The organism is Micromonospora sp. NPDC049081, from assembly GCF_040648835.1.
GTDB classification, from domain to species: domain Bacteria; phylum Actinomycetota; class Actinomycetes; order Mycobacteriales; family Micromonosporaceae; genus Micromonospora; species Micromonospora antibiotica.
This window is the reverse complement of the sequence record NZ_JBEZEK010000007.1, coordinates 183317-238577: the sequence shown is the minus strand read 5'-3', so window position 1 is coordinate 238577 and position 55261 is coordinate 183317. Positions and strand designations below refer to the sequence as shown.

Here is a 55261-nt window from a genome sequence, read left to right as displayed (position 1 = left end):
AGGTCGAGGCCGCTGCCGACGAGAGCCGCCGTGTGGGCCGCCAGGTAGCGGGTCAGCAGGTCGGCGGTCGCGTCGTCCGGCGCGGACGAGACGAAGTCGCCGGGCGGGAGCGCGAACTCACCGATGAGCAGTACACCGCCGGGTGCCAGGGCGGCCACCATCCGCCGCAGGGCCTCCTCGCGCCGGGGCAGGTGACCGAGGAGCAGCCGGGCGTGCACCAGGTCGAAGGTGCCCGGCGGCTGGTCGGTGACGATGTCCTGGCGGTGGACGACGAGCCGGGGGTGCGGCGGGACGTGCTGCGGGGCGATGTCCGTGGCGACCACCTCGGCCGCCCGTTCGGCCAGCCACAGCGCGACGCTGCCGGCACCGGCGGCCACCTCCAGGCACCGCCGGCCGGTCAGGTCACCCCACTGCCCGAGCGCGGCCCGGGTCGGCCCGTCCAGCAGGTCCGCCAGCGCGTCGTGGTGGGCGCCGGCCTGGTCACTCGCATTGTCGAACGCGTAGCCCTTCGTGCTCACCCCACCATCCTGCCGGACGGCGAGCCGTTACGCCCCCGGCCCACCGCCCCTGGCCCATCGCCCCAGCCCACCGCCCCTGGCCCACTGCCCCGGTCCACCGCCGTGGGCCGGGGAGTCGGCGTGCCCGGCCGGCACCGCCTCCGGCGGGTCCCCGACACTCCGCATTCCACTGAGTGCAAGACCGGCTCCACGCTGGACCCCGGGACGGAATGATTCGACTCCATCGATGTTCGCCCGGCGGGAGGTCGTTCGGATGGAGTTCGCCCGGGACCAGTGGTACGTGGCTGCCCACGGCGGGGAGGTCGGCCGGGACCTGCTCGCCCGTACGATGCTCGGTGAACCGCTGGTGCTGTACCGCACCGCTGCCGGGGAGGCCGTGGCGCTCGCCGACCGGTGTGTGCACCGGCGCTTCCCGTTGTCGCAGAGCCGCCTCGACGGCGACATGATCGTCTGCGGCTACCACGGCTTCACCTACGACCCCACCGGCAGTTGCGTCTTCGTACCCGGTCAGCAGCGGATTCCGCGTACCGCGCGGGTCGCGGCCTACCCGGTGGTGGAACAGGACTCCTTCGTCTGGGTATGGATCGGGGACCGGGAGCGGGCCGACCCGGCCACCATCCCCCGCGCGCCCTGGCTGGCCGACCCCCGGTACGCGGTGGTCCGGGGCATGGCCCCGCTGGACGCGCGGTACGGCCTGCTGGTGGACAACCTGATGGACCTGTCCCACGAGACCTACCTGCACGGCGGTTACATCGGCACCCCCGAGGTGGCGGACACCCCGATCACCACCGAGGTCGACGAGGAACGGGGTGTGGTGCACGTCAGCCGGCACATGGACGACGCCGAGTGCCCGCCGTTCTACGCCCGCTCGACCGGCATCCAGGGCCGGATCACCCGCTGGCAGGACATCGAGTACCACCCGCCGTGCCTCTACCTGCTGCACAGCCGGATCGCCCCGCAGGGCGTCTACCCGCCCGCGCAGGGGGAGGACAGCGACGCCTTCCACGCCGAGATCGTCTACGCCATCACCCCGTCGACCGCGCACACCACGTACGACTTCTGGGCGGTGGCGCGCGACTTCGCGGTCGACGACGAGTCGGTCAGCGCGTACCTGCACCAGAGCAACCACACCGTGGTGATGCAGGACGTGGCGGCGCTGAACACGCTGGAGCGGGTGATCGCAGCCGAACCGGAGCGGTACCAGGAGCTGAGCATCAACATCGACACCGGTGGGCTGGCCGCCCGACGGCTGCTGGCCCGGCTGGTCGGCTCCGGGACGGTGGGAGCGCCCCGGTGACCGCACCCGCCGGGCAGCGGGTCTACCGGGTCCACTGGGTGCCGGGCACCGACGTGCTGCGCGGGACCTGCCACTGTGGCGCCGAGCGCCTCGCCGACGAGCCGGTGGCCTTGTGGGAGTGGCTGCTCGGCCACCCGCGGGGCCACGCGACGGCGACCGTGCCGGCGTCCGGCCCGCCCGCCCGGCTGGCGGTGCCGGCATGACCGGGGACAGACCGACGAGGGACGGGCTGACGAAGGACGGGCCGGTCGGGGACGGGCCGACGAGGGACGGGCCGGTCGGGGACGGGCTGGTCGGGGTGGAACTGACGGTGGTGGCCCGGGAGCGGGTGGCAGCGGAGGTCGTCGAGATCGGGCTGGCCCGCCCGGACGGTGGTGACCTGCCCCGGTGGACCCCGGGCGCGCACGTCGACCTGGCGCTGGGCCCGGAACTGGTGCGGCAGTACTCCCTCTGCGGTGATCCGGCCGACCGGTCCGTCCTGCGGATCGCCGTGCAGCGGGAGCCGGACGGGCGCGGTGGCTCCCGGCTGGCGCACGCCCGGCTCACCGTCGGCGGCACCGTCCGGGTGCACGGGCCCCGCAACACCTTCCCGCTGGTCGCGGCGCGGCGCTACCTTTTCGTGGCCGGTGGCATCGGGATCACCCCGATCCGCCCGATGGTCGACGCGGCCGACGCCGCCGGCGCCGACTGGCGACTGGCGTACGGCGGACGCAGCCGCGCCACCATGGCCTTCGCCACGGCCCTGCGGGAGCGATACGGCGACCGGGTGTGCCTCTGTCCGCAGGACGAGACCGGGCTGCTCGACCTGACCGGGCTGCTGGGCCGGCCGGGCGACGGCCTCGTCTACTGCTGCGGCCCGGAATCCCTGGTCCGGGCGGTGGAGGAACACTGCGCCGACTGGCCGCCCGGCCGACTGCACGTCGAGCGGTTCACCCCCCGGGGCGACGCCGACGGGCCGGAGACGGCGATCGAGGTCGAACTCGCCCTCTCCGGGCGCACGGTGCGCGTGCCCCCGGGGGTGCCGATCCTGCGGGCGGTGGAGGAGGCCGGGGTGCCGGTCCTGTCGTCCTGTCGGGAGGGCACCTGCGGCACCTGTGAGACCCCGGTGCTCGCCGGGGTGCCGGAGCACCGCGACAGCCTGCTCACCGCGCAGGAGCGGGCCGCCGGGGACACCATGATGATCTGTGTCTCCCGGGCTCGTACGCCCCGGCTCGTCCTGGAGCTGTGACCGGCCGGCGCGGGCGGGGAGGATGGTGGGATGCGCGGCCAACCGGGACGGTCGGTGACCAGCAGGGTGCTGGCGCTGCTGGACGCGTTCACCCCGGCGAGCCCGGCGCTGACGCTGAGCGAGCTGGCCCGGCGCACCGGGTTGCCACTGTCCACCGTGCACCGCCGGGCGGCCGAGCTGCTCGCCTGGGGGGCGTTGGAACGCGGCGTCGACGGGCGGTACCGGATCGGCCTGCGGTTGTGGGAGGTGGGTTCGCTGGCGCCCCGGGGGCTGGGGTTGCGGGAGGTGGCCCTGCCGGTGATGGAGGACCTCTACGAGGTGACCCACGAGAACGTGCAGCTCGCCGTCCGGCAGGACGACGAACTCGTCTTCATCGAGCGGATCGCCGGCCGGCACGCGGTGCCGGTGCTCACCCGGGTGGGTGGCCGCTTCGCCCTGCACGCCACCGGCGTCGGCCTGGTCCTGCTCGCCTACGCGCCGGTCGGGGTGCAGGAGCGGGTGCTGGCCGCGCCGTTGGAGCGGTACACCGAGCTGACCGTCACCGATCCGGGGCGGCTGCGCCGCTGTCTGGCCGAGGTGCGCCGGGTCGGGTACGCGGTCAGCGACCGGCAGGTCACCATGGACGCCCTGTCGGTGGCCGCGCCGATCCGCGCCCCGGAGGGGGTGGTGGCGGCGCTGTCGTTGGTGGTCGCCCACGACCGGGCCGACCCGGTGGCGCTGGCCCCGCTGGTGCAGGCCGCGGGCCGGGTGCTGTCCCGGGCGTTGGGCGGCGCGCACGGGTGAGCACCGGCCGGGCCGGCGTCAGTCGGGGAAGGCGAGCAGTCGCAGCAGGTGGGCCAGCCGTTCGTGGTCGCGGGGCGTCATGCTGGCCAGCGAGTCGAGCCCCACGGCGCGGACGGCGTCCTGGGCGCGGGCGAACAGGGCCCGTCCGGCGTCGGTGGCGGTGAGGACGTTGGCCCGGCGGTCGGCGGGGTCGGCGTGCCGCTCGACCAGTTGGCGCTGCTCCAGCCCGTCGATCAGGGCGACGACCTGGCTGGGGTCGAGGTGCAGGAATTCGGCGAGTTCCCGCTGGGTCGGGCGGACGTCGTCGGCGGCCAGGGCGAGCACCGAGTAGGAGCGGGCCTTCAGTCCGTGTGCGGCGAGGGCGGTGTTGGCCGCCGCGAGCGCGCGCGCGTTGGCGCGGGCCAGCAGGAAGCTCAGGTCACCGGCGAGCGTGCTGTCCCGCAGCCGGTCGCGTCCGGTCGGCCGGGTCCGTTCGGCGGGGGACATGGCGACGATGGTAGCAAGGTTCCCAAATAATTGACATTCTCAACGGTTCGTGCTCAGATCGCATCGACGAAAGGGAGTGCCCATGTCACTGGACGGCAAAGTCGCCATCGTCACCGGGTCCGGGCGTGGCCTCGGTCTGGCCTACGCCCAGGAGCTGGCGCGGCGGGGGGCCTCCGTCGTGGTCAACGACGTCGACGCGGGCACCACGGCCGACGCGGTGGCGGCGATCGAGGCGTCCGGCGGGCGGGCCGTCGCGGTGACCGCGCCCGTCGGCCCGACCGAGACCGCGCAGGAACTCGTCAGCACGGCGGTCGCGCACTTCGGCCGACTGGACATCCTCGTCACCAACGCCGGCGTGCTGCGCGACACCGTGTTGTGGAAGATGACCGACGACGACTTCGACACTGTCGTCACCGTGCACCTGCGCGGCACGTTCACCACGGTGCGCGAGGCGGTGCGGCACATGCGGCAGGCCGACGCGGGCGGACGGATCATCTGCATCGGGTCACCCACCGGTCAACGCGGCACCTTCGGTCAGACCAACTACGCGGCGGCCAAGGCGGGCATCGTCGGCATGGTCCGCACCTGGGCGCTGGAGCTGAAGCGGGCCGGCATCACCGCCAACACCGTCGTCCCGGTCGCCGCCACCGCGATGACCGCCACCGTCCCCTACTTCGCCGCTGCGGTGCGGGCCGAGGCGGCCGGTGAGCCGATGCCCGCGTTCTTCCGGCACGACCTCGGTTTCGGCACGGCCGCCGACGTGGCCGGTCTGGTCGCGTTCCTCGCGTCCGACGCGGCCGCCCAGGTGACCGGGCAGGTGATCGGGGTGGGTGGTGACCGCCTCCAGATCTGGACCCATCCGGAGGCGGCGGTGACCGCCTACCGGGAGGGCGGCTGGACCTACGACGCGCTGGTGGAGGCCTGGCCGACCACGTTCGACGGGGCCGCGCAGAGCGTCGGCGAACGCTTCCCCGAGCTGCCCGCCCAGTTCCAGCCGGCCAATCCCTGACCCGGCCCACCGTCACCTGACCGACGAGACCGTCCGCCCGCCCCGCCGGACCGGACCCGCCCGACGGAGGCTGCCGCCCATGTACCAGCCCGCGATCGACCTCGACGCCGTCACCGCGATCGACATGCACGTGCACATCGAGGTCGACGACCACGGTCACGCCTCGTTGCCCGTACCGCTGGTGGCGGCCGTGTCGAAGTACTTCCGCACGGACGGGCCCCGGCCGGCGGTCGACGCGGTGGCGCGCTACTACCGCGAGCGCGGCATGGCCGCCGTCGTGTTCACCGTGGACGCGGGCACCCAACTGCGGCATCCGCCGCTGTCCAGCGTCGACATCGCCCGCGCCGCCGCCGAGCACGCCGACGTGCTGATCCCCTTCGGTTCGGTCGACCCGCGCACCGGCGGGGCGGCCCTCGACCTCGCCGCCCGGCTGATCGAGCAGGAGGGGGTACGCGGCTTCAAGTTCCACCCCACGGTGCAGGGCTTCGACCCCGGCGACGACGCGTACGCGCCGCTGTGGGCCCTGATCGAGCGGGCCGGCCTCCCGGCGATCTTCCACACCGGGCAGACCGGCATCGGCGCGGGCCTGCCGGGCGGCTACGGGCTGCGGCTCGGCCTGTCCAACCCGATGCTGCTCGACCCGGTCGCCGCCGACTTCCCCGACCTGCAGATCGTGATGGCCCACCCGTCGGTGCCCTGGCAGGACGAGGCGCTGTCGGTGGCCACCCACAAGCCCAACACCTGGATCGACCTGTCCGGCTGGAGCCCGAAGTACTTCCCGGCGGAGCTGGTACGCCACGCCAACTCGGTGCTCAGGCGCCGGGTGCTCTTCGGCACCGACTACCCGCTGCTCACCCCCGAGCGGTGGTTGCGTGACGTGGCGGCCACCGACCTCAAGCCGGACGTGCTCCCGGGCATCCTCAAGGACAACGCGGCCCGGCTGCTGGGCCTCGCCCGGGAACGACGAGAGGAAGCGCCATGACCACGACCATCACCTACGACCAGCTCGCCGACCTCGCCGGCACCGACCTGGGGTACACCGGCTACCGCACGGTCACCCAGGACCAGGTGAACCTGTTCGCCGACGCCACCGACGACCACCAGTGGATCCACGTCGACCCGGAACGGGCCAAGGCCGGCCCGTTCGGCGCACCGGTCGCGCACGGCTTCCTGACCCTGTCCCTGGCGGTGCCGTTCTGGACCGAGCTGCTGGAGGTCAAGGGGGTGACCACCAAGGTGAACTACGGCCTCGACCGGGTGCGCTTCCCCGCGCCGGTCGTGGTCGGGGCGCGGGTGCGGATGCGGGCCACCGTCGTCGAGGTGGTCGAGGTCCGGGGTGGCTACCAGCTCACCGTCGACCAGAGCATCGAGATCGAGGGCGGTGTCAAGCCGGCGGTGGTCGCCCGGGGGTTGTACCGCTTCCACGGCTGAGCCCGGCGGCGTCCGCGCCGGGTGACCCACCACCACCTCCACCACCAGGAGACTGCTGATGCACCAGCACGGAATCGGTGCCTGGGTGGCCAGGCGTCGACTCAGGTCCCCGGACAAGGTCGCCCTCGTCCACGGCGCGGACGCGACCGTCACCTACGCCCAGTTCGCCGACGCGGTGGACCGGGTCTCGGCGGTGTTGCGGGGGCGTGGTGTCGGCGTCGGTGACGCCGTCGCCTACCTGGGGGAGAACAGTCCGGAGTTCCTCCAGGTGATGTTCGGGGTGGCGCAGGTCGGCGCCGTCTTCGTGCCGGTGAACACCCGGCTGGCACCTCCCGAGGTGGGTCACCTCCTGACCGACAGCGCCGCCCGGGTGCTGATCCACGACCCGGAGTTCGCCGCACCGGTGGCCGCCGCCCTGCCGGCCGCGCGGCCTCCGCAGACCGTCGTCACCGGCGAGGGCACCCCGCAGCGGCCGGGCCTGACCCGGCTGACCCGGGCGGTCGACGCCGGGCACCCCGGTCCTGCCCCCACCGGCCCGGACGATCCGGCGGCGATCGTCTACACCTCGGGCACGACCGGGCGGGCCAAGGGTGCGGTGCTGACCCACGGCAACCTCACCTGGGTCGCCCTCAACTGTGTGGTCGACTACGACGTCGTCTCGACCGACGTGGCGCTGATGATCTCGCCGCTGTTCCACGTCGCCTCGCTGGGGATGGGCGCGTTGCCCGTCATCCTCAAGGGCGCCACGATGGTCGTCGAGCGGGGCTTCGAGCCGGGCCGGGCGCTCGCGCAGATCGCCAGGCACCGGGTCACCATGCTCAGCGGGGTGCCGACCACCTACCAGCTGCTGGCCGACCACCCGGACTGGGCCACGACCGACCTGTCGACGTTGGCGAAGCTCACCTGCGGTGGCTCCGCGGTGCCGACCCGCATCCTCGACGCCTACGAGGCGCGCGGCCTGTCGTTCTCCCAGGGGTACGGGATGACCGAGGCGTCGCCGGGCGTGACCGCGCTGCCACCGGCGATGACCCGGGCCAAGCAGGGCAGCGTCGGTCTGCCGCACTTCTTCACCGACGTGCGGATCACCGACCCGGGCGGGGCGGTGCTGCCCGCCGGTGAGCTGGGTCAGATCGAGGTGGCCGGGCCCAACGTTTTCCCCGGCTACCACGGGCTGCCGGCGGCGACCGCCGAGGCGTTCACCGCCGACGGCTGGTTCCGCTCGGGTGACCTGGGCCGCCTCGACGACGACGGCTGCCTCCACGTCTCCGGCCGGCTCAAGGACATGATCATCTCGGGTGGCGAGAACATCTACCCGGCCGAGATCGAGCTGCTGCTCGGCGAGATCGACGGGGTGGTCTCGGCGGCGGTCATCGGGGTGCCCGACGACCGCTGGGGTGAGGTGCCGTGGGCGGTGGTGACCGTACGGGAGGGGGCGCGCGTGGACACCGCCGTCGTGCGGGCGCACCTGGACGGTCGGATCGCCCGCTACAAGCTGCCCAGGAACGTGGTCATCGTGGACGAGTTGCCGCGGACCGCGTCGGGGAAGGTGCGGAAGACGCAGCTGCGGGCGCGGTTCGCCGGCTGACCGTGGGCCGGTGGGTGACGAGGGCGGCGAACTCCGCCGTGGACGCCTCGGCCAGCGCCCGGTGCGCCCGACGGTAGGTCTGCACCGACCTGGCCGCCGGCCACTGCGCGTCCATGAACTCCGCCGGTAGCCTCGGGTCGGCCCGCAGCAGCGCCAGCCAGTCCGCCACCAGCATCGTGCGCAGGGTCAGCGCGCCCGCCGCCGCCGTGGTCGCGGCCGGGTCGGCCCACCGGTCGATGAACGCGAGGTGCTCGCGCCGGATCGCCTCGATGTCCCAGGCGGCGCGTACGCTCTCGCCGATCGGGAAACCGGCGAGTTCGCGGGCGTGGAAGGCGACCACGGCGTGCGGGGCGAGGTCCTGCCGCAGCGGTTCCAGCGACCCGGCGAGGTCGACCTCGCCGGGGGCCAGCCACAGCCCGTCGCGGATCGGCGCGAAGCCCTCCCAGGTGAGGGTGGAGCGCAGCCGGTGCCGCAGCGTGCGCTGCCCCTCCGGGATGGAGAAGGTGACCAGGGTCCAGCCGCTGCCCTGCGGGTCGAACGGCCTCGGCCCGCGCACCCGGTACGTCGCCTCGCGCAGCACCGCCGCGCCGTGCTCGGTCAGCGAGAACAACGTCTCCCGGCCGCTGCGGCCCCGGGCGAGGATGCCGCTGCGCACCAGCCGGTCGAGGGTGGCCCGGGTCGCCGGTGCGGCGACCCCGGCCCCCTCCAGCACGGTGATCAGGACACTCGCCCGGATCGGCCCGGTGTCGGCGTCGACGATGTGTTCGCCGAAGAAGGCGAGCACCAGTTGCTTCGGCTGACGCCTACCCACAGTCATCCCCTCCGACGGGTGTCGCCCGGCGCGCTCACGGCGCGGGTCGCGGGGCCACATTGTGCCCGCGTTTGGCCCGCTGGATCTCGCCGTAGACGTGTGTGCGCAGCTCGGTGAACCGGGGCAGGGCGCGGGTGGTGATCTGGTCGCGCTCGGCCGGCAGGTCGACCGCGACGTCCTCGCGGACCCGGGTCGGCGCGTGGGACAGCACGAGCACCCGTTGCCCGAGGTAGACCGACTCGTCGATGTCGTGGGTGACGAACAGCACCGAGATCCCGCGCCGGGCGTGCAGCTCACGCACCAGGTCCTCCAGGTCGGCCCGGGTCTGCGCGTCCACCGCGGCGAACGGCTCGTCCATGATCAGGACCTCCGGCTGGTACGCCACGGCCCGCGCGATCGCCACCCGCTGCTGCATCCCGCCGGAGAGCTGCCACGGGTGGCTGCGGGCGGCGTGCGCCAGACCCACCGCGTCGAGCGCGTCGGCGACCAGGGTGTCCCGCTGCGCGCGGGAGAGCTTCTTGTGCCGCAGCGGCAGCTCGACGTTGCCGCGCACCGTCAGCCACGGGTAGAGGCTGCGGCCGTACTCCTGGAACACCACGGCCATGGCGGGGCTGGGGCCGGTCACCGGCGTCCCGTGCATCTCGACCACACCGCCGGTGGGGCGCAGCAGACCGGCGAGGCACTTCAGCAGGGTGGTCTTGCCACACCCGGACGGTCCGACGATGCAGACGAGTTCGCCGGCGTCCATCGTGAAGCTGAGGTCCCCGATCGCCTCGACGTCGCCGGTGGGGGACTCGTAGACCTTGCGTAGCTGCTCCACCCGCAGCAGGGTGCCCCGGTCAGGCACGGTTGACCTCCCTGATTCCGTGGTACCAGCGCAGCACGCGCCGTTCGACGAGCCCGAAGACGACGGCGAGGAGCACGCCGACCCCGCCGAGCAGCAGGATGCCGCTCCACATCTCGGCGATGAGGTAGTTGCGTTGGAAGTAGGCGATCCGGTAACCCAGCCCGGCCGACGAGGCGAACATCTCGGAGATGACCATCAGGATGAGCGCGACCGAGAGGGCCTGCCGCACGCCGGCCATGATCCGGGGGCTGGCGGCGGGGAGGACCAGGAACCACAGCCGCTCCCACCAGGTGACCCGGAACGACCGCGCGGTCTGCGTCAGCACGCTGTCGATGCCCCGGACCCCCTCGATCGTGTTCAGCAGGATCGGCCAGACCGCGCCGGAGACGATCACCACGACCTTCATGGTGTCGGTGATCCCGAGCAGGATCATCATCACCGGGATCAGCACCGGCGGCGGGACCGCCCGGACGAACTCCAACAGCGGTTCGAGCAGCTCCCGCAGCCACGGGGTCAGGCCGATGACGGTGCCGGCGGCGACGCCGAGCACGATCGACGCGGCGACGCCGAGGCCGAGGCGGGCGAGGCTGGGCAGCACGTCCTCGACGAACGCCGGCCCGACCCAGGTGTCGACGAAGGCGTCGGCGATCGTCACCGGGTCGGGGAAGAACCGGCTCGTCGTCCTGGTCGCCACCAGGCCCCACAGCACCAGCAGCAGCACCGGCAGCCCGAGCGCGTGCAGCACACCCGCCGCGGTGCGGTGACCGACCGCGCGGCGGCGCGGCGGGGTCACCGTCCTCCCCGGGTACGCGGTCACAGCGCCCGCTCCCCACGGACGGACTCGTGCCAGGACAACGTCCGCCGCTCGACGAACCGGAACACGAGGTTCACCGCCAGCCCGAGCAGTCCGGTGACCACGACGAGGGCGTACAGGCCGACGGCGTCCCCGGCGGAGCGGGACAGCTCGATCATGCGGCCGAGGCCCGGGTTGCCGATCACCATCTCCGCGGTGACGGCCAGGATGAGCGCCACCGCCGCCGCCAGCCGCAGACCGGTCAGCAGGTACGGCAGGGTGGTCGGCAGGACGAGGTGCGTCCACCGTTCCCAGCGGCGCAGGCCGAAGCTGAGCGCGGTGTCCCGGGCGACCGTGTCGACGTCGGCGACCCCGTAGATCACCTGCACGAACACCTGCCAGAACGACGCGTAGACGATGATGACCAGGGCGGCCTGCCGTTGGATGCCGAACATCAGCACGGCGAGCGGGATGAGGGCGACCGACGGGATGGGGCGCAGGAACTCGACCATCGTGTGGGTGGCCCGCCGCAGGAACGGCACCAGGCCGACGACCGTACCGAGACCGACGGCGGCGATCGTCGCCACCGTCAGGCCGATCGCCCAGGAGGTCATGGTGCTGCCCAGCCGCCGCCAGAACGCGAGGTCGACGAGTTGTTCGGACAGCCGGGCCAGCACGTCCGTCACGTACGGCAGGTACTGCGGGTCGATCAGGCCGAGTGCCGGGACGCTCTGCCAGACGGCGAGGAACCCGGCCAGGCCGGCGACGCCCAGCAGCGCCCTGCGTGACGCGCGGGGGCGTCGGGTGGGGGGCAGGCGCATGTCACCTCCGTGGTCGCGGGGGGCGCGGCCGGCCCGTCCCGGTGCGTCGGCCGGGACGGGCGGTGCCGCCCCGGGTCACTGCTGACGGATGAGCCGGTCGAGGTCGGGCTGCCGGTCGAGCACCCGGTACTTCTGCGCGAGTTCGGCGAGCTTCTGCAGGCTCGCCCGGTCGACGTCCCAGCCGAACGCCGGGAGCCGGACCGACTCCGCCACCGGCGGCGGCAGTTGGAGGTTGTCCTTGATGGCCTGTCGTACGGCCGGCTGGTTGGCGGGGTCCTGCGCCCACTCCAGGGTCTTCCTCATCGCCGCGGAGAAGTCCTCGACCAGCTTGGCGTCCTTGTCGGTGCGGGCGGTCGTGGTGATCGTGGTGAGGGTGGCCAGGCCGGGGACGACCGCCTGGTAGGGGGCGACGACCAGGGTGTCGCCCCGGCCCCTGAGCTGGGTGACGAAGGGTTCGGGCACCCAGGCGGCGTCGATGTTGCCCGCCGCCAGTTGGGCCGGGGCGTCGGGGAAGGCCACCTCGACGAACTTGATCTTTTTGGGGTCGCCGCCGTCCTGCTCCACCGCCGCCATGATGGTGACGTCGCCGGCCGCGCCCAGGCTGTTGACCGCGACCCGTTTGCCGGCGAGGTCGGCCGGTCGCCTGATGCCGGACTTCGCCGAGGCGACCACGGCGTTGATGTCGTCGCCGTCGGCGTACGAGGAGGCGTAGTTGCCGATGATGACGACGCCGAGGTTCTGCAGGTCGGCGCGGAACGGGCCGAAGGGCTGGCCGATCGCGAAGTCGATGTCGCCGTTCATCAGCGCCGGGATGGCCTGCGCGCCGCCCTGGGCGGGGACCACCTCGACCTGGAGCCCCCGCTCGGCGAAGATGCCCGCCTTGATGCCGCCCCACAGCGCGGCGGTCTCGGTGATCGGCAGCGCCGCGACCCGGACCTTGCGCAGGTCGCCGGAGGTCGGCGCGGACGGGGTGGACGCGTCGGAGTCGGTACATCCGGTGAGGGCGATCGCGGTGACGGCGATCAACCCGAGAGCCATGACCTTCTTCATTGACGAGGCCCTTCCTGGGCGGGGGTGGTGGGGTGCGTCGGAAGCCGGCGGGATGCCTCGGATCTGCGGGGGACGACCGCTGCGTGAGGGGCGTACGCCGCTGTGTTGGCCATGGTCAGCCACCCCGGCATCGAAAGTCAAGAATTTCTGACGCCCGTCATGGATAAGTTGAACGACGGTGCGTCATGGTGGCGTCGCCCCCGTCACACCTGACGGCAGGGGGCATCGCGGGGTGCCCGCCACCCCGGGCTGAGCTGCGGTCCGGCCCGGTCAGACCTCGGGCAGGCCCACGTAGTTCTCGGCCAGGCTCGTCGCGTAGGCGCGGGAGGTGGCGGCGTACCGCAGCGTCGCGGTCTGCAACTTCGCCTCGTACGGGTCGTCGTGCGCCAACCGGTGCAGCATCGAGGTCATCCACCAGGAGAAGTGCTGCGCCCGCCACACCCGGCGCAGCGCGGTGGTCGAGTAGCCGGCCAGCAGGTCGGTGCGGCCGTGGTCGTACCAGGCGGCGAACGCGTCGCCGAGCAGCGCCACGTCGGCCATCGCCAGGTTCATGCCCTTCGCCCCGGTCGGCGGGACGATGTGCACGGCGTCCCCGGCCAGGTACAGCCGCTCCCACTGCATCGGCTCCACCACGAAGCTGCGCATCGGGGTGATCGACTTCTCCAGCACCGGTCCCTCGGTGAGCGACCAGCCCGGCACCGTCTCCAGCCGGACCCGCAGCTCCGCCCAGATCCGCTCGTCCGGCCACGCGGCGAGGTCCTCGTCGGGGGCGACCTGGAGGTAGAGCCGGGAGACCTGCGGTGAGCGCATGCTGTAAAGGGCGAAACCCCGCTCGTGGTGGGCGTAGACGAGTTCCTCCACGGCCGGCGCGGCGGCGGCGAGCACCCCCAGCCAGGCGAACGGGTACGCCCGTTCGTAGCTGGTCAGCACCCCGTCGGGCACCGCGCCCCGGCTCACCCCGTGGAACCCGTCGCAGCCGGCCACGAAGTCGCAGCGCAGCTCCTCCTCGCGGCCGTCGCGTCGGTAGTGGACCACCGGGTCGGGGGAGTCGAGCCCGTCGAGCCGGGTCACCTCGGCGTCGAACAGGATCGTGCCGCCGGCCGCGAGGCGGGCGGCGATCAGGTCCTTGACGACCTCCTGCTGCCCGTAGACGGTGATCGCCCGCCCGGTCAGCTCGGTCATCGGCACCCGGTGCGACTCCCCGGCGAAGCGCAGCTCGATGCCCTCGTGCCGCAGCCCCTCGCGGAGCAGCCGCTCGCCGAGGCCGGTGCGACAGAGCAGGTCGACCGAGCCCTGTTCGAGCACCCCGGCGCGCAGCCGGTGCTCGACGTGCTCGCGGCTGCGGCTCTCCAGCACCACCGAGGCGATGCCGTGCCGGTGCAGCAGGTGCGACAGCATGAGTCCCGCCGGCCCGGCGCCGACGATGCCGACCTGGGTACGCATCCCGGTCCGTCCTTCCTGGACGCCTGACCGCCGCCCGGCTCCGGCCACGGGCCGCCGACGGTGTTCGCTGACCGAACGGGTGTTCTCTTCTAGAACGTTGGCACGTGCCCCGGCTCCCGTCAACGCCCTGCCCGGACGCCTGTCGACCGGCGTCGGGGGCGAGGCAGGACATTGACGGATGTCGCCGCCGGCCGTACGTTCGACATGAGCACGAGAGTCCGCATGGCGAACACCAGTCCGAGGCGAGGTGGCAGGCCCATGGCGAAGCTCGTCCCGCTGGCCGACGCCGTGGCGGAGTTGGTGCACGACGGCGACGTGGTGGCCCTGGAAGGGTTCACCCACCTCATCCCGTTCGCCGCCGGTCACGAGATCATCCGCCAGCGACGCCGGGAGCTGACCCTGGCGCGGATGACCCCCGACGTCATCTACGACCAGCTCATCGGGGCGGGATGTGCCCGCCGCCTGGTCTTCTCCTGGGGCGGCAACCCGGGAGTCGGTTCGCTGCACCGGTTCCGCGACGCCGTGCAGCACGCCTGGCCGGGTCCACTGGAGCTGGAGGAGCACAGCCACGCCGGGATGGCCAACCGCTACGTGGCCGGCGCGTCCGGGCTGCCGTTCGCCGTGCTGCGCGGCTACACCGGCACCGACCTGCCCCGGCACACGGCCAACATCCGACCGGTCGACTGCCCCTTCACCGGCGAGACCCTCACCGCCGTGGCGGCCCTGCGCCCCGACGTGACGGTGGTGCACGCCCAGCGCGCCGACCGGGCCGGCAACGTGCAGTTGTGGGGCATCACCGGCGTGCAGAAGGAGGCGGTGCTGGCCGCCCACCGGTCCCTGGTCACCGTCGAGGAGATCGTGGCCGAGCTGACGCCGGTGCCCGGCCAGGTGGTGCTGCCCGGCTGGGCGGTCACCGCCGTCGCCGAGGTGCCCGGCGGCGCGCACCCCTCCTACGCCCAGGGCTACTCGGTGCGGGACAACGACTTCTACCGGGCCTGGGACGCGGTCAGCCGGGACCGCGACACCTTCCGGGCCTGGCTCGACCGGCACGTGCACCGGGCCGGGGCGGCGGCGTGAACGCGCGGCCCGCCACCGGGCACCGACCGCGCCCCGGGGTGTCGACGTGAGCGGCCCGCGTCCGGGCACCGACTGGACCGCCGACGAGATGATGACCGTCGCCGCCGCCCGGCAACTGCGCGACGGCACGGCCTGCTTCGTCGGGATCGGGTTGCCGAGCACCGCGGCGAACCTCGCCCGGGTCACCCACGCCCCCAACCTGGTGCTCGTCTACGAGTCCGGCTGCCTCGGCGCGAAACCCGACCGGCTCCCGCTGTCCATCGGCGACGGCGTCCTCGCCGACACCGCCGACGCGGTGGTGTCGGTGCCCGAGGTGTTCAACTACTGGCTCCAACCCGGCCGGATCGACGTGGGTTTCCTCGGTGCGGCGCAACTCGACCGGTACGGCAACCTCAACACCACCGTCGTCGGCGACTACGCCACCCCGGCGGTCCGGCTGCCCGGTGCCGGTGGGGCGCCGGAGATCGCCGCCTCCTGCGGCGAGGTCGTGGTGATCGTGCGGCAGAGCCGCCGTACGTTCACCGAACGGGTCGACTTCGTCACCTCCGTCGGGTACGGGACAGGGGCGGGGGACCGGGAACGGCTCGGCCTGCGCGGCGGCGGCCCCCGACTGGTGATCACCGACCTCGGGGTCCTCGAACCCGACCCGGTCAGCTGCGAGCTGACCCTGACCCGGCTGCACCCCGGCGTGACCCGGGAGCAGGCGCGGGCGGCGGCCGGCTGGGACCTCGCCGTCGCCGAACCGCTGACCACCAACGACCCGCCGACGGCCCACGAGTTGGCGGTGCTGCGCGCGCTGGAGGCGACCAGGCACGGCACCCCTGCCGACCGGCCCCAGGCCCCAGGCCCGACCGTCTGACGGGAGACGACGATGACCGAGGACACCGCCCATCGGGCCGGCAGGGCGCCGGTGCTGCCGGCGTACCGGCGTGACGACGTCGACGTCCACCCACCCCTGCTCAGCCCCGACTACCGGTCGACGGTGGCGCGGGCACCACGGCGACCGCTGGCCCACCTGCCGCAGCGGCTGACCGAGGTCACCGGGCCGCTGCTGGGCCACGACCGGGTCGGTGACCTCGACCACGACCTGACCCGCCAGCACGACGCACCACCGCAGGGGCAGCGGATCATCGTGCACGGCCGGGTCCGCGACGGCGACGGCCGCCCGGTGCCCCACACACTGGTGGAGATCTGGCAGGCCAACGCCGCCGGACGCTACCGCCACACCGGCGACACCTGGCCGGCCCCGCTCGACCCGCACTTCGACGGCGTGGGACGCACGCTCACCGACGACCAGGGACGGTACCGGTTCGTCACCGTGCAGCCCGGGGCCTACCCCTGGCGTAACCACGACAACGCCTGGCGGCCGGCGCACATCCACTTTTCCCTCTTCGGTCGGGCGTTCACCCAACGCCTGGTCACCCAGATGTACTTCCCCGGCGACCCGCTCTTCTTCCAGGACCCGGTGCTGCACTCCGTCCGTGACCCCGCAGCCCGGCAACGGCTGATCGCCCGGTACGACCACGCCGGCACCGAGCCGGAGTGGGCGCTGGCCTACGCGTTCGACATCGTGCTGCGGGGCCGGGAGGACACCCCCTTCGAGGACGGCGACGACGATGCGTGACCGGCTGGGCGTCACCCCCGCGCAGACCGTCGGGCCGTACCTGAGCATCGGGCTGCGCTGGCCCGACGGCCCGTACGTCGTCCCCGACGGCACCCCCGGCGCGTTCTGGATCCGGGGCCGGATCGTCGACGGCGCCGGGGACCCCGTGGTCGACGCGCTGGTGGAGAGTTGGCAGGCCGACCCGGACGGCCGGTTCGACCACCCGGACGACCCGCGTGGGGCCCGGCCACCGGCGCTCGCCGGGTTCCGGGGATTCGGGCGCAGCGAGACCGACGACCAGGGCTGCTACCGGCTGCTCACCGTCCGACCGGGGGCGTTGCCCGACCCGGACGGCGGTGTCGAGGCACCGCACCTGACCCTGTCGGTCCTCGGCCGGGGGCTGCTGCACCGCCTGGTGACCCGGCTCTACTTCCCCGACGAGCCGGCGGCGAACGCCACCGACCCGGTGCTGACCGGCATCGACCCCGACCGCCGCGACACCCTGCTGGCCGCTGCCGCGCCGGACGGGTTCCGCTTCGACATCCACCTGCAGGGTGACCGTGAGACCGTCTTCTTCGCCCTCTGACGGCCTGCTCTCCGGCCTGTCCGGCAACCCGGACGTGGACGGCGAACTCGACGATCCGGCCCTGCTGCGGGCGCTGCTCGACGCGGAGGCCGCACTCGCCCGGGCCGGTGCGGACGCCGGGGTGCTGCCGGCCGCGGCGGCCGACGCGATCGTCGCCCGCTGCCACGCCGAGCGGTACGACCCGGCGGCACTCGGCCGGGCCGCCGACGCGGCCGGAAACCCGGTCGTCCCGCTCGTGCGGGAGCTGACCGCCGCCGTGCCCGGACCCGTCCGGGGGTGGGTGCACCACGGAGCGACCAGCCAGGACATCATGGACACCGCGCTGAGCCTGGTGGCCGTCCGGGCACTCGGGCCGGTGCTGCGCCACCTCGACGAGGCTGTCGCCGCCGCCGCCCGGCTCGCCGACACCCACCGCGACACCGTGCTGGTCGGCCGGACCCTCGGACAGCAGGCGGCACCCACCACGTTCGGGCTCACCGCCGCCGGCTGGCTGACCGGCCTCACGCAGGCCCGTGACCGGCTCCGACAGGCCGGCGACGGGCAGCCCGCGCAACTCGGCGGTGCGGTCGGCACCCTGGCCGCACTCGGCCCGGCCGGCCCCGAGATCGCCGCCCGGTTCGCCGCCCGGCTGGGGCTGCCCGCGACCGCGCTGCCCTGGCACACCCGACGACAGCCCCGCCTCGACCTGGCCGCCGCCCTCGGGGGCCTGCTCGCGGCCACCGGCAAGGTGGCGCTCGACGTCGGGCTGCTCGCCGGCACCGAGGTCGGTGAGGTCACCGAGGGCGGCACCGGCCGGGGTGGCTCCTCGGCCATGCCGCACAAACGCAACCCGGTGGACTCGATCCTGATCGGTGCCGCCGCGCGCCGTGGTCCGGGCCTCGTCGCCACGTTGTACGCCGCAGCGGTGCAGGAACACGAGCGGGCCGCCGGTGGCTGGCACGCCGAATGGGAGCCGCTGCGCGACCTGCTGCACCTGGCCGGCGGCGTCAGCGGCCGGTGCGCCCGGCTGCTGGCCGGGCTGCGGGTCGATCCAGGGCGGATGCGGGCGAACCTCGACGCGACCGGTGGGCGGGTGCTCGCCGAGGCCGTCGCCGCCCGGCTGGCCCCCGCCGTCGGGCGCGACGTCGCGCACGACCTGGTCACCCGCGCCGCCGCCGCACCCGCGTTCCGCGCCGCGCTGCTCGCCGACCCCGAGATCCGCGCCCACCTGTCCGGGACGGAGATCGACGAGGCGCTCGACCCGTACCGCTGGCTCGGGTCGGCCGGCGTGTTCGTCGACCGGGCGTTGGCCGCCGCCCGGGCAGCGCAGGCATGACCGCCCGGCTGCACCTCACCGTCGACGGTCCGGCCGCCGCGCCGGTGCTGCTGCTCGGCGGCTCCCTCGGCACCGCCGCCGCGATGTGGCAACCCCAGGTCCCGGCGCTCGCCGAGCGGTTTCGGGTCATCCGGTACGACCACCTGGGCCACGGTCGGTCGGCGGTGCCGGCCGGGCCGTACACCCTGGATCTGCTGGGCCGGGAAGTGCTGCGGACGCTGGACCGTCTCGACGTGCCGTGGGTCCACTACGCGGGGTTGTCCCTCGGCGGCATGGTCGGCATGTGGCTCGCCGCCCACGCGCCCGACCGGGTGCGGCGGCTGGCCCTGCTGTGCACCTCGGCGTGGCTCGGCCCGGCCGGGCCGTGGCGGGAACGGGCGGCGACGGTGCGCGCCGGTGGCCTGCCGGCGATCGCCGACGCGGTGGTGGCCCGCTGGTTCACCCCGGCGTTCGCCACCGCCCGGCCGAACGTGGTGGCCGCGCACCGCGCCATGCTGACCGCGACCTCCCCGGCCGGATACGCGGCCTGCTGCGAGGCGATCGCCGCGATGGACCTGCGCCCCGACCTGGACCGGATCGTCACACCGACCCTGGTCGTCGCGGGCGCGGACGACCCGGCCACCCCGGTGGCACACGCCCGGGAGATCGTCGGACGCGTCCCCGGTGCGCGGTTGGTCGTCCTCGACGCCGCGGCGCACCTGGCCAACGTCGAGCAACCCGCGCGGGTGGGCCGACTGCTGCGGGAACACTTCGAGGAACCGGGTGGATGATGGACGACCACGAGCGGCACGAGGCCGGCATGACGGTACGCCGGCAGGTGCTCGGCGACGCGCACGTCGACCGCGCGGTCGCCGGCACCGACGGTTTCACCGCCGACTTCCAGGACTTCATCACCCGCTACGCCTGGGGGGAGGTGTGGACCCGTCCCGGCCTCGACCGGCGTACCCGCAGCTGCATCACCCTCGCCGTGCTCGCCGCCCTGCGCCACGAGGAGGAGCTGGCGATGCACGTACGGGCCGCGCTGGGCAACGGGCTGACCGAACAGGAGGTGGCGGAGGTCCTGCTCCAGGTGGGCGTCTACGCTGGCGTACCGGCGGCGAACCGGGCGTTCACGGTGGCCCGGGAGGCCCTGCGGCGGGAGGCTGGGTGAGGTGGGCGGTCAGGCGGCACGGTCACCGGAGTTCGTGCAGTCGTTGGAGCGTGGGCTCGCGGTGATCCGGGCGTTCGACGCCGAGCATCCGCAGCTCACCCTGAGCGACGTGGCCCGCCGCACCGGGCTGACCCGGGCCGCGGCCCGCCGGTTCCTGCTCACCCTGGTCGAGCTGGGGTACGTGCACACCGACGGCCGGCTGTTCTCGCTGCGGGCGCGGATCCTCGCCCTCGGCTACGCCTACCTGTCCGGCCTGGGCCTGCCCGAGATCGCCCAACCGCACATGGAAGCGTTGGTCGCGCAGGTGCACGAGTCCTGCTCGGTGTCGGTGCTCGACGGCGACGAGGTGGTCTACGTCGCCCGGGTGCCCACCAAACGGATCATGACGGTGGGAATCAGCGTCGGCACCCGGTTCCCCGCGTACGCCACGTCGATGGGTCGGGTGCTGCTCGCCGCGCAACCCGCAGACCGGCTGGCCGACTACCTCGCCACCGCGCAGCTGCAACAGTTGACCCGGCGCACCGTCACCGACCCGGCGAAGCTACGGGCGATCCTGACGAAGATCGCCGCCCAGGGGTACGCGATCGTGGACCAGGAGTTGGAGGAGGGTTTACGGTCGCTGGCCGCGCCGGTCCACGGTGCGCACGGCGCGGTGGTCGCGGCGGTGAACCTGTCCGCCCACGCCAGCCGGGGGTCGTTCGAGCTGATCCGGCGGGAACTGCTCCCACCGCTGCTGGCCACGGCCCGGCGGATCGAGGAGGACCTGCGTGGCCCGTCCTGAACCGGCCGCCACCGCCCCGGGCCCGTCGGCACCGGCGCCCTGTCGTCACTGGACCCGGTAGAGCCGGCTCGCCGGGTCCACGACGGCGGTCAACTGCCGGCCGGGCACGAGTCCCGGATCGACGGGCCGGACCGTGTCCGCCTCGAAGGGGGCGAAGCCGGGCCCGCTGATCCGCAGGCGCAGGGCGAGCCCCGGGTCCTCTCCGCCCAGGTGGTGCGCGACGGAGAGCACCTCGGCCGTGGCGGCGACCCCGGTGGCGTCGAGCTGGCGGGCGTCGCGGCGGGACCGGTCGACCACCCGCCAGCCGAAGACACCGAAGCCGACCCCGACGATCGTGGTGAACACCCCGCCGGCGACGGTCCCCCAGTGCTCCCCGGCGGACACCGCCAGGTCGCCGGTCACGTCGGCGGCGAGCAGGACCGGGCCGGGCAGGCAGATGGCCACGAAGACCAGCCGGCAGAGCAACGCGCCGACCGGACCGATGCGGGATTCCGCCTCCCGGGGTGCGCTCGTCATTCCGGCACCCTAGAACACCGCTCGTCGTCCGGGCACCCCGCAGCGCCGCCCGTCGTCCGGGCACCCCCGTAGCGCAGCCCGTCGTCCGGGCACCCGGGGGTCGTGCGGATGGGTCGGCACCAGGCCCCGGCCCACCCGCACGGACTGCTTCCCCGGCTGTGCGACGGTCAGCTGCCGGTACAGGTGGCGGTGGCGCCGGCGCCGGTCCCGGTGCCCTGGAACCCGAAGCTGGTGCCCTGCCCGGCGCCCAGCCGTCCGTTGTAGCTCTGGTTGGTGACGGTGATGGTGCCGCTCGTGCCGGTGGCGACGCCGTTCCACACCGAGCTGACCGCAGCGCCACCGGGCAGGTTGAGGGTGACCCGCCAGCCGGTGAGCGCGCTGGTCCCCGCGGTGACGCTGACGTTGGCGACGAATCCGCCGTTCCACTGGTCCTGCACGGCGTAGACGGCGGTGCAGCCGGCGCCACCGGGCGGGGGAGTGGTGGGCGGGGGCGTCGTCGGCGGCGGGGTGGTCGGCGGGGGAGTGGTCGGCGGTGGGGTGGTGGGGGGCGGGGTGGTCGGCGGCGGGCCGTCGAGCGTCAGGTTCTTCTGCTGGACGGTCCACTGGGTGCGGCACAGCCCGCAGTTCGCGCCGACGAAGTTGCTGCCGGCGGTGGTGTCGCCCTTGAGCCGCCACTTGAGGTAGAGCACCGCCACCCGGCCGAACTCGCCCCCGTTGGGCTGGTCGTAGGTGCCGCCGTGCCCGACGTTCAGGTTGCCCATGAAGGCGGGCAGCCCGGCGGGCAGCTTGCCCCAGTCGTCGATGGCGTTGGGGTAGGCGATGTCGCTGGGCCCGCCGACGAAGTAGGCGATCGGTTTGGTGAGCCGTCGCAGCTGGTAGTCGTCGGCGTCGTTGAGCAGGCCGCTGCTGAAGATGCCGGTGGTGGTGACACGCGGGTCGTTGGAGACGGCGTACGCCTCCAGGCCGCCGCAGGAGAAGCCGGCGACGGCGACCTTGCCGGTGTCGATCCGGTTGTAGTACTTGCTGCCCTGGCGGGAGTTCTCCGCCACCGCCCAGTCGATGGACTGGGTGAGCATCTGCGAGTTGGTGGAGCCGGAGGCGTTCGGGCCGCCGTTGGCGATGGCCAGGAAGCCGTGCGAGGCGATCTCACGCAGGAAGTTGCCCTGCGAGAGACCGTTGGCCGAGCAGCCGCCGTTGCCCCACACCAGGATCGGCAGGCGTTCGGTCGGCAGCGTCTGGGGTCGGAAGATGGTGTGGTTGGGCAGGCTGGTCGCGGTTTCGTAGTCGGCGGGATAGGGCCCCGATCCGCCGACTGCGGCGTCGGCCGGCGTCGCGCCGAGGGCCATCAGCACGGCTGCTGCCGGCACCAGCGCGGCGGTCAGGCCCGCGTACAGCTTCGATCTCCTTGGCATGCACCCTCCTGCGGGTGTCGGCGGTGGCACCCCCTGCGGTGGCGGGTCTGCCGCCGGGCCCGACCAGGGTGGTCAGCGCCGGCAACGGGCGGGCCGACGTGGACGCGTCGACCGGCTGGCCGCAGTCCCCACAGGCGGTCGCGGTATGCAGTTACTATCACTGCGGTAACGAAAAGTGTCAATGTATTGCCCGTCTGGCGGACCGGTCCGACGCCGTCCGTGCGTTGCCGCCCGGGCACACCCGCACCCCCGGCGTCAGCCGGTGCGGCGGAGGGCTCCGCGCGAGCCGCCGGTCGGCTCCGGGCGGGCGGCGTGGAAGTGGGTGATCCACCCGGCGGCGTCCGGCCAGTGCGGGGTGGTCACCTCGACCAGGCGGGCCTGGGCGAGCGCGCCGAGCCCCGCGTGGATGTCCAGGAAGGTCTCCCGGGCCTGCTGGCGGGGCCAGGGCGTCGGCAGCAGGTGCGTGGGCAGGTCCGGGTCGGTGTCGGCGAACCTGCGCCAGGAGTCCATCGCGGAGGTCCGCGCCACCAGCGCCGTGGCCGGGTCGACCGTGCCCCGGCGGGCGGCCACCCGCAACGGCGCGAACCGCGCGACGAAGGCCGCGTAGCCGGCGGCCAGCCCGGTCAGGTCGTACGCGGCAGCCGGGCCGTGCGGTCCGGCCTCCTCGTCGAAGCGGACGTGCAGCACCGACCAGCGGGCCCCCTCGACGGGGTGCAGCAGCGCCGCCAGCTCCGCCCTGACCGGTGCGGCGTGACTGCCCGGCGTGATCCACACGCTGTCGTAGAGCCGCACGAAACCGTGCGCGGTCAACGCCCGGCGCAGCGTGTGCCGGGCCGCCTGGCCGCAGCTGGGCAGGGAGAAGGAGACCTGCACCCAGTCCCCGGTCCAGGGCGGCGGCTGCGCGCCGAAGTCCAGGAAGTGCCGCATCCGGGAGCGGTGCCGGGCGATCGCCGCAGGTGTGAGGTGGTAGACCGGCGGCCGGGTGTCGCCCCGGATCGCGATCAGGCCCCGCTTGACCAGCCGGGACAGGGCGGCCCGGGCGCTGGGCTCGGTGACCCCGAACTCCCGCAGCATCGCGATGACCGCCCCCGACGGCAGGTCGGCCGCCGCGGAGTCGAGGTATTCGCCGAGCAGGGTGGCCAGCAGGTGCTGCGGGCTAGAACCGTGCTGGGCCCGGGGGGTGCGGACGTCGTCGACGGGCTGTTCGGCGTTCACCCCGTCAGATTGCCGCACCGCCGGACGTTCGACGCCGCTGGCCGGCCCGGCGGCTCACCCGGTCGCCGGGTCGCCCCACCCCGCCGGGAGGCCCGGGGCCGCCGCGCCGGTGGCCGGCTCACCCGGCCCGGCGGCTGCGGGTCAGCGCCAGCACGCCCAGCCCGACGGCGAGCAACCCCAGCAGCAGGGCCAGGTAACCGCCACCGCGCCCGTTGCCGGTGCCGATGCCACTGTCCGAAGTGGCCACCACCAGTCCGCCCAGGGCCGTGCCGGCCACCCCCGCCGCCAGGGCCAGGACGGCGCCGCGCCGACCGCCGCCGAGCCGCCCGGTGGGCCGGCCCAGCGCCAGCGCACCGACGACCAGCCCGGCCAGGCCCAGCAGCGCGGCGAGCGTCGCCCCGAGCCGTCCGGCGCTCATGGTGGTGACGCCGACGGCGGCCTGCCGCGCCGAGGGGTGCGCCGATGCCGGGGCGGCGAACCAGGTCCCGCCGAGAACGACGGCGGTGACGGTCGTCGCCACCAGCCGGGACGCCCGGGAAGTGCCTACTGCCCGCATGATGTTCCTCCTGTCCACGACGCGTGGTCCCACGCGTTGATCTCCCCGATCATGTCGCCGGGCCCGGCCGTCGTCGTCCGGCGAACGTGGACGGTTCGCACTGCCGCCGGGGCGTACCCGGGCACTGCCGACGCGGTAGGGGTACCGCGTCCGTGGTAGCCCCCGGGTCGCCCGCGAGCAGGACCCGCCGGGCGGTGGCACCCGGTTAGGGTGCGCGCATGAGCACAGCACGCCGCGGTGTCCGGGACTGGGCGATCGCCGGCGCGGTGGCGGTGACGCTGGTGGTCACCGGGCTGGCCGGTCACTCCGGTGACCCGGGTCGCTCCCCGGTCGGCTACGCGTTGCTGGCGGCCGGTGGCCTGGCCCTTGCCGCCCGCCGCCGCGCCCCGGTCGCCGTGCTGGTCGGCACCGGGGTGTGCGCGGTGGGGTGCCAGGCGGCCGGCTTCGACGTGCCCGCCGTCGCCTTCCTGTTCGCCGTGTACGCCGCCGTCCGGGCGGGGCACCGCACGGCCACGGTGGTGGCGGCGGTGACGATGCTGGTGGCGCTGCCGCTGGTGGCTCTCGGCCCGCCGCAGCAACTGGCCCTGGGCGCGGCGCTCGCCCGGTCCCGGGGGGTGCTCGAACTGGCCTGGCTGGTCGCCGCCGGTGCGGCGGGGGAGGCGTTGCGGCAGGCCGAGCGGCGGGCGGACGAGGCCGAGCGTACCCGGGAGGAGGCCGCACGGCGTCGGGCCGATGAGGAGCGACTGCACATCGCGCGGGAGCTGCACGACTCGCTCACCCACCAGATATCGGTCATCAAGGTGCAGTCCGAGGTGGCCGTGCACCTGGCCCGCAGGCGCGGCGAGGAGGTGCCGGAGGCCCTGCTGGCGATCCGGGCGGCCGGTCGGGAGGCGACCCGGGAGCTGCGGGCCACCCTGGAGGTGCTACGGGACGACGGTGGGTCCACGCCGCGCGGTCTCGACCACGTCCCGGAACTGGTGCGTCAGGCCCGGGCAGCCGGGCTGGACACCACGCTGACCGTCGGGGGAGACCCGCACGACGTTTCGACGGCGGTCGGTCGGACGGCGTACCGGATCGTCCAGGAGTCGCTCACCAACGTCACCCGGCACGCCGCCGCCGCCACGGCGTCGGTCCGGATCGACTACCGTCCGGGTGCGCTCGCCATCCAGGTCGACGACGACGGCAGCGCCCTCCCGGCCGACGTGCCGACGCGCGGCGTCGGACTGCTCGGCATGCGTGAACGGGTGGCCGCGCTCGGCGGCCGGCTGCGCGCCGGACCGCGCGGGGACGGCGGGTTCACCGTCCACGCCGAGCTTCCCACGGGTGGCACGCCGTGATCCGGGTCCTGCTGGTGGACGACCAACCGCTGCTGCGTAGCGGCTTCCGTGCGTTGCTCGACATGGAGGACGACATCGAGGTGGTGGGGGAGGCCGCCGACGGTGTGGCGGCGGTGACGCTCGCCCGCCGGCACCGGCCGGACATCGCGCTGCTCGACATCCAGATGCCGGTGATGGACGGCATCGAGGCGACCCGGCGCATCGTCGCGGACCCGACCCTGACCGGGGTGCACGTGGTCATCCTGACCAACTACGGCCTGGACGAGTACGTCTTCGACGCGTTACGCGCCGGTGCGGCCGGGTTCCTGGTCAAGGACGTCGTGCCGGAGGACTTCCTGCACGCGGTCCGGGTCGCCGCTCGGGGTGACGCCCTGCTCGCGCCGTCGATCACCCGCAGACTCATCGACCGGTACGTCGCCGCCCGCCCCCGGGTCGACGCCGGCGTCGGGTTGGCCGGGCTGACCGGCCGGGAGCGCGAGACCGTCGTCCTGGTCGCGCGGGGGCTGTCCACCGCGGAGATCGCCGCCCGGTTGGTGATCAGCCCGTTGACCGCGAAGACCCACATCAACCGGGCGATGACCAAGCTCCACGCCCGCGACCGGGCCCAACTGGTGATCATCGCCTACGAGTCCGGCCTGGTCGCCCCCGGCGGAGGATGAGCGACACGGCGGCCTGCGGGTGACGTGCCGACGAGCGGGCGGGCGGCGGTCGGCCTCGCGGCGTCCCCTGCGACCCGTGACATGATGACGCCCATGGGCAAGCAGCAGGACGTCGGCGGGACCGACCGTCGCAGTGGGTCGGGTGCCGCGGCGCAGGAGGCGACGGACGGTGGGGTCGAGGCCCGGCTCGCCCTCGCGCAGGACCCCGGCACGGCCCATCTGACCCTGATCGACCTGGCCGCCGACCCGTCGCCGGTGGTCCGCCGGGCGGTCGCCACCCGGGCCGACGCGCCCGCCCAGGCGCTGCGTCCGCTGACCCGCGACCCGGACCGTGAGGTGCGGGAGGCGGTGGCGAGGAACCCCGCGACCTCGATCGCCAACCTGCTGCGCCTGGTCAAGGACGCCGACCGGTGGGTCCGCTGGGCGGTCGCCGGCAATCCGGCCTGCGACGAATCGGTGCGTCGGGTGATGGCGCAGACCGCGGACAAGGAGCTGCGTGGTCTGCTCGCCGAGTCGCGGGAGCTGGAGCCGGAGCTGGCCGCGCGGCTGGTCGACGACGTCTCACCCGAGGTGCGGGAACGGCTCGCCACCCACACCCACGACCCCGAGGTGATCACCGCCCTGCTGGCCGATCGGACGGCCCGGGTACGCAAGGGGCTGGCCCGCAATCCGCGGACCACCGCTGTGCACCGCGGCGCGCTCGCCCGGGACCCGGTGCCGGACGTCCGCGCCGCGTTGGTGCTGACCGTCGAGTTGGACGAGGCGGATCTGCGCGGCCTGGTCGACGACCGGTCGGTGCAGGTGCGGATGGCGGTGGCGACGTCGGAGTTCGTCCCGCCGCACCTGCGGCAGGTGCTCGCCGACGACCCCGACGAGATGGTGGCCGGTGCGGCCCGGGAGTTCCGCCCCGGGGCGGCGACCTCCCCGGTGGTACGCGCGCCGCGCGTCGGTCACCGGGCCGGGACGCCCGGTCGCGGCCGGTCGGGCGACGCCCGGCGCTGAGTCCGGCCGGTGCCGAGTCCGGCCCGTTCCGCCGTTCCCGCCTGCGGCGGCCCTGTGCTTCCCGCCTGCGGCGGGCCCTGTGCTCCGACGTCGCTCTGGTGGAGGTCGTCGGTGGTTGTGACCACGGGCGTCGCCGCCGGTATTCCCGGCGACGGCTGGTGGCCGACGGATCTCGGGCGGATTGATCGGGGTGGCTCTCTTCGTTTCCTTCCGACCGGACGGTAGCATTGTGTGGCTGTACTCGGGATAGGAGGCCACCAATGACGCGCGCGACGTCTCGCCCGGAGTCGACCCGACGCCGGCAACGCTGGCCCGACGGGTACGACCCGGAGAACACCCGTAACTCGTTGATCACCAGTGCGCTGGGGTTGATCGAGCAGCGTGGCTTCGACCGCACCTCGGTGCAGGAGATCGCCGACCAGGCGCAGCTCACCAAGGGCGCCTTCTATCACCATTTCGCCAGCAAGGACGACCTGCTGCGGCACATCCAGGAGGAATACCTCGAGGCGCAGCTCGCCGCGATCCAGAAGATCGAAGCCGACAGTGACGACCCGACCGTACGGGTACGGGAGCTGATCCGGTTCAGCCTCACCAGCGTGGCCGAGTACCGGGCCCACGTGACGATCTTCTACCAGGAGCGGCGGTATCTGACCGGGGACCTGTTCGCCGAGGTGACCCGCAAGCGTGGCCTGGTGGAGGCCGCCTTCGCCGGGATGGTCGCCGACGGTGTCGCCCGGGGGGTGTTCCGCGCGGACGTCGACCCGCGTATCGCCACCTTCGGGCTGGTCGGCATGTGCGCCTGGGCGTACCAGTGGCTCAACGTCGGTGGTCCGCTCAGCGTCGACGAGGTGGCCCGCCAGTTCGGCGCGATGGTGCTGGAGGGGCTGACCGCCCGGCCCGGCAGCTGACCCGGTGGGTGGTCGGCCCGGGTCGCCGGCCCGTAGACGCCGCCGTGAGGCGGGACGGCTCGTCGGCCGGGTGCCCGCAGGTGGTTGATCGTCAGCCGGCGAGCAGTTGGCGGGCCATGACGATGCGTTGGACCTGGTTGGTGCCCTCGTAGATCTGGGTGATCTTGGCGTCGCGCATCATCCGCTCGACCGGGTAGTCGCGGGTGTAGCCGTAGCCGCCCAGCAACTGCACCGCGTCGGTGGTGATCTCCATCGCCGCGTCCGAGGCGAAACACTTCGCCGCCGCCCCGAAATAGGTCAGGTCCGCGTCACCACGCTCGGACTTCCCGGCCGCCGCGTAGGTCAACTGGCGGGCGGCCTCCAGCTTCATGCCCATGTCGGCGAGCATGAACTGGATGCCTTGGAACTCCGCGACCGCCTTACCGAACTGCTTGCGCTCCCGCACGTAACCCTTGGCGTAGTCCAGGGCCCCCTGGGCGATCCCGACGGCCTGCGCGGCGATGGTGACCCGGGTGTGGTCCAGGGTCCGCATCGCGGTGCCGAACCCGGTCCCCGGCTCACCGATGATCCGGTCCGCCGGGATGCGCACGTTGTCCAGGTAGACCTCCCGGGTCGGGGAGCCCTTGATGCCGAGCTTCTTCTCCGGAGCACCGAAACTGACCCCCGGGTCGGACTTCTCCACCACGAACGCGGAGATCCCCCGCGACCGCGCCGCCGGGTCGGTCACCGCGAACACCGTGTAGAACTCGGAGACGCCGGCGTTGGTGATCCACCGCTTCACCCCGTTGAGCACCCAGTGATCACCATCACGCACCGCCCGTGTCGTCATCGACGCCGCGTCACTGCCCGCCTCCGGCTCCGACAGACAGTACGAGAACATCCCCTCACCGGCGGCCACCGGCGGCAGGTAGCGACGCCGGAGTTCCTCGGAGCCGGCCAGCAGCAGGGGCATCGTGCCGAGCTTGTTGCCGGCCGGGATGAGGGCCGACGAGGCGCAGGCCCGCGCGACCTCCTCGATGACGATGGCGGTGGCCAGGGCGTCCGCGCCGGCACCGCCGTACTCGACGGGGATGTGCGGGGCGTGGAAGTCGGCGGCCCGCAGCGCGTCGTAGGCGGCCTGCGGGAACTCGCTGTTCTCGTCGGCGGTGGCGGCGTGCGGCGCGACCCTGGCGTCGCACACCGCCCGGACGGCCTCCCGGACCGCGTCGTGCTCCTCGGGCACCTGGTACGCCTCGAACACCACAAACCCCCTAGTCAACAAGCTGACGTCGATAATACCAGCCGGTCGGTATGTAAAGCATCCCTTGAGTTGCCCGGTCCGACAGGGTTAGATACCCACCAGTCGGAATGTGGGAGGCCGGATGACCCGCGCGGTCCGGACAGGCATGGACTTCGTCTCCGCGCTCGACCGGGGCAGCCTCGGTGGCCTCGCCCGGTTGTGCGCCGCCGATGCGACCTGGTGGGTGGACACCGGCCCCGACCGACGCGGCGGCGACCCGGTCCTCGCCCCGCACGGCAGCGGGCGCTTCCCGTTGCACGGCCTCATGCGGATGGACGACAAGCTCGCGTTGATGCGGTCCCTCGGCCCGAAGGCGTTTCCGACCGGCTGCCGGCAGATCCCGCGCCGGGTCATCGCCGGGGACGACACCTGCGTCATCGAGGTCGAGGGGTACGGCGTGCACGCCAGCGGCCTGGAGTACGCCAACCGCTACGGCTTCGTCTTCGACGTGAACCCCGCCGGAGCCGTCGTCGCGGTCCGGGAGTACCTCGACACCAGCCACGCGCAGCACGTCGTGGGCGGCGGCGCGGCCGTCGCCCGCAGCAGCCTCGACGACCGTCCGGCCCGCCGCGCGCCCGACCTTGCCGACGCGCCCACGGCACTGGTGACGGCGCTGGCCCCGTGGCCGGCGCTGGCCCGGGGCGACCTCGACGCGTTCGGTGCCCTCTTCACCGCCGACGCCACCTGGTGGACCGACTCCGGCCGCCGCCGTGACCTCGGCCGGCAGCACCGGTGGGGCGACCTCGACGCCAACGGGCCGTTGCACGGGCGGGTCACCATGACCGGCAAGCTCGCCGCGATGCGGGCGCGGCTGGCCGGCGGGGCGTACCGGTCGGCCGCCGTCGAGGTGACCGCCGAGCGGTGGGTCGTCGACGACACCCTGGTCGCCGTCGAGGCCCGGGGCGAAGCCACTCTCGGGGACGGCTCCCGCTACCAGAACCGCTACCTCTGGGTCGTCGACGTCCAGCCCGGGGGCATCGCCGAGGTCCGTGAGTACTGCGACACCCTGCACGTCGCCGACCTGATGGGCCACGACGCGGAGGTCGGCCGATGAGCCTGCCGTTCACCGACCTCAACCACGTGCTGACCACCACCCGGTCGGTCCGGCTGCGCCTCGACTACGACCGCCCGGAGCCGATCGGCCTGATCGGCGAGTGTCTGCAACTCGCGGTGCAGGCCCCCACCGGCGGCGGCGCCGAGGACTGGCGCTGGCTGGTCGTCGGCGACCCCGCCCGCAAGGCCGAGCTGGCGACGCTCTACCACGCCGCCTACCAGGAGTACGTGCACCAGCCGCTGCACAGCGCGGCGGGCACGGACAGCGACCTCGTCCGGGGCCGCCTCGGCGGTGTCGACGCCGACGGCACGGTCAGTGCCCGGACCGCACGCATCCTCGCCGGCGCCGAACACCTCGCGCGGAACATCGGCCGGGCCCCGTACCTCGTCATCCCCTGCGCGACGCGACCCGACCCGGCCACCGGCGGCCCCGGCACCAACTCCGCCCTCTACGGGTCGCTCTATCCGGCGATCTGGCAGTTCAACCTGGCGCTACGGGCCCGCGGGCTCGGCACGGTGATCACCACCCTGCACCTGCACCACGCGGCGTCCGTCGCCGCGCTGCTCGGCATACCCGACGGCGCGGTGCAGATCACCATGCTGCCCGTCGCCTACACCGTCGGCACCGACTTCAAGGTCGCGGCCCGGCGGCCCGTCGACGCCGTCAGCTATCTCGACCGGTGGGGGACGCCGTTGCCCTACCGGGACAAGCCCGTCGACCGCCTCACCGGAGAGGACCACGGATGAGCAGCGCAATGATCACCGACATCGACGAGGTGTTGACCACCACCCGGGCGGTGCGCCGCCGGATGGACTTCGACCGGCCCGTCGGCCGGACCGTCATCGAGGAGTGCCTGCGCCTCGCGCAGCAGGCACCGATGGGCTCCAACCTGGAGGACTGGCGGATCGTCGCGGTCGACGACCCGACGCTCAAACGGCAGCTCTCCGAGCTGTACACCGAGATCTGGGACGCCACCGTCGCGCAGCCCCTGGCCGACGGCGAGGCGGCCACCACCGCCCGGTTGTCGCCGGGCGTACGCGCCGACCCGCAGGCCCAGGCACGGCAGCACCGGGTCCTCACCGCCGTGAAGCACCTCGTCGACCACCTGGCGCGGGTACCCGTCCTCGTCGTGCTGTGCAGCACCAAGCCGATCCCGCAGCGGCCGGTCGGCGGCACCGCGTCCGGCTACTACGGGTCGATCTTCCCGTTCGCCTGGTCGTTCCAGCTCGCGTTGCGCTCCCGGGGCCTCGGCTCGGTGCTGGCCACCGCCATGGCGCACCGGGCCACCCGGGTACGCGAGGTGCTCGGCCTGCCCGACGACTGGCGACCAGTCACCCTCGTCCCGGTCGCCTACACCCGGGGACTCGACTTCCGTCCCGCCGCCCGGGCCGACCTCGCCGACGTGGCGTTCTGGAACGGCCCCACCGAACCGGCCGGATCGGCGACGCGATGAGAGCCGCCCACGTCCTGACACCCTGCGCCGACGACCCGGTCGGCGCGCTGCGCGTCGGCGACCTCGCCGCCCCGGCGGCACCCCCGGGCTGGGTGGACGTCGACGTCCGGGCCGGCGCGCTCAACATGCACGACCTGTGGACGCTGCGCGGCGTCGGCACCGCACCGCACGACGGGCCCCGGGTCATCGGCAGCGACGCGGCCGGGGTCGCCGGGGGTCGCGACGTGATCGTCTACCCGGTGCTGCCCACCGCGCCGAACGGCCGGACCGTCCCGCACGCCACCCTGCTCCCCGACGCCGGCCACGGTGTCCTCGCCGAGCGGATCGTCGTGCCGGCGGCACACCTCGTCCCCAAGCCGGCCGGGCTGAGCTGGGCCGAGGCGGCCAGCCTCCCGACGGCCTGGCTCACCGCGTACCGCATGTTGTTCACCAGGGCGGCGGTCGCTCCCGGGCGGGTGGTCCTGGTGCAGGGCGCGGGTGGCGGGGTCGCCACCGCCGCGATCAGCCTCGCCGTGGCCGCCGGCGCCACCGTCATGGTCACCTCCCGTTCCCCGGCCAAACGGGAACGGGCACTGGCCCTCGGCGCGGCCGTCGCCCTGGACAGCGGCGCGCGGACGCCGGAACTCGCCGACATCGTCGTCGAGACCGTCGGCCCCGCCACCTTCGCCCACTCGACCCGCTCCACCCGGGCCGGCGGCACCATCGTGGTGTGCGGCGGTACGAGTGGCTTCACCGCCGAACTGGACCTGCCGCGGCTGTTCGCCCGGGAGATCAGCGTGCACGGCGCGACCATGGGCACGCTCGACGAGTTCGTGGCCCTGGTCGGTTTCGTCGACACCCACCGCCTCCGGCCCACCGTCGACAGCGTCGTCGACCTCGCCGACATCCGCGTCCAGGCCGGCCGGATGCTCGCCGGCACCGGGTTCGGCAAGCTCTGCGTGAGCCTGACGTGACCTCCGTGGCGCTGACCCGGCGGGGGCCCGCACTCTGGGCGCGGATCGACCGTCCCGGGGCCGGCAACGCCTGCGACAGCACGGTGCTGGCCGGGCTCGAACGGTGGCTCGCCGCCGCGACCGACCCGGGCGTACGGGTGCTCGTGCTCACCGGCACCGGCCGCAGCTTCTGCGCCGGGGCCGACCTCGCCGAGGCCACCGGCCTGCTCGGGGACCTGCCGGCGCTGCTGACCCACCTCGACCGGGGCCGCCGCCTGGTACGCGGCATCCGGGCGGCCCCGGTGCCCACCGTCGCCGCGGTCAACGGGGCGGCCTTCGGCGGCGGCCTCGAACTGCTGCTCGCCTGTGATCTCGCGGTCGCCGCCGACAGTGCCCGCATCGGCGACCGGCACCTCGCCGCCGGGCAGGTCCCCGGCTGGGGGTCCAGCGTCCTGCTGCCCCTCGCCGTCGGCCCGGCGCTCGCCCGCCGCCTGCTGATCACCGGGGAGACCTGGTCGGCCGACGAGTGCGTACGCCGGGGACTGGTCAGCGCGGCGGTGCCCGACGATCACCTCGTCGGGCACGTCGACGCGCTGGCCGACGCGGTGGCCGCCCTCGACGCGACGGCGGTCCGGCGGATGCTGGGCCTCGCCCGCCCGGTGCCCGACGACGCGGCCTGGGACCGGGAGTGGGCGACCCTGACCGCACACGTCACCGCCCAGGCGGCCGCCCGCACCGGGTCGACGCCTCCGGCGGCGACCCCCGACTGACCCGTTCCGCACCGCGCCGGCCCGCCGGAGCAGGGCCGACACCCGTACCCACCACCCGAATTGGAGCACCCGGATGCGCACCACGAGGCGAACCACCATCGACACCCCCGACGAGCTGCTGGCACTGGTCGGCGCGGAGCTGGGGGTCAGCGCGCCGCAGGTGGTGACCCAGCAGCAGGTCGACCAGTTCGCCGACGTGACCGGGGACCACCAGTGGATCCACGTCGACGTCGAGCGGGCCCGGTCCGGGCCGTTCGGCAGCACCGTCGTGCACGGGTTCCTGACCCTGGCCCTCGTCCCCCGGCTGCTCGCCGACATCCTGGAGGTGCGGACCTTCTCGATGGGGGTCAACTACGGCCTGGACCGGGTCCGGTTCGTCCGGCCGTTGCCACCGGGTGTCGAGATCCAGGGCACCGCGACGCTGGTCTCGGCGACGCCGATCGCCCCGGCGGGGGAGGGCTCGGCCGCCGGGGTCCAGGCCAAGGCGTCGATCGTGGTGGAGTTCGCCGAGACGTCGCAGCCCTGCTGCGTGGCGGAGATCCTGTTCCGCTACCACGCCTGAGGCCGCCGACCGACCCGCACCCGGGCCGACCGGGTGCGGGCGTTCGCCCGGTCGCCGGCCGGCGCTCCTCCGGTTGGGCCGCCGGCCGGGGCTGACCCGGAAGGCCGCCGGCCGGGCTCACTCGGAAGGCCGGCGGCCGGGGCTCACTCGGTCGCCGGCCGGGACGGCGTGACGAACCGGCCCCGGTAGAACGACAGCGCCGGCACGTCGGTCGGCTTCAGGTGCACCTGGTCCACGTCGAGCAGGATGATCACGTGGTCGCCGCTGGCGATCACCTCGTCGCGCCGGCCGGCGAGGATCGCCGGGGTGTCGGGCAGCAGCGGCACCCCGTCGGGGCCGGGCACCCAGGAGACCCCGGCGAGCCGCTGCGCCCCGGTCAGGCCGGAGGTGGCGAACCGGCGGGCCACGTCCTGCTGGTCCTGGCTGAGGATGTGGATGGCGATCCGGTCGGAGCCCATCAGCACCGGGAAGCTCGACGAGAAGGTGGTGACGCAGAACAGCACCTTCGCCGGCTCCAGGGAGACCGAGGTGAACGAGTTGACGGTCAGCGCGGCGACGGCGCCCTCGGCGGTCACCGCGGTCACCGCCGTCACGCCGGTGGGGAAGTGTCCGCACACCTGGCGGAACTCGGCGGAGTCGAACAGGGGCTCGGCCATCATCGGTTCACCGCCGGGTCGCTGGAGTCGTGGTCGGGGCGGAGCCCGTCTTCGAGCTGGATGAGGCACAGGGTGTGGCCGCCGGGGTCCTTCACCAGGTGCAGCCGCCCGTGCGGGGTGTCGACCGGCCCGACCGTCGGTGATCCACCGAGGGCGGTCACCCGGGCCAGCGCGTCGTCCAGGGACGCGACGGCGAAGTAGGTGATCCACCTCGACGGGATGAGGTTCGGCCAGGCGTTGTCGAGTTCGAGGACCCCGGCGACCGGCACGTCCCCGAGCGTCAGGAGCGTGTAGGGCCGGGCGGTCGGGGAGTCGTCGCGCTGCCGGGTGGTGTAGCCGAACAGGGCGCGGTAGTAGGCCACCGACGCGGCGGGTTCACCGGTGTCCAGTTCGTTCCAGCACAGCGCGCCGACCGAGTTGACCGCCTGGACGCCGACGCGTGACTCCCCCTGGTAGAGGCCGAAGGCCGCGCCGAACGGGTCGACGACCGCCGCCCCGGTGCCCGCCGCCGGCAGGTAGCGGGGTGGCGAGACCAGCTCGCCGCCGAGCGTCACCGCCTGCCGTGCGGACGCGGCGACGTCGTCGACGGCGAAGTAGGTGAGCCAGCCCCGGGGCCGGTCGCCGTGCAGTGCGGCGGCGTCGGAGATCCCGGCGACGTCCCGCCCGTCGCGGCTGCACATCCGGTAGGTGGTGGCGCCGAGGCGTTCGGCCCGGACGGTCCAGCCGAGCAGCGCGCCGTAGAACGCCTCGGCCTGCTCCGGGTCGGGGGTGCACAGCTCCACCCAGACCGCCTCGCCGGGTTGGAATCGTGGTCTCATCCGGCTGCTCCCTGGGTGGCCGGGCCCGCGACGATCGTGCGGGCCGAGATGTCGTACGCCTGGTCGGCGGTGCCGGTGGTCAGGCTCGACTCGATCACCTCGACCACCGCCCGCAGGGTGGACCCCGGCACGGCCAGCAGGGTGTCGACGAGGTCGTCGACCGCCCGGTCCAGCTCGTCGGTGGCGACCACCCGGGCCACCAGGCCCCAGTCGAGGAGTTGGTCGGCGGTCGCCGTCGCCGCGCCGGTCAGCAGGTGGTAGGCGTGTGGCCGGGGCACCGACCGGGCGATCGTGTGGCCGACGCCGGCCGGCGCGAAGCCGTACCGGGCCTCCGGCAGGGACAGTTGGGCGTCGGCGGCGGCGACCGGCAGGTGTACGGCGCCGAGCAGGCCGACGCCGAACCCGATGATCCGCCCCCGGACGGCGGCGACGACGGGCACCGGCAGTTGCCGGATGCGCTGTAGTGCGGCGTCGCTGGCGCGCAGGTCGGCGGCGACGGTCTCCCGGGTGGCACCGGCCAGCGCGGCGAAGGAGGAGGTGTCCCAGCCGGCGCAGAAGTGCCGGCCGGCCAGGTCGAGGCGGATGAGCACGCAGCGCGCGTCGGCGGCGGCGGTCTCCAGGGTGTCGACGAGGTCGTGCAGCGTCGCGGTGTCGAAGCAGTTGCCGCGTGCCGCGTTGTCGTAGCGGATCCGGGCGAGGCGGCCGTCGTGCCCGGAGGTGCGGGTGATGGTCACCGCGGTATCATACATACCGGTCGGTATGAATACAACGGTGCTGGCCGGCGGCCCTGTGTCACGTGAATGTCACGAGCGGGATACCCGGCCGACCCGTTGACTTGATACCGGCTGGTCGGTACTTTGTGGCGAACGTCACCGCCGCCTCACGCGGAGACATGACGGGTCCATCGCAGTGAAGGACACCCATGATGATCATGAAATCCCTGCGCTCCCGGCGCTTCCTGGCATTGGCCGCCGCGCTGACCGTCGTGGGCGCCGGCCTCACCGGGTGCGGCGGCTCCGACTCCGACGACTCCGGCGCGTCGGGCACCGCCCCGATCCGGGCGCTGCTCGCCGCCCAACCGGCGACCCTCGACCCGATCGTCGGCGCGCGCTCCGCCCAGATCGTCTGGGCGACGATGCTCGAACCCCTGATCAACACCGGTAGCGACCTCGCGCCGACCAACACCGGCCTGGTCACGAGCTGGACCCGTACCGACGCCACGACCTGGACGTTCAAGGTCCGACCCGACGTCAGCTTCAGCAACGGCGAGAAGGCCGACGCGGCGGCGGTGGCCAACACCATCACGCTCACCCGCGACAGCGCGGCCTCGCAGCTCAAGTCGTACTTCGGCAACGTCACCGCGATCGAGGCACCCGACGCCACCACCGTCGTGGTCAAGACCAAGACCCCGCAGTACGACATCCCCGACCTGCTCACCACCGTCTACCTGGTGCCGCCGAAGTACTACCAGGAGAAGGGCTCGGAAGGCTTCGCCGCCGCACCCGTCGGCACCGGCCCGTACGTCTGGTCCGGCGCGAACGCCGGCCGGGACATCTCGGTCAAGAAGAACCCCGACTACTGGGGCACCAAGGCGACCAACGAGGGCGTCACCTTCACCTGGGCCAACGAGGCCGCCCAGCGGCTCGCGCTGATCCAGAGCAAGAGCGTGGACGTCTCCTTCGACCTGCCGCCGGCCCAGGCCAGCGCCGCCAAGTCCGCCGGCGTGGAGGTGGTCAGCACCGAGACCGCCATGAAGATCATCGCCTTCCTCGACTCCACGAAGGCACCGTTCGACGACCCCAAGCTGCGCGAGGCGGCGGCCCTGGCCATCGACCGCGACGCCATCGTCAAGGGCATCTTCGACGGCCAGGCGGTCGCCGACGCCGGCCTGCTCAACGTCAAGCCCGGTCAGCAGCCGACGCAGAGTGTCACCGCCGACGCCGCCAAGGCCAAGGAACTCCTCGGCGGGGCCACCCCGACCGTGCAGATCACCTACCCGGCGGCCCAGTACACCAACATCGAGGAGGTCTCCCAGGCCGTCGGTGGCAGCCTGGAGAAGGCCGGCTTCAAGGTCAGTTACGTGCCGCTGGACTACGGCACGCTGGTCAAGCGGATCGTCGGCCGCCAGGTGCCAGGCCTGTCGATCTTCGCCGGGGTGCCGAACGTCGCCGTGCCCGACTACTTCGTCAGCGGCTTCATGAAGACCAAGTCGATCACCGGCAACTGCCCCGACCCGCAGATCGACACCCTGGCCCAGCAGGCGCTGGAACAGAACGACGCCCAACAGGCCGCCCCGCTCTACGAGCAGCTCAACACGATCGGCGTGGTCCAGAAGCACTGCTACGTGCCGCTGTACCGGCAGGTGTTCAACTACGCGACCGGCCCCGGCGTCTCCGGCGTGGTGTTCGGCCCGCTGAACACCGTGGACTTCACGAAGGCGACCCGCTGACGATGTCCGAGGCAGCGGAGACGGGGGTGCCGGGCGACCTCGCCCGGCACCCCCGCACCCCGGAGTCGGACACCCCCGTGCTGGAGGTCGACGACCTCGTCGTCGAGCACCGCGACGGCGGCACCGGCGCGCTCTTCCGCGCCGTCGACCAGGTGTCACTGCGGATCGGGGCCGGCGAGAGCGTCGCCGTCGTCGGCGAGTCCGGCTCCGGCAAGACCACCCTCGCGATGGCCGCCACCGGGCTCGGCCCGCGCGGCCGGGGCGACATCCGACTGCTCGGCCACTCGCTCGCGGCGGTCAGCCGCACCCAACTGCGTCGGCTGCGCCCCGAGGTGCAGGTGGTCTTCCAGGACCCGCACGGCTCGCTCGACCCCCGCCAGTCGGTCCGCTCCGGGCTGCGGGAACTGCGGGCGCTGCAACCCGAACGGACCTCCTGGATCGACGACGCCGACCTGCTCGGCCGGGTCCGGCTCGCCCCGGACCTGCTCGACCGCTACCCCCACCAGCTCTCCGGGGGCCAGGCGCAGCGGGTCTGCATCGCCCGCGCGCTGCTGATGCGCCCCCGCCTCATCGTCGCCGACGAACCGACCTCCGGCCTCGACGTCTCCGTGCAGGCCGACGTGCTGGCCCTGCTACGGCAGATCCGGGCCACCACCGGCGCGGCGCTGCTGATGATCAGCCACGACCTGGCCGTGGTCCGTTCGCTCTGCGACGTCGTGCACGTGATGTACCGGGGCCGGGTCGTCGAGGCGGGACCCTGCGACCGGGTCTTCGGCACCCCCGAGAACGACTACACCCGCGAACTGCTCGCCGCGATGCCCGGCGCGCGCTGGAGGTCCCGCCGATGAAGGCCAGCACCGTACGCCGCGTCGGCGGCCGGCTCGCATCGCTGTTCGCCTCGCTGCTCATCGCGCTCAGCCTGGCGTTCCTGCTCGGCCGGCTCTCCGGCGACCCGACCGCCACCATCCTCGGCCCGATGGCCCCGCCCGAGCAACGCGAGGCGCTGCGCCACGAGCTCGGCCTGGACCTGCCCGTCGTCGTGCAGTACCTCGACTACCTCAAGGGCGTGTTCACCGGCGACCTCGGCCAGTCGTTGCAGTTCTACCAGTCCAACACCTCGATGATCGCCGACCGGCTGCCGTTCACCCTGCAACTGGTCGGTGCCGGCATGGCCCTCGCCCTGCTGGTCGGCATCCCGCTCGGGGTGCTCGCGGCCACCCGGGAGGGCACCTGGTGGGACCGGGGGGCCTCCACCCTCGCCCTGCTCGGCCAGTCCGTGCCGGTCTTCTGGTTCGGCATGATGCTGGTGGTGCTGTTCGCCGTCAAACTCGGCTGGCTGCCCGCCGGCCAGTCCGGCAGCCCGAAACACCTGATCCTGCCCGCGCTGACCATGTCGGTCTACCCGATGGCGCACATCGCCCGGCTCACCCGCGCGTCGATGAGCGACGCGCTGGCCGAGCCCTACATCGACTCCGCCCGCGCCCGGGGCATCAGCACCCGCCGGGTGGTGTGGCGGCACGCCTTCACCAACGCGATGATGCCGATCCTCACGATCGTGGTGCTCCAGACCGGCATCCTGCTCTCCGGCGCGGTCGCCGTCGAGTACGTCTACTCCTGGCCCGGTCTCGGCCAGCTCGCGTTGCAGGCCATCCAGTTCCGCGACTTCCCGCTGGTGCAGGCGATCGTGGTGTTCGGCGCGCTGGTGTTCGTGCTGCTGAACCTGCTCGTCGACGTCCTGCACTCGATCGTCGACCCGAGGGTGCGGTGAGCATGAGCCAACTCGAACTCGACCCGGTCACCGCCCCGGTGTCGCCACCGCGCCGGGCCGGCCGCCGGGCGCGTACCTCGGTGTTCTGGCTGGCCCTGCCGCTGGCGGTGACCGCCGTCGCGGTGTTCGTGCTGCCGCTGACCGGGCTGCTGCCCGACGGCGGCCAGGACCTCGACGCGACCCGCCGGCCACCCGCGTTCCTTTCCGGCGGCAGCTGGGCGCACCCCCTCGGCACCGACAAGCTCGGCCAGGACCTGCTCACCCAGTTCGTCTCCGCCGGCCGGCTGACCATCGTGATCGGCCTGGTCGGCGCGCTCGTCGCGATCGGCCCCGGCACGCTGCTCGGCCTGCTGGCCGGCTACTTCCGGGGCTGGGTCGACCGGGTCATCTCGATCCTCATCGACGCCCAGCTCGCTCTGCCGTTCATCCTGGTCGCCCTCGCCATCATCGCCAACCGGGGCAGCTCCCTGCCGGTGCTGTTCCTGGTACTGGCGCTCACCGGCTGGGCGGTGTGCGCCCGGGTCACCCGCGCGGCGACCCTGGCCATCCGGGAACGCCAGTTCGTCGTCGGCCTGCGCGCCGCCGGCGCGTCCGAACCCCGGATCGTCTTCCGGCACATCCTGCCCAACCTCGCCGGCACCATCGTCGCGCTCGGCACCCTCCAGGTCGGCACCGCGATCCTGGTCGAGAGCGCGCTGAGCTTCCTCGGCCTGGGCGTGGTGCCGCCGATGAACAGCTGGGGCTCGATGCTCGCCTCCGGCCAGGACGAACTGAGCCAGGCCTGGTGGATCGCCTTCTTCCCCGGGCTCGCCATCACCGTGCTGGTGCTCCTGGTCAACCTGCTCGGCGACGCGCTGCTCACCCACCACGACCCGCGGAAGAGGCGGCGATGAGCGCACTGCTGACACTCTCCGGACTGTCCATCACCGCCCGGCTCGCCGACGGCGAGCTGCGCCTGCTCGACGACGTCGACCTGGAGATCCGCCGAGGCCAGATCGTCGGCGTCGTCGGCGAGTCCGGCAGCGGCAAGACCACCCTCGCCCGCGCCGTCGTCGGGCTGCTCGACCGCAACGTCCGGGTCGACCAGGGCACCATCGCGGTCGCCGGTGAGCAGGTGGTGGCCCCCGGCGTCGACCGCACCGGCCGGGTCCGGGGCAGCGCCGTCGGCATGGTCTTCCAGGACGCGTCCCGGTCGCTGAACCCGCTGCTGAAGGTCCGCACCCAGCTCGCCGAGGTGCTGCGCCGCCACGTCCGGGACATCACCCGCGCCGAGGTGGAACGCCGCTCGGTGGAGGTGCTGGCCCAGATGCGCATCGACGACCCCGGCCGGGTGCTGGCCAGCTACCCCCACCAGCTCTCCGGCGGCCTGCGCCAGCGGGTCGCCATCGGGCTCGCCGTCGTCACCCGCCCCGCGCTGGTGATCGCCGACGAGTGCACCACCGCCCTGGACGTCACCACCCAGACCAAGGTCGTCGACCTGTTCCGCACCCTGGTCGACGAACTCGGCATCGGCCTGCTCTTCGTCACCCACGACCTGATGCTCGCCAGCGACCTGTGCGACCGGATCGCGGTGATGAGCGGCGGGCGGGTCGTCGAACAGGGCGACGCGCTGGCCGTGCTGGACCGACCGCAGCAGGAGTACACCCGACGCCTGCTCGCCGCCATCCCCTCGTGGAGCTGAAGGAGAACCCGCGACCCATGCCCGACCAACCCGGCATCGACGCCTACGCGGCCTACCTCCCGGCGTACGCGCTCGACGACACCAGGCTCGATCCGACCGCGCCGGCCCGTGCCGGCGGCCGTGCCCGCAGCGTAGCCGGCTACGACGAGGACCCCGTCACCATGGCCGTCGAGGCGCTGCGGCACGTCGCCGCCGACACCCCCGCCGGGCGGCACCTGCTGCTGGCCACCACCAGCGCCCCGTACGAGACGAAGACGTCCGCCGGGGTGGTCCACGAGGCGCTGGGCCTCGACCCCGGCGTCACCGCCCTCGACCTGCGCGGCCACCGGGCCGGCGCGTCCGCCCTCGACCTGGTCCTGCGGGGTGTCGCCACCGCGGCCCTGGCCGACGTGCGCACCACCCGCCCCGGGGCCCCCGACGAACTGGCCCAGGGCGACGCCGCCGCCGCGTTCGTCGGCGGCCGGCGGGCCGCCGTGCTCCTCGCCCGCGCCGGCCACACCACCGAACTGCTGGACCGCTGGCGGCTGCCCGGGGAACGGCACGACCGGGTCTGGGACGAACGGTTCACCGCCGAGATCCTCGTCGCCGCCGGCCTCGACACCGCCCGCCGGGCCCTGGCGCAGACGTCCCTCGACACCGTCGACCAGGTCGTCGTGTCGTCGTCGAACCCGCGTGCGGCGGCGGCGCTACGCAAGGCGCTCGGCGGCACCGGGCAGGACGCGACCGTCGAACGGGCCACCGGCTTCACCGGGGCCGCCCACCCCGGGCTGCTGCTCGCGGACGCCCTCGACGAGGCCGAACCCGGGCAGACCATCCTGCTGCTGTCGGCCACCGAGGGTGCCGACGCGTTCGTGCTGCGGGTCGGCGACGGGGTCCGCGCCGCCCGGGGCGGGCCGACCGTCCGCGCCCAGCTCGCCGCCCGGCAGCGCCTCGGCTACGGCCGTTACCTGCGCTGGCGGGGACTGCTCGACGTGCAGGGCCCGGCCCGGCCGGCCGCCCCGGCCCCGGCCGCCCCGCCCATGCACCGCCGGGCCGGCTGGAAGTACCGGCTGGAGGGCAGCCGGTGCGACGCCTGCGGCCGGGTCACCACACCCCCCGGCCGGGTCTGCGCCTCCTGCGGCACCGCCGGGTCCGGCACCGCCCCGGTGTCGCTGCGCGACCGCACCGCCAGGGTGGTCTCGGTGACCCGCGACCACCTGACGACCATGCCGGAACCGGAGGTCGCGATCGTCGTCGCCGACGTCGACGGCGGCGGCCGGCTCAGCGCGTACGCCACCGACGTGGCACCCGGCGACGTGGCGGTGGGGATGGCGATGGCCCCCACCTTCCGCCGGCTCTGGACCACCGACTCGATCCACAACTACTTCTGGAAGCTCCGCCCGGCACCCGCGGACGCCGCGCCAGGGAAGGACACCGCCGATGGCCAGTAGGCGCACCACCCACGACGTCGCGATCGTCGCGATGGGCTGCACCCCGTTCCGGGACCACTGGAACTCCTCCGCCGACGACCTGCTCGTCGACGCCGTGCAGGAGTGCGTCGGGTCGCTGCCCGACGTCACCCTCGGCGACGTCGACGCGTTCTGGGTCGGCACCCAGGGTTCCGGCCTGTCCGGGCAGACCCTGGCCCGCCCGCTGCGGCTGACCGGTAAGCCGGTGACCCGGGTGGAGAACTACTGCGCCACCGGCTCGGAGGCGTTGCGCAACGCGGCCTTCGCGGTCGCCTCCGGCGCGTACGACATGGTGATGGCGACCGGGGTGGAGAAGCTGAAGGACTCCTCGTACTCCGGGCTGTCGGCGGTGTTCCCACCCGCCGACGGCACCGACGTCGACTGGACCGCCCCGGCCGGATTCTCCCTGCTCGCCCCCGCCTACCAGGCGGCGTACGGGATCGACGAGCGACAGATGCGCGCCGCGATGACCCGGGTCGCGGTGAAGAACCACGCCAACGGCGCCCGCAACGACCGCGCCCAGTTCCGTCGGGCCGTGACCGCCGAGACGGTGGAGCGGTCCCCGCGCATCGCCGGGCAGCTCGGCGTCATGGACTGCTCCGGCGTCTCCGACGGCGCTGCGGCGGCGATCCTGGTCCGCGCCGAGGACGCCCACCGGTACACCGACAAACCGGTCTACCTGCGCGGGATGAGCTTCGTCGCCGGCTCCGGGGCCGGGCTGGCCGCCGACGGCTACGACTTCACCACCTTCCCCGAGGTGGTCACCGCCGCCCGTGAGGCGTACGAGCAGGCCGGGGTGACCGACCCGGCGACGCAGATCTCGCTGGCCGAGGTGCACGACTGTTTCACCCCGACGGAGGTGGTGCTGATGGAGGACCTCGGCTTCTCCGCCCGCGGCAAGGCGTGGCGGGACATCCTCGACGGCCGCTACGACGCCGACGGGGCGTTGCCGGTCAACACCGACGGCGGGCTCAAGTCGTTCGGCCACCCGATCGGCGCGACCGGGCTGCGGATGATGTTCGAGTGCTTCACCCAGCTGCGCGGGGAGGCCGGGCCCCGACAGGTGCCCGACGCCCGGCTGGCGGTGGCCCAGAACCTCGGCGGGCAGCCCGGTTCCTGCGTCGCGTTCGTGGCGGTCCTGGGGAACGAGCGATGAGCGCCCGGGTCACCCTCGACGGCCGGGTCGTCGTCGTCACCGGCGCGGGCAACGGCATCGGCCGGGCGCACGCGCTGACCCTCGCCGCCCGGGGCGCGTCGGTGGTCGTCAACGACCTCGGCGGAACGGTCGACGGCTCCGGTTCCTCAGGCGCCGCCGAACAGGTCGTCGCCGAGATCCGCGCGGCCGGCGGCACCGCCGTCGCCTCCACCGACTCGGTGGCCACCGCCGCCGGGGGTGCCGACCTGGTCGGCCGGGCCATCGACACGTACGGCCGGCTCGACGCGGTCATCCACAACGCCGGCATCCTGCGGGACCGGACGCTTGCCAAGATGTCCGACGAGGACGTCAGCGCGGTGCTCGACGTGCACCTGGCCGGGGCGTTCCACGTGCTGCGGCCGGCCTGGCCGCACCTGGTCGCCCAGGGGTACGGCCGGATCGTGTTGACCAGTTCGTCGTCCGGCCTGTTCGGCAACTTCGGTCAGGCCAACTACGGTGCGGCCAAGACCGGCCTGATCGGGCTGATGAACGTGCTCGCGCTGGAGGGTGCCCGCCGGGGCATCCTGGTCAATGCGATCGCGCCGACGGCGGCGACCCGGATGACCGAGAACCTGCTCGGCGAGTTGACCGACCGCTTCGACCCGCAGCACGTGGCCGCCGTGGCGACGTTCCTCGCCTCGGAGCAGTGCCAGCTCAACCGGCACATCCTCACCGTGGGCGGCGGCCGGGTCGGGCGGATCTTCCTGGGCGTCACCCCCGGCTGGTACGGCGGGCCCACCCCGGCCTCGCCCGACGACGTGCTCGGCGCCGTCGACGAGATCTGCCGACTCGACGACTTCATCGTGCCGGACAGTGGCGCCGACGAGGTCACCCTGATCCAACGGGTCCTCGGCGGGCCGTCCGGACCGTCCGCCTGAACCGCGAACCCCATCGGAAGGCAGGCATCATGCCGGTCAGCGAAGTGCACCACGTGGCCATGACCGTCTCGGACGTCGACCGTGCCGCGGACTTCTACGAACGCGCCCTGGGCTACCGCCGGACGCTGCGTACCGACGTCGGCGGGCCGGGGATCGAGGTGTCGCTGGGGTTGCCCGCCGGCACCACCGGCCGGGTCCAGTACCTCCAGGGCCCCAGCCGGGTCGGCCAGCTCGAACTCATCGAGTGGAACGGGGTGAAGACCCGTACCGCCACCGCCGGTCACCTGGAGTTGGGCACCTTCCTGCTCAGCTTCGAGGTGCCCCTGGACGAGCTGGACGACCTGCACCGGCGGCTGACCGAGTTGGGCGCGCAGTGCCTGTCCGCGCCGAATCGGGTGCTGCTGGACAACTACGGGTACATCACCGCGTTCGCCGCCCGCGATCTCGACGGCAACCTGCTGGAGTTCGTGTCGCTGCCGTCCCGGGAGGAGATCCTGGCCCGGCGGCGGGGGAGCGGCGACTGATGGGCGGCAGCAACTTCACCGAGACGCTGCGTCGCCAGGCGTTGCGCCGCGCCGACGCCGAGGCCCTGGTCGACGGGGCCGCCCGCTGGACGTACGCCGAGCTGGACGCCGACGTGGACCGGCACGCGGCGGCCCTGCGCGACGCCGGCATCGCCGACGGCGACCTGGTCGGGGTGCTCGGGCGCAACACCGCCACCTACGTCATCGAGTTGTTGGCGCTGAGCCGGCTCGGCGCGATCTCGGTGCCGCTGAACTGGCGGCTGCACGCCAACGAGCAGGCGTACGTCATCGACCAGGCCGGCGTCACCGGGCTGCTCTACGACGACGACTTCGCCGCCGACGCCGCCCGGCTGGCGGCCACGACCGGGCTGCGGACGCTGGTCGCCAACGGCGACACGGTCGTCGGCGACGCCCGACGGCTGGCCGACCTGCTCGCCGGTCAGCCGCCGGGCGTCCGGGTCGCCGACGCCGACAAGGGCCCCACCGACGTGCACCGGCTGCTCTACACCTCGGGCACCACCGCCCGCCCCAAGGGGGTGGTGCACACCTGCGGGAACCTCACCGCGAACCACTTCGCGCAGGTCCTCGAACTGGAGTTGACCGCCGCCGACCGGATCCTCGTCTCCGCGCCGCTGTTCCACGTCAGCGGGCTGGAGGCGCCGGGCCTGGCGACGTTCGTCGCCGGGGCGACGATGGTGCTCACCCCGACGTTCAAGCCGACCGACATCGCCCGGATCGCCGCGCAGGAGCGGATCACCGGCCTGGTGCTGGCCGCCCAGATCCTGTTCGGGCTGCTCGACCTGGACGACCCGCCGGACCTCGGTGCGCTGCGCTACCTGCTGTTCGCCGGGGTCGCGCCGAGCGTGCGGCAGGAGGTGAAGCGCCGGCTGCCGCACGTCCGCCTGATCGACACCTTCGGCATGACCGAGCTGTGCAACGGCGTCTGTTACCTCGACGCCGCCCACGAGCAGAGCAAGCTGGGCGCGCTCGGGGCACCGTTTCCCGGGGTGCAGATCCGCATCGTCGACGAGCACTTCCGGCCGGTCGGCCCGGACGTCGAGGGGGAGATCATCGTCCGGGGGGAGAAGGTGTCGCCCGGCTACTGGAACGACGACGAGGCCAACCGGCGCAGCCGGCGCGACGGCTGGTTCCGCACCGGCGACGTGGGGCGGATCGACGCCGACGGCTACCTGTGGTTCGTCGACCGCCGGGCCGACCTGATCAAGTCCGGTGGGGAGAACATCGCCAGCGCCGAGATCGAACGGGTCCTCGCCCAGCACCCCGACGTCGCCGAGGTCGCCGTGGTCGGGGTGCCCGACCCGCAGTGGGACGAGGTGCCCAAGGCGTTCGTCATCCTCCGTGGCGGCGCGAGCGCCACCGCCGAGGAGTTGCGCGCGCACTGCCTGGCCGAACTGGCCCGCTTCAAGGTCCCCCGGCACGTGCAGCTGGTGACGTCGTTGCCGCGCAACGACTCCGGCAAGGTGCTGAAGAAGGCGCTGCGTGAGGCGGCGGTGTCCGGGTGAGCACCGCGAACCTCGCTGCGATGCTGGCCGGTAACGCCCGCCGGTTCGCCGACGCCGACGCGCTCGTCTTCGCCGACCGCCGGTGGACCCACCGGCAGCTCGACGACGACGTCAACGCCCTGGCCGCCGGTCTGGCTACCGAGGGGGTACGCCGGGACGCCCGGGTGGCGGTCGTCGCGGACAACGTCCCCGAGTTCCTCATCCTCTGCCTGGCCCTGGCGAAACTCGGCGCGGTCGTGGTCCCGCTGAACTACCGGCTCACCGCGGGGGAGCTGGCCCGGTTGCTGGCGCACGCTCGGGTCGGGGCGGTCGCCACCGTGCCGGAGTTCGCCGCGCTCACCGCCGCCGCCCTCGCCGACCTGCCGCAGGTACGCCGGTTCGCGTTGGAGCCGATCGACGACGGCTGGACCGACGTGCGGGCGCTCGTCGCGGCGCACCGGGGCGCGCGGGTCGCCGACGCCGACCTCGACGACGCGGCCCTGCAGCGGATCGTCTACACCTCCGGCACCACCAGCCTGCCCAAGGGGGTGCTGCTCACCCACGGCAACGTGAACCGGAACATGCACGCCCAGATCGTCGAGCTGGGGCTGCGGCCGACGGACCGGATCCTCAACGTCGCGCCGCTCTACCACGTCGGCGGCACCGACCTGCCCGGCTTCGGTATCTGGCACGTCGGGGGCGCCATGGTGCTGCACCGCCGGTTCGTGCCGGCGGCGGTGCTGCGGGCGATCGAGACGGAACGGATCACCGGCATGGTGGTCGCGGCGACCATGCTGGACCTGGTCCGCCGCGAGCCCACCGCCGCGGCCGCCGACCTGTCGTCGGTCCGCTGGCTGATCTTCTCGCAGGTCACCTCGGCGCTGTTCGGGGTGGCCCGGGGGCTGTTCCCGAACGCCCGGCTGATCGAGGGGTACGGCCTCACCGAGACGTGCAGCGGGCTGACCTACCTCGACGCCGCGCACCAGGAGTCCAAGCAGGGGTCGGTGGGGCTGCCGGTGCCGTGGGTCCAGGTCCGGGTGGTCGACCCGGACGGTGCGGACGTGCCGGTCGGCGTGCCCGGTGAGGTGGTCGCGCGCGGGCCGAAGGTGAGCCCCGGCTACCTCGACGATCCGGCGGCGACCGCCGCCGCGTTCCGGGACGGCTGGTTCCACACCGGTGACATCGGCTGCTTCGACGCCGACGGCTACCTCTACATCCGTGACCGGCTCAAGGACATGATCCGCAGTGGTGGGGAGAACATGTCCAGCGCCGAGATCGAGAACGTGCTGGCCGACCACCCGCTGGTGCTGGCCGCCTCGGTGGTGGCCGCCCCGCACCCGGTGTGGCAGGAGGTGCCGGCCGCGTTCGTGGTGGCCCGGCCGGGGTTGACGCCCGAGGCGCTGATCGCGCACGCCCGGCAGCGGTTGGGTCGGTTCAAGGTGCCCAAGGAGGTCTATCTGGTGCCGGAGTTCCCCACCAACCCGTCCGGCAAGGTGCTCAAGCGTTCCCTGCGGGAGCTGCGCTCGACCCTGCGCCCGGACTGGACGTACGACGACGCCCGGCGCGACTGAGCCGGTCGTCGGGTCGGGCGGGCCGCCCCGGCGTCACCTGTCGGTGGCGGCGTGGCGGAGCAGGGCGAGGGTGTGCACCAGGGCGAACCGTCGGGTGCCCCGGCCCAGCTCGTCCCACGGCTTCTTCCAGGTCATCCGCCGGGCGACGTCCCACGCGGTGTCACCGTCGCGGGCCAGGCCCCGGACCGTCGCGACCTCGGCGCGGTGGAACGCGGCGAGGGCCTGCGCGCGGGCGGCGACGTCGCGGTAGGGGAACTGGTGGGCGGGGCAGGCGATGGCGGCCCCGAGGTCGCCGATGCGGGCCAGCGTGCCGAACAGGTCGGCGGCCGGGTCGTCGTCGGGGCGGCTGACGATGGCGAGTTGGGTGGGCCCCTCGGCCATCATCGTGTCACCGGTGAAGACCAGTCCCCGGGAGTCGACGTAGACGGTGTGGCCGTAGGTGTGCCCGGGAGCGGGCAGGGCGCGGACGGCCACGTCGCCGAAGCGGAATTCGGTGTCGTCGGCCACGGCCACGTCGAGCCGCAGGTCCTCCCGGTGCACGGCGACGGCGACCGCGTCGGCGTACATGGCGGCGACGACGTCGGGCGGGGCGCCGGTCAGGTCGAGTGCGGTGCGTACCTGCTGGAGGAAGGTGCCGCGCCGTCGGTGCATGGTGGCGAAGTCGTCGGCCGCGCCCATCACCACCCGCGCGCCGGAGGCGGCGCGTACCCGGTCGGCGAACCCGACGTGGTCGGGGTGGTTGTGGGTGAGCAGGACCGCCGTGATGGTGTCGACCCGCTGGCCGATGGCGGCCAGCGACCGTTGGAACGACGCCCAGCAGCTCGGGTGGTCGTAGCCGGCGTCGACGAGGACGGGACCGTCGCCGGTGGTGATCAGGAAGACGGTGATGGACCGCAGGGCGCTGCCGTGCAGGGGGACCGGGATGGCCCAGACACCGTCGACGACCTGGGCGGGGACCGGCACCTGGCGGGCCCGCCAACTGGCGGCGTGGGCGTCGATCGCGGGTCTGGACATCGTCGGGAGGCTCCCTTACTGTGGGACATCAACATACCGGATGGTCGGAATCTAGCTCAAGGAGTCCGATGAGCGAGGAGCGGACCGGGTTCCGGCTCTGGGCAGCCGCGGAACCGGACCTGTGCGCGATCGTGACCGCCGATGACCGGCGGATCTCCTACGGTGACCTGTTCGCCGAGGTCAACCGGATCTCGCACGGGCTGCGTACCCACGCGGGCCTGCGGCCCGGCGACACCGTCGCGGCGGTGATGACCAACAGCCCCGGCCTGGTCGCGCTCTATCTCGCGGCGATGCAGTCCGGGCTCTACCTGGTCACCCTCAACTACCACCTCACCGCGCCCGAGGTCGGCTACATCCTCGCCGACAGCGCCGCCCGGGTGGTGGTGGGCTCCGAGCGGGTCGAGGACGTGGTGGTCGACGCCGCCGGTGCCGCGCCCGACATCCAGGTCTTCGTCGACGGCACGCCCCGCACCGACCGGGCCCGACCGCTCTCGGCGCTCACCGCCGACATGCCCGCCACCAGCCCGGCGCAGACCCCGGCCGGGTCGCTGATGATGTACACCTCCGGCACCACCGGCCGGCCCAAGGGGGTCAAGCGTCCGCTCAGCGGCGTCGACGCGGACACCGGCGCGCTGACCTACGTCTGGTTGTTCCGGGAGTTCGGCATGGAGCGCGACGCGTTCGCGTCCTGGCTGGTGTCGGCCCCGATGTACCACTCGGCCAACATCACCCCGGCGATGGGCGCGCTGCACGCCGGCGGCACGATGGTGCTGATGGACGGCTGGACGCCGGAGGGCTTCCTGCGCCGGGTCCAGGAGCGGCGGGTCACCGGCACCAGCATGGTGCCGACCCACTTCTACCGGTTGCTGCAGCTGCCCGAGGTGGTCCGCGACCGCTACGACGTCTCCTCGCTGCGCTACGTGCTGCACGGCGCGGCACCCTGCCCGCGCGAGGTCAAGCAGCGCATCCTCGACTGGTTCGGCCCGGTGGTCTACGAGTACTACGGCTCGACCGAGGTCGGCACCACCGTCGCGCGACCCCACGAGTGGCTGGCCCACCCGGGCACGGTCGGCCGGCCGGCCTCGATCTCCACCCTGCGCATCCTCGACGAGCTGGGCAACGAGGTGCCCGTCGGGCAGACCGGCATCGTCTACATGCGCCAGGGCGACGACCGGGTCGAATACCACAACGATCCCGGCAAGACCGACGGCGCGCGCCGCGACGGCCTGCTGACCGTCTGGGACGTCGGCCACGTCGACGCCGACGGGTTCCTCTACATCACCGGCCGCGCGGCCGAGCTGATCCTGGTCGGCGGCGTCAACGTCTACCCGGCCGAGATCGAGGCGGCGTTGATCGGCCACGACTGGGTGGCCGACGTCGGGGTCGTCGGCACGCCCGATCCGGAGTTCGGCGAGGTTCCCCAGGCCCATGTCGTGCTGGCCGACACCGCGCCCGACCCGGAGGAGGCGCTGGCGGAGCTGCGCCGTTACCTCACCGAGCGGTTGGCCAAGCCGAAGCGTCCGCAGTCCTATGTCGTGCGCGACGCGCTGCCCCGCGACCCGAACGGCAAGCTCTACAAGGCCCGGCTCACCCGCGCCGGACAGGCCGGCGCGTGACCGGCGACATCGACGACCAGGTGGGAGGTGGGCATGGACTTCGCTGACAGTGACACCGACCTGGCGTTCCGGCGCGAGGTCGGCAGGTGGCTCGACGGGGCGCTGGCCGACGTGCCCGACCAGGAGGAGCTGACCCAGGACGAGCGGGAGCACTGGTCGCGGGTGTGGCAGGACCGGCTCTGCGCCGGCAACTGGGCCGGGCTGTCCTGGCCGGTCGCGCACGGCGGCCGGGGGATGGACGCGCTGGCGCAGGCCGTCTTCAACGAGGAGGCGGCGGTACGCGGTGCCCCGTACCCGCTCAACGGGGTGGGCATGATGCTGGCCGGGCCGACGATCATCGCGCACGGCACCGATGCCCAGCAGGCCCGGCACCTGCCCGGCATCCTGCGCGGCGACGAGTACTGGTGTCAGGGCTTCAGCGAGCCCGGCTCCGGGTCGGACCTGGCCAGCCTGACCACGGCGGCGACCCGGGTCGACGGGGGCTGGCGGATCAACGGGGCCAAGATCTGGACGTCCAACGCGCACAACGCGTCGAAGTGCCTGCTGCTGGCGCGCACCGACCCCGACGCGCCGAAGCACCGGGGCATCACCTACTTCCTCGCCCCGATGGACGGGTTCACCGTCCGGTCACTGGTGATGATCAACGGAGACACCGAGTTCAACGAGATGTTCCTCGACGACGTGTTCGTCGCCGACGACGACGTGCTCGGCGGGGTCGGCAACGGCTGGACCGTCGCGCTCACCACGCTCGCGTTCGAACGCGGCAGCATGGCGCTGAACCTGTGGGTGTGGGCCCGCCAGGCGGTGGACCGGCTGATCGACGTCGCGGTCGAGCGGGGCGTGGCCGACGACAGCGCGTTCGCCGACGCGGTGGGCGCGTTGCAGTGCGACGCCGAGGCGGTCCGGATCGGGTCGATGCGGATGCTGGGCGAGAGCCGGGCCGGCGGCGTACCCGGGCCGGAGACCTCGGCGCTCAAGAGCCTGTGGGCCCGGGTGGTGCAGCACGCCAACCGGCTCGCCGTGCAGCTCGACGAGGCCGGCGGGGTGCTGGTCGACGGCGACGGCGCCGCCGCCCGGATGCGCCGCTACCTGCGGGCCCGCGCCCACACGATCGAGGGCGGCACGGAGGAAGTCCAGAAGTCGATTCTCGCGGAGCGGGTGCTGCGCCTGCCCCGCTCACGCTGAGCGGAGTGGTCTGGTGCGTGCGACATTCACCGAGGAACAGCGGGAGATCGGTGCGACCGTGGGCGCGCTCGCGGACGCCGACCGGGGCACGGCCCGCGAGTTGCAGGTCGGCCCGTGGCGGGCCCCGGCGGCTGACGGTCCGCTGCTGCGGGACTTCGGGCTGCTCGGGGTGCCCGAGCCGGCCGGTGGCATCGGGTCGGGCCTGATCGACCTGCTGGTTGCCGTGGAGGCGCTCGGTGGGCGGCTGGTGCCGAGCCGGTTCCCGGCCCACGCGGCGGCGGTCCAGCTGCTCTGCGGCGAGGAGCGGCGCACCGGCCCGCTCCCCGACGAGGTGCTCGACGGCCGTCGGGTGCTCACCCTGGCCGTCGACGTACCGGGCAGCTCCGGGTGGGCCGACGGGGTGGCGCCGGACCCGCTGGTGCGGACCCTGGTGCCGTACGCGGCGCAGGCCGACGGCGTCGTCGCCCTCGGCCCGGACGGGGTCTGGTTCGCCGACCCGGTCCGGGCCAGCGCGCGGCAGTCGGTGGACCCGTCGGTGCCGCTGTCGGACCTGACGGTGGCCGTACCCGAGCGGACACAGCCCGCCGGAACCGGCCCGCTGCGGGCCGCGCTGGTGGTGGCGGCCGAGCTGTGCGGGGTGGCGCAGGGGGCGATCGACCTGGCCGCCGAGCAGGCCCGGACGCGCCGGCAGTTCGGTCAGGTGATCGGCGCGTTCCAGGGGGTCGCGTTCCCGCTGGCCGAGGCGGCGACCGCCCGCAAGGCGGCGTGGGACCTGACCCTGTACGCGGCGTGGGCGGTCGACACCGGTCGCCCGGACGCCGGGGTCCAGGTGCACGCCGCGAAGGCGGCGGCCGGGCAGGCGGCGGTCTTCGCCGCGGAGCGGTGCATCCAGGTGCACGGCGGGATGGGCATCACCATGGAGGCTGACCCGCACCTGTTCCTGCGCCGGGCGTTCGTGCTCGACGCCCGGTGCGGTCGGGGGTCGTGGCACCGGCGACGGACCGGGGAACTGCGTATCCGGGCACGTCGGGCCGGGCGGGGCTGACCTGCGGAAGTCTTGCCGGGCACCAACCCGGGCAGTAACATACCGGCTGGTCGGAATAAATGAGGAGAAGGCCGTGAAGTTCGGAATCATGAACCTGTTCCCGGTGGCCGACGGCGCATCGGACCACCAGGTGCTCCGAGAGACCCTCGACGAGATCCAGCTGGCCGACGAGCTGGGCTTCGACTCGATCTGGCTCGCCGAGCACCACTTCTCGAAGTACGGCATCCTCGGCAGCCCGGTGAACTTCGGCATGGCCGTCGCCGAGCGGACCCGGCAGATCACCATCGGCACCGCCGTCCTGGTCCTCCCGCTGCACCACCCGCTGCGGCTGGCCGAGGACATCGCCGCCCTCGACGTGCTCAGCGGCGGCCGGGTCTCCATCGGCGTCGGCCGCGGCTACCAGCCCGCCGAGTTCGCCGGCTTCGGGGTGCCCCTGGCGGAGTCCAAGCAGCGCTACCAGGAGACCCTGGATATCCTGCGGCTCGCGCTGTCGCAGGAGAACTTCTCCTACCACGGCGAGATCTTCCACTACGACAACGTCACCACCTACCCGAGGCCGTTCACCCCCGGCGGGCCGCCCATCCTGCAGGGCACGGTCTCCCCCGAGAGCTTCCGGGAACGGGGCGCGGTCGGCGAGTCGATCATCACCTCACCGAACTTCACGCCGTTGGGCATCATGCAGAAGAACTTCGCCCTCTACCGGCAGAGCATGCGGGACAACGGCTTCGACATCTCCACCTACGACCTGCCGTTCATGCAACAGGTCTGGTGCGGCGACAGCGAGGAGGGCCTGCGCGCGGCGGCCCAGGCGGCGATGAACTACTACAAGTCCGTCGGCAAGGTCATCCCCGGCTCGGAGGACGCCATCGCCCAGGAGCGGTCCTACTATGCGGCCGTCGCCAAGAACATCGAACTGCTGACCCTGGAGCAGACGCTGACCCACGGCGGCAACTTCGGCTCCGCCCAGCGCGTCATCGACACCATCGAGATGCTGCGCGAACAGCTCGGCATCAACCACTACATCGGCTGGCTGCGGATCCCGTCCCTGGACCGCAAGGCCGCGCTGCGCTCGATGGAGGAGTTCGCCGACAAGGTCATCCCGCACTTCCGGGCCCAGGACCGCGCCGCCGAGCGGGTAGCCACTCCTGAGGCGGTCGCCGGGTGAAGATCAGCTGCTTCCTGAGCGCCCAGTTCGACCCGTCGGCGTCGGCCACCGAGGGCATCGACGGCGTACTGGCCCAGGCCGCCGCCGCCGAGGCGGCCGGCTTCCACGCCGTCTACCTCGGCCACCACTACCTGGCCCGGTCGGCGTTCGTCCAGCCCATCCCGCTCGCCGGCTACCTCGCCCACGCCACCTCCCGGGTGCGGATCGGGTTCGGGGTCCTGCTGGCCCCGCTGCTGAACCCGGTCGCCCTCGCCGAGGACCTCGCCTCCCTCGACCTGCTGTCCGGTGGCCGGTTGACCGTCGGCATCGGCGCCGGCTACCGCCGCCGCGAGACCACCGCCTTCGGCGTCGCCTGGGAGGACCGGCTGCGGCGACTACGGGAGTACGTGCCGATGCTGCGCGCCCTGTGGAACGGCGAGACGATCGACGCCGCCGGCAGCTGGGGCGAGGTCCCCGGCGCGTCCCTGGCGCTGCGCC

At 73.5% G+C, this 55261-nt stretch carries 59 protein-coding genes (2 of these 59 cut by a window edge); 42 read left to right on the top strand and 17 right to left on the bottom strand.

The features are described 5' to 3' along the window. Positions 1-518, bottom strand: partial view of a class I SAM-dependent methyltransferase gene (locus AB0B63_RS13855; RefSeq protein ID WP_357018095.1) — the 5' portion only. It extends 277 nt beyond the left edge of the window; only the first 518 of its 795 coding nucleotides appear in the window; it begins with the start codon at positions 516-518; its stop codon lies off the left edge, out of view. A 253-nt stretch (positions 519-771) separates the two neighbouring features. Between AB0B63_RS13855 and AB0B63_RS13850 the strand changes: the two genes are divergently transcribed. The 4 genes from AB0B63_RS13850 to AB0B63_RS13835 are packed head-to-tail and all read left to right on the top strand — an operon-like array spanning position 772 to position 3826. Next, positions 772-1815: an aromatic ring-hydroxylating dioxygenase subunit alpha gene (locus AB0B63_RS13850; RefSeq protein ID WP_357018092.1), complete on the top strand. Its 1044-nt coding sequence runs from the start codon at positions 772-774 to the stop codon at positions 1813-1815. Then, the gene (locus AB0B63_RS13845; protein WP_208570584.1) at positions 1812-2018 is read left to right on the top strand and encodes a hypothetical protein; all 207 of its coding nucleotides are present in this window, start codon (positions 1812-1814) and stop codon (positions 2016-2018) included. The genes AB0B63_RS13850 and AB0B63_RS13845 overlap by 4 nt, the downstream gene beginning before the upstream one ends. Beyond that, entirely contained in the window at positions 2015-3043 is a 1029-nt protein-coding gene (locus tag AB0B63_RS13840) for a PDR/VanB family oxidoreductase (protein ID WP_357018088.1), read from the top strand. Before AB0B63_RS13845 ends, AB0B63_RS13840 begins: the two co-directional genes overlap by 4 nt. A gap of 30 nt (positions 3044-3073) precedes the next feature. Continuing rightward, the gene (locus tag AB0B63_RS13835; protein ID WP_208570585.1) at positions 3074-3826 is read left to right on the top strand and encodes an IclR family transcriptional regulator; all 753 of its coding nucleotides are present in this window, start codon (positions 3074-3076) and stop codon (positions 3824-3826) included. Positions 3827-3844: 18 nt separating this feature from the next. On the opposite strand, the gene AB0B63_RS13830 is transcribed toward AB0B63_RS13835, so the two are convergent. Continuing rightward, entirely contained in the window at positions 3845-4312 is a 468-nt protein-coding gene (locus AB0B63_RS13830) for a MarR family transcriptional regulator (RefSeq protein WP_208570586.1), read from the bottom strand. A gap of 82 nt (positions 4313-4394) precedes the next feature. Here AB0B63_RS13830 and AB0B63_RS13825 point away from each other — a divergent pair, with 82 nt between their 5' ends. The 4 genes from AB0B63_RS13825 (at position 4395) to AB0B63_RS13810 (ending at position 8337) form a co-directional block, all read left to right on the top strand. Further along, the gene (locus tag AB0B63_RS13825; RefSeq protein ID WP_357018084.1) at positions 4395-5321 is read left to right on the top strand and encodes an SDR family NAD(P)-dependent oxidoreductase; all 927 of its coding nucleotides are present in this window, start codon (positions 4395-4397) and stop codon (positions 5319-5321) included. 79 nt (positions 5322-5400) lie between these two features. Beyond that, positions 5401-6303, top strand: a complete 903-nt coding sequence (locus tag AB0B63_RS13820; RefSeq protein ID WP_357018081.1) for an amidohydrolase family protein — start codon at positions 5401-5403, stop codon at positions 6301-6303. Next, the gene (locus tag AB0B63_RS13815) at positions 6300-6752 is read left to right on the top strand and encodes a MaoC family dehydratase (RefSeq protein WP_208570589.1); all 453 of its coding nucleotides are present in this window, start codon (positions 6300-6302) and stop codon (positions 6750-6752) included. The genes AB0B63_RS13820 and AB0B63_RS13815 overlap by 4 nt, the downstream gene beginning before the upstream one ends. Before the next feature lie 58 nt (positions 6753-6810). Further along, positions 6811-8337 (top strand): long-chain fatty acid--CoA ligase, encoded by a 1527-nt coding sequence (locus tag AB0B63_RS13810; RefSeq protein WP_357018077.1) that lies wholly within the window; start codon positions 6811-6813, stop codon positions 8335-8337. On the opposite strand, the gene AB0B63_RS13805 is transcribed toward AB0B63_RS13810, so the two are convergent. The 6 genes from AB0B63_RS13805 to AB0B63_RS13780 all read right to left on the bottom strand — a co-directional run bounded on the left by AB0B63_RS13805 (position 8261) and on the right by AB0B63_RS13780 (position 14102). Then, positions 8261-9154 (bottom strand): PaaX family transcriptional regulator C-terminal domain-containing protein, encoded by an 894-nt coding sequence (locus AB0B63_RS13805; protein ID WP_357018074.1) that lies wholly within the window; start codon positions 9152-9154, stop codon positions 8261-8263. The two genes, AB0B63_RS13810 and AB0B63_RS13805, sit on opposite strands and share 77 nt — an antisense overlap. A gap of 28 nt (positions 9155-9182) precedes the next feature. Next, positions 9183-9995, bottom strand: coding sequence for an ABC transporter ATP-binding protein (locus AB0B63_RS13800; RefSeq protein WP_219460691.1), 813 nt, complete (start codon positions 9993-9995; stop codon positions 9183-9185). After that, a complete protein-coding gene (locus tag AB0B63_RS13795) occupies positions 9988-10812 on the bottom strand; it encodes an ABC transporter permease (protein WP_357018071.1) in 825 nt (274 codons plus the stop codon). Before AB0B63_RS13795 ends, AB0B63_RS13800 begins: the two co-directional genes overlap by 8 nt. Further along, positions 10809-11609 carry an ABC transporter permease gene (locus AB0B63_RS13790; protein WP_208570592.1) on the bottom strand — a complete coding sequence of 267 codons (801 nt, stop codon included), beginning with the start codon at positions 11607-11609 and terminating at the stop codon, positions 10809-10811. Before AB0B63_RS13790 ends, AB0B63_RS13795 begins: the two co-directional genes overlap by 4 nt. A gap of 75 nt (positions 11610-11684) precedes the next feature. After that, complete coding sequence (locus AB0B63_RS13785; RefSeq protein ID WP_357018068.1) at positions 11685-12659, bottom strand: ABC transporter substrate-binding protein; 975 nt, start codon at positions 12657-12659, stop codon at positions 11685-11687. 270 nt (positions 12660-12929) lie between these two features. Continuing rightward, entirely contained in the window at positions 12930-14102 is a 1173-nt protein-coding gene (locus AB0B63_RS13780) for a 4-hydroxybenzoate 3-monooxygenase (protein ID WP_357018065.1), read from the bottom strand. Positions 14103-14360: 258 nt separating this feature from the next. On the opposite strand from AB0B63_RS13780, the gene AB0B63_RS13775 reads away from it, so the two are divergent. The 8 genes from AB0B63_RS13775 to AB0B63_RS13740 all read left to right on the top strand — a co-directional run bounded on the left by AB0B63_RS13775 (position 14361) and on the right by AB0B63_RS13740 (position 20614). After that, the gene (locus tag AB0B63_RS13775) at positions 14361-15179 is read left to right on the top strand and encodes a CoA-transferase (protein ID WP_208570595.1); all 819 of its coding nucleotides are present in this window, start codon (positions 14361-14363) and stop codon (positions 15177-15179) included. A gap of 88 nt (positions 15180-15267) precedes the next feature. Beyond that, positions 15268-16038: a CoA-transferase gene (locus tag AB0B63_RS13770; RefSeq protein ID WP_357018182.1), complete on the top strand. Its 771-nt coding sequence runs from the start codon at positions 15268-15270 to the stop codon at positions 16036-16038. 12 nt (positions 16039-16050) lie between these two features. Then, positions 16051-16803 (top strand): protocatechuate 3,4-dioxygenase subunit beta, encoded by a 753-nt coding sequence (pcaH, locus tag AB0B63_RS13765; RefSeq protein ID WP_208570596.1) that lies wholly within the window; start codon positions 16051-16053, stop codon positions 16801-16803. Further along, positions 16796-17368 (top strand): protocatechuate 3,4-dioxygenase subunit alpha, encoded by a 573-nt coding sequence (pcaG, locus tag AB0B63_RS13760; protein WP_208570597.1) that lies wholly within the window; start codon positions 16796-16798, stop codon positions 17366-17368. The genes pcaH and pcaG overlap by 8 nt, the downstream gene beginning before the upstream one ends. Next, positions 17343-18683, top strand: coding sequence for a 3-carboxy-cis,cis-muconate cycloisomerase (gene pcaB, locus AB0B63_RS13755; protein WP_357018059.1), 1341 nt, complete (start codon positions 17343-17345; stop codon positions 18681-18683). Before pcaG ends, pcaB begins: the two co-directional genes overlap by 26 nt. Then, entirely contained in the window at positions 18680-19453 is a 774-nt protein-coding gene (pcaD, locus tag AB0B63_RS13750; RefSeq protein WP_357018056.1) for a 3-oxoadipate enol-lactonase, read from the top strand. The genes pcaB and pcaD overlap by 4 nt, the downstream gene beginning before the upstream one ends. Further along, the gene (gene pcaC, locus AB0B63_RS13745; protein ID WP_219469907.1) at positions 19453-19833 is read left to right on the top strand and encodes a 4-carboxymuconolactone decarboxylase; all 381 of its coding nucleotides are present in this window, start codon (positions 19453-19455) and stop codon (positions 19831-19833) included. Before pcaD ends, pcaC begins: the two co-directional genes overlap by 1 nt. Position 19834: 1 nt before the next feature. Continuing rightward, positions 19835-20614: an IclR family transcriptional regulator gene (locus AB0B63_RS13740; protein WP_357018053.1), complete on the top strand. Its 780-nt coding sequence runs from the start codon at positions 19835-19837 to the stop codon at positions 20612-20614. 45 nt (positions 20615-20659) lie between these two features. Here AB0B63_RS13740 and AB0B63_RS13735 read toward each other — a convergent pair whose 3' ends face one another. The 4 genes from AB0B63_RS13735 to AB0B63_RS13720 form a co-directional block, all read right to left on the bottom strand. Then, positions 20660-21130, bottom strand: coding sequence for a hypothetical protein (locus AB0B63_RS13735; RefSeq protein WP_357018050.1), 471 nt, complete (start codon positions 21128-21130; stop codon positions 20660-20662). A 167-nt stretch (positions 21131-21297) separates the two neighbouring features. Further along, positions 21298-22542: a cellulose binding domain-containing protein gene (locus AB0B63_RS13730; protein ID WP_357018047.1), complete on the bottom strand. Its 1245-nt coding sequence runs from the start codon at positions 22540-22542 to the stop codon at positions 21298-21300. A gap of 255 nt (positions 22543-22797) precedes the next feature. Continuing rightward, on the bottom strand, positions 22798-23757 hold the full coding sequence (locus tag AB0B63_RS13725) for a PaaX family transcriptional regulator C-terminal domain-containing protein (protein ID WP_357018044.1): 960 nt from the start codon (positions 23755-23757) through the stop codon (positions 22798-22800). A 118-nt stretch (positions 23758-23875) separates the two neighbouring features. Then, on the bottom strand, positions 23876-24313 hold the full coding sequence (locus tag AB0B63_RS13720) for a DUF6223 family protein (protein ID WP_357018041.1): 438 nt from the start codon (positions 24311-24313) through the stop codon (positions 23876-23878). A gap of 218 nt (positions 24314-24531) precedes the next feature. Here AB0B63_RS13720 and AB0B63_RS13715 point away from each other — a divergent pair, with 218 nt between their 5' ends. The 4 genes from AB0B63_RS13715 (at position 24532) to AB0B63_RS13700 (ending at position 28219) form a co-directional block, all read left to right on the top strand. Next, entirely contained in the window at positions 24532-25650 is a 1119-nt protein-coding gene (locus tag AB0B63_RS13715) for a histidine kinase (protein WP_357018038.1), read from the top strand. Continuing rightward, complete coding sequence (locus AB0B63_RS13710) at positions 25647-26309, top strand: response regulator transcription factor (RefSeq protein WP_357018035.1); 663 nt, start codon at positions 25647-25649, stop codon at positions 26307-26309. The genes AB0B63_RS13715 and AB0B63_RS13710 overlap by 4 nt, the downstream gene beginning before the upstream one ends. Positions 26310-26402: 93 nt before the next feature. After that, complete coding sequence (locus tag AB0B63_RS13705) at positions 26403-27311, top strand: hypothetical protein (protein WP_208570611.1); 909 nt, start codon at positions 26403-26405, stop codon at positions 27309-27311. A 260-nt stretch (positions 27312-27571) separates the two neighbouring features. Beyond that, positions 27572-28219, top strand: coding sequence for a TetR/AcrR family transcriptional regulator (locus tag AB0B63_RS13700; protein ID WP_357018032.1), 648 nt, complete (start codon positions 27572-27574; stop codon positions 28217-28219). Between the two features lie 91 nt (positions 28220-28310). Here the strand turns inward: AB0B63_RS13700 and AB0B63_RS13695 are convergent, their stop codons facing one another. Next, positions 28311-29459 carry an acyl-CoA dehydrogenase family protein gene (locus AB0B63_RS13695; protein ID WP_357018179.1) on the bottom strand — a complete coding sequence of 383 codons (1149 nt, stop codon included), beginning with the start codon at positions 29457-29459 and terminating at the stop codon, positions 28311-28313. 121 nt (positions 29460-29580) lie between these two features. Between AB0B63_RS13695 and AB0B63_RS13690 the strand changes: the two genes are divergently transcribed. The 6 genes from AB0B63_RS13690 to AB0B63_RS13665 all read left to right on the top strand — a co-directional run bounded on the left by AB0B63_RS13690 (position 29581) and on the right by AB0B63_RS13665 (position 34269). Beyond that, entirely contained in the window at positions 29581-30552 is a 972-nt protein-coding gene (locus AB0B63_RS13690) for a nuclear transport factor 2 family protein (RefSeq protein WP_357018029.1), read from the top strand. After that, positions 30549-31298, top strand: a complete 750-nt coding sequence (locus tag AB0B63_RS13685; RefSeq protein WP_357018026.1) for a nitroreductase family protein — start codon at positions 30549-30551, stop codon at positions 31296-31298. Before AB0B63_RS13690 ends, AB0B63_RS13685 begins: the two co-directional genes overlap by 4 nt. After that, complete coding sequence (locus tag AB0B63_RS13680) at positions 31295-32005, top strand: nitroreductase family protein (RefSeq protein ID WP_357018023.1); 711 nt, start codon at positions 31295-31297, stop codon at positions 32003-32005. Before AB0B63_RS13685 ends, AB0B63_RS13680 begins: the two co-directional genes overlap by 4 nt. Next, on the top strand, positions 32002-32958 hold the full coding sequence (locus tag AB0B63_RS13675; RefSeq protein WP_357018020.1) for a zinc-binding dehydrogenase: 957 nt from the start codon (positions 32002-32004) through the stop codon (positions 32956-32958). Before AB0B63_RS13680 ends, AB0B63_RS13675 begins: the two co-directional genes overlap by 4 nt. Before the next feature lie 5 nt (positions 32959-32963). Further along, positions 32964-33707 carry an enoyl-CoA hydratase/isomerase family protein gene (locus AB0B63_RS13670; protein WP_357018017.1) on the top strand — a complete coding sequence of 248 codons (744 nt, stop codon included), beginning with the start codon at positions 32964-32966 and terminating at the stop codon, positions 33705-33707. A gap of 73 nt (positions 33708-33780) precedes the next feature. Further along, the gene (locus AB0B63_RS13665; protein ID WP_219460746.1) at positions 33781-34269 is read left to right on the top strand and encodes a MaoC family dehydratase; all 489 of its coding nucleotides are present in this window, start codon (positions 33781-33783) and stop codon (positions 34267-34269) included. Between the two features lie 143 nt (positions 34270-34412). On the opposite strand, the gene AB0B63_RS13660 is transcribed toward AB0B63_RS13665, so the two are convergent. Genes AB0B63_RS13660 through AB0B63_RS13650 form a run of 3 tightly spaced genes read right to left on the bottom strand, consistent with a single transcriptional unit; the run spans position 34413 to position 36477 of the window. After that, entirely contained in the window at positions 34413-34928 is a 516-nt protein-coding gene (locus AB0B63_RS13660; protein ID WP_357018014.1) for a flavin reductase family protein, read from the bottom strand. Next, positions 34925-35743, bottom strand: a complete 819-nt coding sequence (locus AB0B63_RS13655) for a VOC family protein (RefSeq protein ID WP_208566426.1) — start codon at positions 35741-35743, stop codon at positions 34925-34927. Before AB0B63_RS13655 ends, AB0B63_RS13660 begins: the two co-directional genes overlap by 4 nt. Continuing rightward, positions 35740-36477, bottom strand: a complete 738-nt coding sequence (locus AB0B63_RS13650) for an enoyl-CoA hydratase/isomerase family protein (protein ID WP_208566425.1) — start codon at positions 36475-36477, stop codon at positions 35740-35742. The genes AB0B63_RS13655 and AB0B63_RS13650 overlap by 4 nt, the downstream gene beginning before the upstream one ends. 191 nt (positions 36478-36668) lie before the next feature. On the opposite strand from AB0B63_RS13650, the gene AB0B63_RS13645 reads away from it, so the two are divergent. The 11 genes from AB0B63_RS13645 to AB0B63_RS13595 are packed head-to-tail and all read left to right on the top strand — an operon-like array spanning position 36669 to position 48759. Beyond that, positions 36669-38192: an ABC transporter substrate-binding protein gene (locus AB0B63_RS13645; protein WP_357018010.1), complete on the top strand. Its 1524-nt coding sequence runs from the start codon at positions 36669-36671 to the stop codon at positions 38190-38192. 2 nt (positions 38193-38194) lie between these two features. Continuing rightward, the gene (locus AB0B63_RS13640; RefSeq protein ID WP_208566423.1) at positions 38195-39040 is read left to right on the top strand and encodes a dipeptide/oligopeptide/nickel ABC transporter ATP-binding protein; all 846 of its coding nucleotides are present in this window, start codon (positions 38195-38197) and stop codon (positions 39038-39040) included. Next, on the top strand, positions 39037-39960 hold the full coding sequence (locus tag AB0B63_RS13635) for an ABC transporter permease (RefSeq protein WP_208566422.1): 924 nt from the start codon (positions 39037-39039) through the stop codon (positions 39958-39960). The genes AB0B63_RS13640 and AB0B63_RS13635 overlap by 4 nt, the downstream gene beginning before the upstream one ends. Before the next feature lie 2 nt (positions 39961-39962). After that, on the top strand, positions 39963-40853 hold the full coding sequence (locus AB0B63_RS13630) for an ABC transporter permease (RefSeq protein WP_204926551.1): 891 nt from the start codon (positions 39963-39965) through the stop codon (positions 40851-40853). Beyond that, positions 40850-41641: an ABC transporter ATP-binding protein gene (locus AB0B63_RS13625; protein ID WP_357018005.1), complete on the top strand. Its 792-nt coding sequence runs from the start codon at positions 40850-40852 to the stop codon at positions 41639-41641. The genes AB0B63_RS13630 and AB0B63_RS13625 overlap by 4 nt, the downstream gene beginning before the upstream one ends. 17 nt (positions 41642-41658) lie before the next feature. Then, entirely contained in the window at positions 41659-43071 is a 1413-nt protein-coding gene (locus AB0B63_RS13620) for a zinc ribbon domain-containing protein (protein ID WP_357018002.1), read from the top strand. Further along, on the top strand, positions 43061-44245 hold the full coding sequence (locus AB0B63_RS13615; RefSeq protein ID WP_208566418.1) for an acetyl-CoA acetyltransferase: 1185 nt from the start codon (positions 43061-43063) through the stop codon (positions 44243-44245). The genes AB0B63_RS13620 and AB0B63_RS13615 overlap by 11 nt, the downstream gene beginning before the upstream one ends. Then, positions 44242-45162: an SDR family NAD(P)-dependent oxidoreductase gene (locus tag AB0B63_RS13610; RefSeq protein ID WP_357017999.1), complete on the top strand. Its 921-nt coding sequence runs from the start codon at positions 44242-44244 to the stop codon at positions 45160-45162. Before AB0B63_RS13615 ends, AB0B63_RS13610 begins: the two co-directional genes overlap by 4 nt. A gap of 29 nt (positions 45163-45191) precedes the next feature. After that, positions 45192-45686: a VOC family protein gene (locus tag AB0B63_RS13605; RefSeq protein WP_067309619.1), complete on the top strand. Its 495-nt coding sequence runs from the start codon at positions 45192-45194 to the stop codon at positions 45684-45686. Further along, complete coding sequence (locus tag AB0B63_RS13600; protein ID WP_357017996.1) at positions 45686-47209, top strand: AMP-binding protein; 1524 nt, start codon at positions 45686-45688, stop codon at positions 47207-47209. The genes AB0B63_RS13605 and AB0B63_RS13600 overlap by 1 nt, the downstream gene beginning before the upstream one ends. After that, complete coding sequence (locus tag AB0B63_RS13595) at positions 47206-48759, top strand: AMP-binding protein (RefSeq protein ID WP_357017993.1); 1554 nt, start codon at positions 47206-47208, stop codon at positions 48757-48759. Before AB0B63_RS13600 ends, AB0B63_RS13595 begins: the two co-directional genes overlap by 4 nt. Before the next feature lie 33 nt (positions 48760-48792). On the opposite strand, the gene AB0B63_RS13590 is transcribed toward AB0B63_RS13595, so the two are convergent. Then, a complete protein-coding gene (locus tag AB0B63_RS13590) occupies positions 48793-49773 on the bottom strand; it encodes an MBL fold metallo-hydrolase (RefSeq protein ID WP_357017990.1) in 981 nt (326 codons plus the stop codon). A gap of 68 nt (positions 49774-49841) precedes the next feature. Between AB0B63_RS13590 and AB0B63_RS13585 the strand changes: the two genes are divergently transcribed. From AB0B63_RS13585 to AB0B63_RS13565, 5 genes are all read left to right on the top strand, one after another. Further along, the gene (locus AB0B63_RS13585; protein WP_357017987.1) at positions 49842-51389 is read left to right on the top strand and encodes an AMP-binding protein; all 1548 of its coding nucleotides are present in this window, start codon (positions 49842-49844) and stop codon (positions 51387-51389) included. Between the two features lie 33 nt (positions 51390-51422). Continuing rightward, complete coding sequence (locus AB0B63_RS13580) at positions 51423-52574, top strand: acyl-CoA dehydrogenase family protein (protein WP_208566412.1); 1152 nt, start codon at positions 51423-51425, stop codon at positions 52572-52574. A 13-nt stretch (positions 52575-52587) separates the two neighbouring features. Continuing rightward, positions 52588-53619, top strand: a complete 1032-nt coding sequence (locus AB0B63_RS13575; RefSeq protein ID WP_357017984.1) for an acyl-CoA dehydrogenase — start codon at positions 52588-52590, stop codon at positions 53617-53619. A 73-nt stretch (positions 53620-53692) separates the two neighbouring features. Next, on the top strand, positions 53693-54784 hold the full coding sequence (locus AB0B63_RS13570) for an LLM class flavin-dependent oxidoreductase (protein ID WP_357017981.1): 1092 nt from the start codon (positions 53693-53695) through the stop codon (positions 54782-54784). Continuing rightward, positions 54781-55261, top strand: the start of a protein-coding gene (locus AB0B63_RS13565) for an LLM class flavin-dependent oxidoreductase (RefSeq protein WP_357017978.1). 521 nt of this gene lie beyond the right edge of the window; only the first 481 of its 1002 coding nucleotides appear in the window; its start codon is at positions 54781-54783; its stop codon lies off the right edge, out of view. The genes AB0B63_RS13570 and AB0B63_RS13565 overlap by 4 nt, the downstream gene beginning before the upstream one ends.

Coding starts and splice junctions, on each gene's coding strand:
- AB0B63_RS13815 (WP_208570589.1), top strand. CDS start 6,300: ATGACCACGACCATCACCTACGACCAGCTCGCCGACCTCGCCGGCACC.
- pcaG (WP_208570597.1), top strand. CDS start 16,796: ATGCGTGACCGGCTGGGCGTCACCCCCGCGCAGACCGTCGGGCCGTAC.
- AB0B63_RS13770 (WP_357018182.1), top strand. CDS start 15,268: ATGATGACCGTCGCCGCCGCCCGGCAACTGCGCGACGGCACGGCCTGC.
- AB0B63_RS13580 (WP_208566412.1), top strand. CDS start 51,423: ATGGACTTCGCTGACAGTGACACCGACCTGGCGTTCCGGCGCGAGGTC.
- AB0B63_RS13790 (WP_208570592.1), bottom strand. CDS start 11,609: ATGCGCCTGCCCCCCACCCGACGCCCCCGCGCGTCACGCAGGGCGCTG.
- AB0B63_RS13830 (WP_208570586.1), bottom strand. CDS start 4,312: ATGTCCCCCGCCGAACGGACCCGGCCGACCGGACGCGACCGGCTGCGG.
- AB0B63_RS13600 (WP_357017996.1), top strand. CDS start 45,686: ATGGGCGGCAGCAACTTCACCGAGACGCTGCGTCGCCAGGCGTTGCGC.
- AB0B63_RS13610 (WP_357017999.1), top strand. CDS start 44,242: ATGAGCGCCCGGGTCACCCTCGACGGCCGGGTCGTCGTCGTCACCGGC.
- pcaC (WP_219469907.1), top strand. CDS start 19,453: ATGGACGACCACGAGCGGCACGAGGCCGGCATGACGGTACGCCGGCAG.
- AB0B63_RS13785 (WP_357018068.1), bottom strand. CDS start 12,659: ATGAAGAAGGTCATGGCTCTCGGGTTGATCGCCGTCACCGCGATCGCC.
- AB0B63_RS13585 (WP_357017987.1), top strand. CDS start 49,842: ATGAGCGAGGAGCGGACCGGGTTCCGGCTCTGGGCAGCCGCGGAACCG.
- AB0B63_RS13720 (WP_357018041.1), bottom strand. CDS start 24,313: ATGCGGGCAGTAGGCACTTCCCGGGCGTCCCGGCTGGTGGCGACGACC.
- AB0B63_RS13665 (WP_219460746.1), top strand. CDS start 33,781: ATGCGCACCACGAGGCGAACCACCATCGACACCCCCGACGAGCTGCTG.
- AB0B63_RS13640 (WP_208566423.1), top strand. CDS start 38,195: ATGTCCGAGGCAGCGGAGACGGGGGTGCCGGGCGACCTCGCCCGGCAC.
- AB0B63_RS13605 (WP_067309619.1), top strand. CDS start 45,192: ATGCCGGTCAGCGAAGTGCACCACGTGGCCATGACCGTCTCGGACGTC.
- AB0B63_RS13825 (WP_357018084.1), top strand. CDS start 4,395: ATGTCACTGGACGGCAAAGTCGCCATCGTCACCGGGTCCGGGCGTGGC.
- AB0B63_RS13615 (WP_208566418.1), top strand. CDS start 43,061: ATGGCCAGTAGGCGCACCACCCACGACGTCGCGATCGTCGCGATGGGC.
- AB0B63_RS13620 (WP_357018002.1), top strand. CDS start 41,659: ATGCCCGACCAACCCGGCATCGACGCCTACGCGGCCTACCTCCCGGCG.
- AB0B63_RS13590 (WP_357017990.1), bottom strand. CDS start 49,773: ATGTCCAGACCCGCGATCGACGCCCACGCCGCCAGTTGGCGGGCCCGC.
- AB0B63_RS13700 (WP_357018032.1), top strand. CDS start 27,572: ATGACGCGCGCGACGTCTCGCCCGGAGTCGACCCGACGCCGGCAACGC.
- AB0B63_RS13705 (WP_208570611.1), top strand. CDS start 26,403: ATGGGCAAGCAGCAGGACGTCGGCGGGACCGACCGTCGCAGTGGGTCG.
- AB0B63_RS13840 (WP_357018088.1), top strand. CDS start 2,015: ATGACCGGGGACAGACCGACGAGGGACGGGCTGACGAAGGACGGGCCG.
- AB0B63_RS13690 (WP_357018029.1), top strand. CDS start 29,581: ATGACCCGCGCGGTCCGGACAGGCATGGACTTCGTCTCCGCGCTCGAC.
- AB0B63_RS13775 (WP_208570595.1), top strand. CDS start 14,361: ATGGCGAAGCTCGTCCCGCTGGCCGACGCCGTGGCGGAGTTGGTGCAC.
- AB0B63_RS13805 (WP_357018074.1), bottom strand. CDS start 9,154: ATGACTGTGGGTAGGCGTCAGCCGAAGCAACTGGTGCTCGCCTTCTTC.
- AB0B63_RS13715 (WP_357018038.1), top strand. CDS start 24,532: ATGAGCACAGCACGCCGCGGTGTCCGGGACTGGGCGATCGCCGGCGCG.
- AB0B63_RS13810 (WP_357018077.1), top strand. CDS start 6,811: ATGCACCAGCACGGAATCGGTGCCTGGGTGGCCAGGCGTCGACTCAGG.
- AB0B63_RS13655 (WP_208566426.1), bottom strand. CDS start 35,743: ATGAGACCACGATTCCAACCCGGCGAGGCGGTCTGGGTGGAGCTGTGC.
- AB0B63_RS13675 (WP_357018020.1), top strand. CDS start 32,002: ATGAGAGCCGCCCACGTCCTGACACCCTGCGCCGACGACCCGGTCGGC.
- AB0B63_RS13625 (WP_357018005.1), top strand. CDS start 40,850: ATGAGCGCACTGCTGACACTCTCCGGACTGTCCATCACCGCCCGGCTC.
- AB0B63_RS13735 (WP_357018050.1), bottom strand. CDS start 21,130: ATGACGAGCGCACCCCGGGAGGCGGAATCCCGCATCGGTCCGGTCGGC.
- AB0B63_RS13660 (WP_357018014.1), bottom strand. CDS start 34,928: ATGATGGCCGAGCCCCTGTTCGACTCCGCCGAGTTCCGCCAGGTGTGC.
- pcaH (WP_208570596.1), top strand. CDS start 16,051: ATGACCGAGGACACCGCCCATCGGGCCGGCAGGGCGCCGGTGCTGCCG.
- AB0B63_RS13780 (WP_357018065.1), bottom strand. CDS start 14,102: ATGCGTACCCAGGTCGGCATCGTCGGCGCCGGGCCGGCGGGACTCATG.
- AB0B63_RS13685 (WP_357018026.1), top strand. CDS start 30,549: ATGAGCCTGCCGTTCACCGACCTCAACCACGTGCTGACCACCACCCGG.
- AB0B63_RS13820 (WP_357018081.1), top strand. CDS start 5,401: ATGTACCAGCCCGCGATCGACCTCGACGCCGTCACCGCGATCGACATG.
- AB0B63_RS13835 (WP_208570585.1), top strand. CDS start 3,074: ATGCGCGGCCAACCGGGACGGTCGGTGACCAGCAGGGTGCTGGCGCTG.
- AB0B63_RS13645 (WP_357018010.1), top strand. CDS start 36,669: ATGATCATGAAATCCCTGCGCTCCCGGCGCTTCCTGGCATTGGCCGCC.
- AB0B63_RS13630 (WP_204926551.1), top strand. CDS start 39,963: ATGAGCCAACTCGAACTCGACCCGGTCACCGCCCCGGTGTCGCCACCG.
- AB0B63_RS13635 (WP_208566422.1), top strand. CDS start 39,037: ATGAAGGCCAGCACCGTACGCCGCGTCGGCGGCCGGCTCGCATCGCTG.
- AB0B63_RS13680 (WP_357018023.1), top strand. CDS start 31,295: ATGAGCAGCGCAATGATCACCGACATCGACGAGGTGTTGACCACCACC.
- AB0B63_RS13730 (WP_357018047.1), bottom strand. CDS start 22,542: ATGCCAAGGAGATCGAAGCTGTACGCGGGCCTGACCGCCGCGCTGGTG.
- pcaD (WP_357018056.1), top strand. CDS start 18,680: ATGACCGCCCGGCTGCACCTCACCGTCGACGGTCCGGCCGCCGCGCCG.
- AB0B63_RS13850 (WP_357018092.1), top strand. CDS start 772: ATGGAGTTCGCCCGGGACCAGTGGTACGTGGCTGCCCACGGCGGGGAG.